The organism is Daejeonella oryzae DSM 19973, from assembly GCF_000422945.1.
GTDB classification, from domain to species: domain Bacteria; phylum Bacteroidota; class Bacteroidia; order Sphingobacteriales; family Sphingobacteriaceae; genus Daejeonella; species Daejeonella oryzae.
Window position 1 is genome coordinate 115,343 of record NZ_AUHA01000002.1, and the last position, 57,671, is coordinate 173,013.

57 protein-coding genes, 1 tRNA gene and 1 pseudogene (2 of these 59 running past the window's edge) are annotated in these 57,671 nt (G+C 37.1%); 39 read left to right on the top strand and 20 right to left on the bottom strand.

Annotated features, from left to right (window positions below; all coding sequences use genetic code 11):
• Both G521_RS18080 and G521_RS0100630 read left to right on the top strand, forming a co-directional pair.
• Nucleotides 1–890, top strand: the end of a protein-coding gene (locus tag G521_RS18080; protein WP_051189333.1) for a tetratricopeptide repeat-containing sensor histidine kinase. It extends 1,144 nt beyond the left edge of the window; the window shows 890 of its 2,034 coding nt (coding positions 1,145–2,034); its start codon lies beyond the left edge, outside the window; the stop codon is at nt 888–890.
• 163 nt (nt 891–1,053) lie between these two features.
• Complete coding sequence (locus G521_RS0100630) at nt 1,054–2,883, top strand: DNA polymerase III subunit gamma/tau (protein ID WP_026896780.1); 1,830 nt, start codon at nt 1,054–1,056, stop codon at nt 2,881–2,883.
• Nucleotides 2,884–2,920: 37 nt separating this feature from the next.
• On the opposite strand, the gene G521_RS0100635 is transcribed toward G521_RS0100630, so the two are convergent.
• Nucleotides 2,921–3,349, bottom strand: a complete 429-nt coding sequence (locus G521_RS0100635; RefSeq protein WP_026896781.1) for a hypothetical protein — start codon at nt 3,347–3,349, stop codon at nt 2,921–2,923.
• 169 nt (nt 3,350–3,518) lie between these two features.
• Between G521_RS0100635 and G521_RS0100640 the strand changes: the two genes are divergently transcribed.
• On the top strand, nt 3,519–4,757 hold the full coding sequence (locus G521_RS0100640) for an NADP-dependent isocitrate dehydrogenase (protein WP_026896782.1): 1,239 nt from the start codon (nt 3,519–3,521) through the stop codon (nt 4,755–4,757).
• A gap of 197 nt (nt 4,758–4,954) precedes the next feature.
• A complete protein-coding gene (locus G521_RS0100645) occupies nt 4,955–5,794 on the top strand; it encodes an oxidoreductase (RefSeq protein ID WP_026896783.1) in 840 nt (279 codons plus the stop codon).
• Here G521_RS0100645 and G521_RS17585 read toward each other — a convergent pair.
• Nucleotides 5,791–7,278 carry a sensor histidine kinase gene (locus G521_RS17585; RefSeq protein ID WP_051189335.1) on the bottom strand — a complete coding sequence of 496 codons (1,488 nt, stop codon included), beginning with the start codon at nt 7,276–7,278 and terminating at the stop codon, nt 5,791–5,793. The two genes, G521_RS0100645 and G521_RS17585, sit on opposite strands and share 4 nt — an antisense overlap.
• Nucleotides 7,279–7,477: 199 nt before the next feature.
• On the opposite strand from G521_RS17585, the gene epsC reads away from it, so the two are divergent.
• Entirely contained in the window at nt 7,478–8,290 is an 813-nt protein-coding gene (epsC, locus tag G521_RS0100655; RefSeq protein WP_026896784.1) for a serine O-acetyltransferase EpsC, read from the top strand.
• Between the two features lie 9 nt (nt 8,291–8,299).
• On the top strand, nt 8,300–9,172 hold the full coding sequence (gene cysM / locus G521_RS0100660; RefSeq protein WP_026896785.1) for a cysteine synthase CysM: 873 nt from the start codon (nt 8,300–8,302) through the stop codon (nt 9,170–9,172).
• 71 nt (nt 9,173–9,243) lie between these two features.
• Here the strand turns inward: cysM and G521_RS0100665 are convergent.
• Nucleotides 9,244–9,320, bottom strand: a tRNA-Ala gene (locus G521_RS0100665).
• Between the two features lie 132 nt (nt 9,321–9,452).
• Here G521_RS0100665 and G521_RS0100670 point away from each other — a divergent pair.
• The 4 genes from G521_RS0100670 (at nt 9,453) to G521_RS0100690 (ending at nt 14,354) form a co-directional block, all read left to right on the top strand.
• A complete protein-coding gene (locus tag G521_RS0100670) occupies nt 9,453–10,685 on the top strand; it encodes a site-specific integrase (RefSeq protein WP_162141775.1) in 1,233 nt (410 codons plus the stop codon).
• Between the two features lie 168 nt (nt 10,686–10,853).
• Nucleotides 10,854–11,660, top strand: a complete 807-nt coding sequence (locus tag G521_RS0100675; RefSeq protein WP_026896787.1) for a hypothetical protein — start codon at nt 10,854–10,856, stop codon at nt 11,658–11,660.
• Nucleotides 11,661–11,776: 116 nt separating this feature from the next.
• A complete protein-coding gene (locus G521_RS0100685) occupies nt 11,777–12,343 on the top strand; it encodes a hypothetical protein (RefSeq protein ID WP_155975626.1) in 567 nt (188 codons plus the stop codon).
• A gap of 46 nt (nt 12,344–12,389) precedes the next feature.
• Nucleotides 12,390–14,354, top strand: coding sequence for a hypothetical protein (locus G521_RS0100690; protein WP_026896789.1), 1,965 nt, complete (start codon nt 12,390–12,392; stop codon nt 14,352–14,354).
• Between the two features lie 118 nt (nt 14,355–14,472).
• Here G521_RS0100690 and G521_RS0100695 read toward each other — a convergent pair whose 3' ends face one another.
• The gene (locus tag G521_RS0100695) at nt 14,473–15,105 is read right to left on the bottom strand and encodes a helix-turn-helix domain-containing protein (RefSeq protein WP_026896790.1); all 633 of its coding nucleotides are present in this window, start codon (nt 15,103–15,105) and stop codon (nt 14,473–14,475) included.
• A 218-nt stretch (nt 15,106–15,323) separates the two neighbouring features.
• On the bottom strand, nt 15,324–16,010 hold the full coding sequence (locus G521_RS0100700; RefSeq protein WP_026896791.1) for a helix-turn-helix domain-containing protein: 687 nt from the start codon (nt 16,008–16,010) through the stop codon (nt 15,324–15,326).
• A gap of 325 nt (nt 16,011–16,335) precedes the next feature.
• Between G521_RS0100700 and G521_RS0100705 the strand changes: the two genes are divergently transcribed.
• From G521_RS0100705 to G521_RS0100715, 3 genes are all read left to right on the top strand, one after another.
• Nucleotides 16,336–16,566 (top strand): hypothetical protein, encoded by a 231-nt coding sequence (locus G521_RS0100705; RefSeq protein ID WP_026896792.1) that lies wholly within the window; start codon nt 16,336–16,338, stop codon nt 16,564–16,566.
• A 589-nt stretch (nt 16,567–17,155) separates the two neighbouring features.
• Nucleotides 17,156–17,644, top strand: a complete 489-nt coding sequence (locus G521_RS0100710) for a hypothetical protein (RefSeq protein WP_026896793.1) — start codon at nt 17,156–17,158, stop codon at nt 17,642–17,644.
• Between the two features lie 90 nt (nt 17,645–17,734).
• Nucleotides 17,735–18,010, top strand: coding sequence for a hypothetical protein (locus G521_RS0100715; RefSeq protein ID WP_245580812.1), 276 nt, complete (start codon nt 17,735–17,737; stop codon nt 18,008–18,010).
• A 262-nt stretch (nt 18,011–18,272) separates the two neighbouring features.
• On the opposite strand, the gene G521_RS0100725 is transcribed toward G521_RS0100715, so the two are convergent.
• Nucleotides 18,273–19,382 carry a ligand-binding sensor domain-containing protein gene (locus G521_RS0100725; protein WP_026896795.1) on the bottom strand — a complete coding sequence of 370 codons (1,110 nt, stop codon included), beginning with the start codon at nt 19,380–19,382 and terminating at the stop codon, nt 18,273–18,275.
• 886 nt (nt 19,383–20,268) lie between these two features.
• Here G521_RS0100725 and G521_RS16170 point away from each other — a divergent pair.
• From G521_RS16170 to G521_RS18475, 10 genes and pseudogenes are all read left to right on the top strand, one after another.
• Entirely contained in the window at nt 20,269–21,219 is a 951-nt protein-coding gene (locus G521_RS16170) for a GlxA family transcriptional regulator (RefSeq protein ID WP_262496275.1), read from the top strand.
• A 77-nt stretch (nt 21,220–21,296) separates the two neighbouring features.
• The gene (locus G521_RS17590; RefSeq protein WP_220096038.1) at nt 21,297–22,319 is read left to right on the top strand and encodes a DJ-1/PfpI family protein; all 1,023 of its coding nucleotides are present in this window, start codon (nt 21,297–21,299) and stop codon (nt 22,317–22,319) included.
• Between the two features lie 91 nt (nt 22,320–22,410).
• Nucleotides 22,411–22,989, top strand: a complete 579-nt coding sequence (gene nudK / locus G521_RS0100740) for a GDP-mannose pyrophosphatase NudK (protein ID WP_026896796.1) — start codon at nt 22,411–22,413, stop codon at nt 22,987–22,989.
• Between the two features lie 4 nt (nt 22,990–22,993).
• Entirely contained in the window at nt 22,994–23,356 is a 363-nt protein-coding gene (locus G521_RS0100745) for a DUF4406 domain-containing protein (RefSeq protein ID WP_026896797.1), read from the top strand.
• A gap of 202 nt (nt 23,357–23,558) precedes the next feature.
• The gene (locus tag G521_RS16180) at nt 23,559–25,064 is read left to right on the top strand and encodes a serine hydrolase domain-containing protein (protein WP_051189341.1); all 1,506 of its coding nucleotides are present in this window, start codon (nt 23,559–23,561) and stop codon (nt 25,062–25,064) included.
• 193 nt (nt 25,065–25,257) lie between these two features.
• Nucleotides 25,258–26,190, top strand: a complete 933-nt coding sequence (gene bla, locus G521_RS0100755) for a class A beta-lactamase, subclass A2 (RefSeq protein WP_026896798.1) — start codon at nt 25,258–25,260, stop codon at nt 26,188–26,190.
• Nucleotides 26,191–26,701: 511 nt separating this feature from the next.
• Nucleotides 26,702–27,523 carry a hypothetical protein gene (locus G521_RS0100760; RefSeq protein WP_026896799.1) on the top strand — a complete coding sequence of 274 codons (822 nt, stop codon included), beginning with the start codon at nt 26,702–26,704 and terminating at the stop codon, nt 27,521–27,523.
• A 32-nt stretch (nt 27,524–27,555) separates the two neighbouring features.
• Complete coding sequence (locus tag G521_RS0100765) at nt 27,556–28,473, top strand: DUF2971 domain-containing protein (protein ID WP_026896800.1); 918 nt, start codon at nt 27,556–27,558, stop codon at nt 28,471–28,473.
• Between the two features lie 92 nt (nt 28,474–28,565).
• Nucleotides 28,566–29,279: a hypothetical protein gene (locus G521_RS0100770; RefSeq protein WP_155975628.1), complete on the top strand. Its 714-nt coding sequence runs from the start codon at nt 28,566–28,568 to the stop codon at nt 29,277–29,279.
• Between the two features lie 122 nt (nt 29,280–29,401).
• A pseudogene (locus G521_RS18475) lies at nt 29,402–29,554 on the top strand (DUF6602 domain-containing protein); the annotation flags it as partial.
• Nucleotides 29,555–30,049: 495 nt separating this feature from the next.
• Here G521_RS18475 and G521_RS0100775 read toward each other — a convergent pair.
• On the bottom strand, nt 30,050–30,397 hold the full coding sequence (locus G521_RS0100775; protein ID WP_026896802.1) for a hypothetical protein: 348 nt from the start codon (nt 30,395–30,397) through the stop codon (nt 30,050–30,052).
• Between the two features lie 201 nt (nt 30,398–30,598).
• Between G521_RS0100775 and G521_RS0100780 the strand changes: the two genes are divergently transcribed.
• The 3 genes from G521_RS0100780 to G521_RS0100795 all read left to right on the top strand — a co-directional run bounded on the left by G521_RS0100780 (nt 30,599) and on the right by G521_RS0100795 (nt 33,101).
• Nucleotides 30,599–31,027: a hypothetical protein gene (locus tag G521_RS0100780; RefSeq protein ID WP_162141776.1), complete on the top strand. Its 429-nt coding sequence runs from the start codon at nt 30,599–30,601 to the stop codon at nt 31,025–31,027.
• Nucleotides 31,028–31,035: 8 nt separating this feature from the next.
• Complete coding sequence (locus tag G521_RS0100785) at nt 31,036–32,007, top strand: DUF3644 domain-containing protein (RefSeq protein WP_026896804.1); 972 nt, start codon at nt 31,036–31,038, stop codon at nt 32,005–32,007.
• 638 nt (nt 32,008–32,645) lie between these two features.
• Entirely contained in the window at nt 32,646–33,101 is a 456-nt protein-coding gene (locus G521_RS0100795; protein WP_026896806.1) for a JAB domain-containing protein, read from the top strand.
• 278 nt (nt 33,102–33,379) lie between these two features.
• Here G521_RS0100795 and G521_RS0100800 read toward each other — a convergent pair whose 3' ends face one another.
• On the bottom strand, nt 33,380–33,607 hold the full coding sequence (locus G521_RS0100800) for a hypothetical protein (RefSeq protein WP_026896807.1): 228 nt from the start codon (nt 33,605–33,607) through the stop codon (nt 33,380–33,382).
• A 371-nt stretch (nt 33,608–33,978) separates the two neighbouring features.
• On the opposite strand from G521_RS0100800, the gene G521_RS17595 reads away from it, so the two are divergent.
• Nucleotides 33,979–34,650, top strand: coding sequence for a phosphatase PAP2 family protein (locus G521_RS17595; RefSeq protein WP_051189343.1), 672 nt, complete (start codon nt 33,979–33,981; stop codon nt 34,648–34,650).
• Nucleotides 34,651–34,807: 157 nt separating this feature from the next.
• Nucleotides 34,808–37,606 carry an outer membrane beta-barrel protein gene (locus G521_RS0100815; RefSeq protein ID WP_051189345.1) on the top strand — a complete coding sequence of 933 codons (2,799 nt, stop codon included), beginning with the start codon at nt 34,808–34,810 and terminating at the stop codon, nt 37,604–37,606.
• Nucleotides 37,607–37,704: 98 nt separating this feature from the next.
• Here the strand turns inward: G521_RS0100815 and G521_RS0100820 are convergent, their stop codons facing one another.
• The 6 genes from G521_RS0100820 to acs all read right to left on the bottom strand — a co-directional run bounded on the left by G521_RS0100820 (nt 37,705) and on the right by acs (nt 42,788).
• A complete protein-coding gene (locus G521_RS0100820) occupies nt 37,705–38,055 on the bottom strand; it encodes a helix-turn-helix domain-containing protein (RefSeq protein WP_036677950.1) in 351 nt (116 codons plus the stop codon).
• Nucleotides 38,056–38,178: 123 nt separating this feature from the next.
• A complete protein-coding gene (gene lpxB, locus G521_RS0100830) occupies nt 38,179–39,303 on the bottom strand; it encodes a lipid-A-disaccharide synthase (RefSeq protein ID WP_026896810.1) in 1,125 nt (374 codons plus the stop codon).
• Nucleotides 39,300–39,560, bottom strand: coding sequence for a hypothetical protein (locus tag G521_RS0100835; protein ID WP_026896811.1), 261 nt, complete (start codon nt 39,558–39,560; stop codon nt 39,300–39,302). Before G521_RS0100835 ends, lpxB begins: the two co-directional genes overlap by 4 nt.
• Nucleotides 39,550–40,326: a 5'/3'-nucleotidase SurE gene (gene surE, locus G521_RS0100840; RefSeq protein WP_026896812.1), complete on the bottom strand. Its 777-nt coding sequence runs from the start codon at nt 40,324–40,326 to the stop codon at nt 39,550–39,552. Before surE ends, G521_RS0100835 begins: the two co-directional genes overlap by 11 nt.
• Nucleotides 40,327–40,525: 199 nt before the next feature.
• Complete coding sequence (locus tag G521_RS0100845) at nt 40,526–40,711, bottom strand: CsbD family protein (protein ID WP_026896813.1); 186 nt, start codon at nt 40,709–40,711, stop codon at nt 40,526–40,528.
• Nucleotides 40,712–40,880: 169 nt separating this feature from the next.
• Nucleotides 40,881–42,788, bottom strand: a complete 1,908-nt coding sequence (gene acs, locus G521_RS0100850) for an acetate--CoA ligase (RefSeq protein ID WP_026896814.1) — start codon at nt 42,786–42,788, stop codon at nt 40,881–40,883.
• Between the two features lie 140 nt (nt 42,789–42,928).
• Here acs and G521_RS0100855 point away from each other — a divergent pair, with 140 nt between their 5' ends.
• From G521_RS0100855 to G521_RS16190, 9 genes are all read left to right on the top strand, one after another.
• The gene (locus G521_RS0100855) at nt 42,929–43,642 is read left to right on the top strand and encodes an MORN repeat-containing protein (protein WP_026896815.1); all 714 of its coding nucleotides are present in this window, start codon (nt 42,929–42,931) and stop codon (nt 43,640–43,642) included.
• A gap of 225 nt (nt 43,643–43,867) precedes the next feature.
• The gene (gene rpmB, locus G521_RS0100860) at nt 43,868–44,101 is read left to right on the top strand and encodes a 50S ribosomal protein L28 (RefSeq protein WP_026896816.1); all 234 of its coding nucleotides are present in this window, start codon (nt 43,868–43,870) and stop codon (nt 44,099–44,101) included.
• Between the two features lie 28 nt (nt 44,102–44,129).
• Nucleotides 44,130–44,312, top strand: a complete 183-nt coding sequence (gene rpmG / locus G521_RS0100865) for a 50S ribosomal protein L33 (protein WP_026896817.1) — start codon at nt 44,130–44,132, stop codon at nt 44,310–44,312.
• Nucleotides 44,313–44,369: 57 nt separating this feature from the next.
• On the top strand, nt 44,370–44,534 hold the full coding sequence (locus G521_RS17970; RefSeq protein WP_081674994.1) for a DUF4295 domain-containing protein: 165 nt from the start codon (nt 44,370–44,372) through the stop codon (nt 44,532–44,534).
• A 73-nt stretch (nt 44,535–44,607) separates the two neighbouring features.
• A complete protein-coding gene (ftsY, locus tag G521_RS0100875) occupies nt 44,608–45,573 on the top strand; it encodes a signal recognition particle-docking protein FtsY (RefSeq protein ID WP_026896818.1) in 966 nt (321 codons plus the stop codon).
• Between the two features lie 67 nt (nt 45,574–45,640).
• Nucleotides 45,641–46,972 (top strand): 30S ribosomal protein S12 methylthiotransferase RimO, encoded by a 1,332-nt coding sequence (gene rimO / locus G521_RS0100880; RefSeq protein ID WP_026896819.1) that lies wholly within the window; start codon nt 45,641–45,643, stop codon nt 46,970–46,972.
• A 47-nt stretch (nt 46,973–47,019) separates the two neighbouring features.
• Nucleotides 47,020–48,693, top strand: coding sequence for a bacillithiol biosynthesis cysteine-adding enzyme BshC (gene bshC / locus G521_RS0100885; RefSeq protein ID WP_026896820.1), 1,674 nt, complete (start codon nt 47,020–47,022; stop codon nt 48,691–48,693).
• A 3-nt stretch (nt 48,694–48,696) separates the two neighbouring features.
• Nucleotides 48,697–49,785 (top strand): Ldh family oxidoreductase, encoded by a 1,089-nt coding sequence (locus G521_RS0100890; protein WP_026896821.1) that lies wholly within the window; start codon nt 48,697–48,699, stop codon nt 49,783–49,785.
• A gap of 87 nt (nt 49,786–49,872) precedes the next feature.
• Nucleotides 49,873–50,124, top strand: coding sequence for a hypothetical protein (locus tag G521_RS16190; RefSeq protein ID WP_036677953.1), 252 nt, complete (start codon nt 49,873–49,875; stop codon nt 50,122–50,124).
• Nucleotides 50,125–50,165: 41 nt separating this feature from the next.
• On the opposite strand, the gene lepB is transcribed toward G521_RS16190, so the two are convergent.
• The 5 genes from lepB to G521_RS0100920 are packed head-to-tail and all read right to left on the bottom strand — an operon-like array spanning nt 50,166 to nt 54,452.
• Entirely contained in the window at nt 50,166–51,278 is a 1,113-nt protein-coding gene (lepB, locus tag G521_RS0100900) for a signal peptidase I (protein ID WP_026896822.1), read from the bottom strand.
• 27 nt (nt 51,279–51,305) lie between these two features.
• Nucleotides 51,306–52,049, bottom strand: coding sequence for a 4-hydroxy-tetrahydrodipicolinate reductase (gene dapB / locus G521_RS0100905; protein ID WP_026896823.1), 744 nt, complete (start codon nt 52,047–52,049; stop codon nt 51,306–51,308).
• Nucleotides 52,050–52,101: 52 nt separating this feature from the next.
• Nucleotides 52,102–52,749 carry a DUF5683 domain-containing protein gene (locus G521_RS0100910; RefSeq protein ID WP_026896824.1) on the bottom strand — a complete coding sequence of 216 codons (648 nt, stop codon included), beginning with the start codon at nt 52,747–52,749 and terminating at the stop codon, nt 52,102–52,104.
• Nucleotides 52,749–53,645 carry a ParB/RepB/Spo0J family partition protein gene (locus tag G521_RS0100915; protein WP_026896825.1) on the bottom strand — a complete coding sequence of 299 codons (897 nt, stop codon included), beginning with the start codon at nt 53,643–53,645 and terminating at the stop codon, nt 52,749–52,751. Before G521_RS0100915 ends, G521_RS0100910 begins: the two co-directional genes overlap by 1 nt.
• A 3-nt stretch (nt 53,646–53,648) precedes the next feature.
• Complete coding sequence (locus tag G521_RS0100920) at nt 53,649–54,452, bottom strand: ParA family protein (protein ID WP_026896826.1); 804 nt, start codon at nt 54,450–54,452, stop codon at nt 53,649–53,651.
• Nucleotides 54,453–54,629: 177 nt separating this feature from the next.
• Here G521_RS0100920 and G521_RS0100925 point away from each other — a divergent pair, with 177 nt between their 5' ends.
• Nucleotides 54,630–55,151: an NADPH-dependent FMN reductase gene (locus G521_RS0100925; RefSeq protein WP_026896827.1), complete on the top strand. Its 522-nt coding sequence runs from the start codon at nt 54,630–54,632 to the stop codon at nt 55,149–55,151.
• An 8-nt stretch (nt 55,152–55,159) separates the two neighbouring features.
• Here the strand turns inward: G521_RS0100925 and G521_RS0100930 are convergent, their stop codons facing one another.
• On the bottom strand, nt 55,160–56,086 hold the full coding sequence (locus G521_RS0100930; RefSeq protein WP_026896828.1) for a cobalamin-binding protein: 927 nt from the start codon (nt 56,084–56,086) through the stop codon (nt 55,160–55,162).
• Between the two features lie 86 nt (nt 56,087–56,172).
• Between G521_RS0100930 and G521_RS0100935 the strand changes: the two genes are divergently transcribed.
• Nucleotides 56,173–57,671, top strand: partial view of an ABC transporter substrate-binding protein gene (locus G521_RS0100935; protein WP_026896829.1) — the 5' portion only. 139 nt of this gene lie beyond the right edge of the window; 1,499 of the gene's 1,638 nt are visible here — the first part of the coding sequence; its start codon is at nt 56,173–56,175; the stop codon falls past the right edge of the window.

Below are 57,671 nucleotides of genomic sequence, written 5' to 3' on the forward strand. Positions count from 1 at the left end.
GAAAGGCATACAGAATTCTGCATTTACAAAAAAAGGAAACCGAAAAGCAAAAATTGAAAGCAGAAGATGCTCTTGCAGAATTGCAGGTAACTCAAAAACAACTCATACAAGCTGCAAAAATGGCTTCGCTGGGCGAACTGACCGCGGGAATAGCCCATGAAATACAAAACCCTTTAAACTTTGTAAATAACTTCGCAGAAGTAACGGTTGAACTTCTTGGTGAATTAAGAGAAGGCGTGATGAATAAATTGAAAGCATCAGACAATGCCGAAGCAGAGGAGATTATCAATAATCTGGAGAATAATCTTAAAAAAATAAGTGATCACGGAAAACGGGCAGATTCTATCGTAAAAGGAATGTTGCAACATTCAAGGTCAAGTACGGGCAAAAAAGAATTCACCGATATTAATGCATTAGCTGATGAGTACCTTCGCTTAAGCTATCACGGTTTAAGAGCCAAAGACAAAGAGTTCAATTCCAGTTTCAATACCGATTTCGATCAAAGTATAGGCAAATTGGATATTCTGCCTCAGGATATCGGAAGAGTATTATTGAATTTATTCAACAATGCTTTTTATTCGGTAAACGAGAAAAAGAAACAACTGAATGGTGATTTTGAACCTCTTGTAACGGTAACAACTAAAAGAGTGGGCAGCAAAATAGAATTATCTGTTAAAGATAATGGATCAGGCATTGCTCAAAAATCTCTCGAAAAAATATTTCAGCCATTCTTCACAACAAAACCAACGGGACAAGGGACAGGCCTTGGTTTATCGCTAAGTTATGACATCATAAAAGCACACGGGGGTGAGCTTAAAGTTGAAACTAAAGAAGGAGAATTTGCTGAATTCATTATTCAATTGCCGATAAGCAACCACAAAAAGGGATGACATCAGTTGTGGTTAGAGTTGATCCAATGTCGACTGTAAGAAAAATCACGATGAAATCCATCTTAAACACTTTTTAGCGTTGCAGGCAATTCTCTAAATCCTGATTTTGCAGAAAGTTAATCCGCTTTCTATTATCTCACATCTTCTTATTATTTTAGCGGCGATGGATAATTTTATAGTTTCAGCACGTAAGTACCGACCGGCAACCTTTCAAACGGTTGTTGGTCAGCAACATATTACCAATACGCTGAAAAATGCTATTAAGAATAATCAGCTTGCCCAGGCATTTTTATTCTGCGGACCACGAGGTGTGGGCAAAACTACCTGTGCCCGTATTCTTGCAAAAACCATCAATTGCCAGAATTTAACCGAACAAAGTGAAGCCTGCGGAATTTGTGATTCATGCCGCTCATTTCAGAACGGTAACTCCTTCAATATACATGAACTGGATGCGGCGTCAAACAATTCGGTAGATGATATCCGAAGTCTGATTGAACAGGTTCGCATTCCGCCGCAAGCGGGAAAATATAAAATCTATATTATTGATGAGGTTCATATGCTTTCTCAGTCGGCATTTAATGCCTTCCTGAAAACATTGGAAGAACCGCCATCTTACGCCATTTTTATATTAGCCACAACCGAAAAGCACAAAATTCTTCCCACTATATTATCCCGTTGTCAGATCTTTGATTTTAACAGGATTAAGGTGGATGATATGGCCAATCACCTGGCTGATATCGCAAAAAAAGAAAACGTCAATTATGACTCAGACGGCTTGCATCTGATCGCTCAAAAAGCAGATGGCGGTTTACGTGATGCCCTTTCAATGTTTGACCAGATTGTTAGTTTTTCTAACAGAAATGTTAATTACAAAGCGGTAATTGACAATCTGAACATTCTGGATTATGATTATTATTTTAAGCTAACCGATGCACTGCTTGCAGAAAACGTGTCGGAAACCTTACTAATTTTCGATGAGATTTTAACTCACGGATTTGACGGCAACCATTTTATTACCGGCCTGGCTACTCATTTAAGAAATCTTTTGGTTGGTAAAGATGCAATCACTTTAAAATTACTGGAGGTTAGCGAAGGCATTAAGCAAAAATATCAGGAACAGGCTCAAGCAACCTCTGCCTCTTTTCTTATCTCTGGTTTAAACATCGCTAATCAATGCGATTTAAATTATAAAACCAGTAAAAACCAGCGATTGCAGGTTGAGCTGGCTCTGATCAAACTCTGCCATATTAAATCAGCATTAAATATTTCATCTTCATCCACTCAGGTTGAAGTAAAAAAAAAACCTGATTCACCAGTAAACCAGGCAAAAGTTCAGCAGCAACAAAAGCCCGCTGAGGAAATTAGCAAACCGGAAATTACTGCTGTACCTGTTCCAGATAAGCCTTTAGATATTGCTAAAACAGCTCCGGCTTCAGAGCCAGTTCCATCGCCGGAGGCAGAAAAAAACAATACGGCAAATCCAAGTCACGCAGAAAAACCGAAGATTAATATCTCTAAGCCAAGCTTGATGGCCGGTGCGTCTATCATTCCTAATCTGAATGATCTGAATGCCAGTTACTCTAAAAAAGAAGAAGATAAAATTGACTATGTTTCGGGCGACAGTAGAAATATTTTTACAGAAGCAAGCATGCTTAAATTATGGAACGAGTATGCGGAAAGGATAAAAAAAGCCAACAAAATCAACATTTTTACTTTGATGACTTCCCATGCACCGGTATTATTGGAGAATCACCAAATTGAAGTAACTATCGAAAATAAAATTCAGGAAAATCTGCTGAGTCATGAAAAAATTGACCTGCTGAATTTTCTGAGGGTGGAGCTTCAAAATTTCGAAATTGATATTTCAACCCGTTTGATTGAGCAAACCGATAAAAAGCGCTTATATACTTCTTCTGAAAAATACGAACACATGATTGAGAAGAATCCTAAACTCGAAGAATTAAGAAAACGCTTTAACCTGAATATTGATTAAATGATAAACATCCCAAAAAGGATGTTTATCATAATCACTAAAATTTCTTTTTCTTTTCCATATCATTTTTAGGATAACCTTCCTCATCCAGATCATCCCGGTCATCTTCCGGTGTGTGGGAAAGTTCGGCATCGATGGCGCTTAATTCAACAATTTTACCGTTGTCTATATGCATTCCTAAATCTTCAAATGTAGATTCAACAGAAATATCGGTATCGTACTCCTCCATCGCGGTTGGATTGGCGGTATCGTAATCAGAATCCGCATCGCCGCCATTTTTTACAGCGGTATTGTATGGATCAGGATGGTTATATTCTCCATCTTCTCCTTTTACATCAAATTCAAAACTTCCTTCAGATTTATTGTAGGACAAGTTATGCTTAGCTCCTTCTTTGGAATCAATTGAGGGAATTTCATTTTTATCTTCCTGGGAATTCTGTTTCGGCGAATTGTTATTCGTTTTCATAATTAAAATTTAAATGAACATCTGCATATTTAAAACTACCGGAAGTAACTTTTAGTTTTCAGTAAATAACTTAGTTTGGAAAATACCTGTTCTATTTACTGTCGGTCTTAAAATCAAAAATTTATATCTTTGCGGGCTCTCATAAATGTGTTAATAAGAAAAACGCCATATGTCAATAGAAAAAATTAAAGTAGCTAACCCTGTTGTCGAACTAGACGGGGACGAAATGACCCGGATTATCTGGAAATTTATAAAAGACAAACTGATATTTCCTTATCTGGACCTGGATATTAAATATTATGATCTGGGAATGGAATATCGCGATGAAACGAATGACCAGGTAACGATAGATGCAGCAAATGCTATCAAGCAATATGGCGTTGGAATTAAATGTGCAACTATTACTCCGGATGAGCAGCGTGTTGAAGAGTTTGGTTTAAAGCAGATGTGGAAATCTCCGAACGGAACCATCCGTAACATTCTGGATGGTACAGTTTTCCGCGAGCCTATTGTAATGAGCAATGTTCCGCGTTTGGTACCAAACTGGACCGCTCCTATTTGCATTGGCCGTCATGCTTTTGGCGATCAGTACCGGGCTACAGATTTCTTAACAAAAGGAAAAGGTAAATTAAACATCACTTTCACGCCTGAAGATGGCGGCGAAGTTCAGTCGTATGAAGTTTATAATTTTCAGGGTGATGGTGTAGCTTTGGCTATGTATAACACGGATGAAAGTATCCGCGGTTTTGCCCGTGCTTGCTTTAACCAGGCTTTATTAAAAAAATGGCCTTTATACCTTTCAACTAAAAACACGATCCTTAAAAAATACGACGGTCGTTTTAAAGATATTTTCGAAGAAATTTTCCAGGGAGAATTTAAATCGGAATTTGAGGCCAACGGCTTAACTTACGAGCACCGTTTAATTGACGACATGGTTGCTTCTGCTTTAAAATGGCATGGTAATTTTGTATGGGCCTGTAAAAACTACGACGGAGATGTTCAATCTGATACTGTGGCCCAAGGTTTTGGTTCATTGGGATTAATGACTTCTACATTGGTAACTCCGGATGGAAAAACAATGGAAGCAGAAGCTGCTCACGGAACTGTAACCCGTCACTACCGTGATCACCAGGCCGGAAAGCCAACTTCTACCAATCCGATTGCCTCTATTTTTGCATGGACCCGCGGTTTGGAATTCCGCGGAATGCTGGACGACAACCAGGAATTAGTTAATTTCTGTAAGACGTTAGAGCAGGTTTGTGTTGAAACCGTAGAAAGCGGAAAAATGACTAAAGATCTTGCGGTGAATATCCATGGAAATAAAGTAGCACATGGAGAGCATTACTTATACACGGAGGAATTTTTAGCAGCAATTGATGAAAATTTAAAAGCTAAGCTTTCAAAATAATTAATAATAGATTTCTTTAAAAAACCGTTCAATTAATTGAGCGGTTTTTTTTTGCCTTATGGAGGATAATTAATCTCTTGATATTCCTAAAGTTCATACAGAAGATTTTTTAAATTTATAAATGTAAATGCCGGGTAACTTAAAAGCCGGTTCATGTAAATCCTGAAAAGGTATCCCGATAATTTCAAATTACTAGTATGATTATTCCCTCAAAAATCTGGTTTATAACAGGCGTTTCCGGCGGATTGGGCCGTGCTTTAGCCAGAGAAGCTGCAGAAAGCGGCGATATAGTTTTCGGCACCTTAAGAAAACCTGAGCAGGTTGAAGAATTCAACCAGTTAGTTAGTGGTAAAACCTTCGGACTGGAGCTGGATGTAAATGATCATTCTCGGGCCGATCAATTGATCACCCATGTACGTGACCAGTTTGGCAGAATTGATATATTGGTCAATAACGCCGGTTACGGCCTTTTTGGCGCAATTGAAGAAGTTTCGATAGAAGAAGCCCGTCAGCAAATGGAAACAAATTTTTTCAGTGTTCTGGCATTAACACAACTGGTATTGCCCATTATGCGAAATCAGGAATCAGGGTCGATTATTCAGATTTCATCTATGGCCGGTATCCGTTCAAATCCCGGTTTGGGAATGTATAATGCCAGCAAATTTGCTTTGGAAGGATTTAGCGAAGCTCTGGCGCTTGAAACTGCAGAAATGAATATCCGTGTTATGATTGTAGAGCCGGGACCATTCCGTACAGATTGGGCAGGCTCATCCGCTGTTCGATCTCAAAAGATTATAAATGAATACGATTCTACTGCTGGCGAACGAATCCGGATGATAAATAACTACAGCGGCACCCAGCCGGGCAATCCGGTTAAAGGTGCAAAAGCGATTATAAAAGCTATAAAAAGCGACAATCCTCCATTAAGATTGGTTTTAGGCAAACCCGCTTTAGATGGTATCCGCGAAAAGCTTAAATCTATAGAGCAAAATCTGTCTGAGTGGGAAGCAACAACCTTAAATACTTCATTCGATTAATTACCCCGTACAGGTAATGAAAAGAAAAATGTAGATCCTTGTCCCGGTTCGCTTTCAACCCAGATCTCTCCCTGATGACGATCCAAAATTTCACTTGAGATAAATAAACCGATACCTAAACCTTGAAACTTCATATCGCTGTTTTCAACTCTGTAAAACCTTTTAAAGAGATTGTTTAAATTTTTGTTATCAATACCTATCCCAAAATCCGTAATAGAAACAAGCAGCCTGTTTTCAATAATCTTACTTTTTAATATTACCAGATCAGCATCTGGCGAATATTTAACAGCATTCGTTAGAATATTGTGGATAACCTGTTCGATGCGCATTTTATCCCCAAAGCAATTAACCTCAGCCGATTCTTCAATTTCAATGCGGTGGGATTCTGTTGCGTGCTGTACACTTTCTACACATTCGGATAATAATTCACTAAATGAAAATTCCTCGAAATTGTAAATCATTTTATCAGCCTTAATTTTTGAAACATCCAACAGATCAGCAATTAAATTCTCAAGGCGACGAATATAATGAGATGCTTTCCCCAGAAATTGAACCGGCAGAGCATTGCCCGAAACCACACTTTTTTCCAGCAACTGAATATATGCCTTTAAGCTGGTTAGCGGAGTTTTAAGCTCATGGCTTGCCATACTCAAAAACTCATCTTTCTTTTCGTCGAGGATTTTTGACTGCATTAAGGCCGCTTGCTGCCTGATGATCTCCTGTTGCAATAATTTATGCTCTGTTATATCTGATATAAACGCAATAAAAAGCCAATCATCATCAACTTTTACATTTGAGATACTCAGGTTAACCGGAAAAACGTGGCCTTTCTGGTGCAAAGCTTCAATTTCAATGGTTCGATTTAAGACCGGCCCCTCTCCGGTTTTTAAAAAATGGGCCATACCCATAGCATGAGCTTCCCTAAATTGAGGCGGAATGATAATATCCCCAAGAGGCCGATTTAGCACATCTTCTGTTTTAAACCCAAATATCTCCTCTGCTTTTGGGTTCCATTCAAGTACTGTTTGATTTTGATCAATGATTACTACAGCAGATGGTGCGCTTTTTAAAAATGTATTTAAACGCCGCTGATTCTTTTCCAAATTTAATTCAGCTACCCTTTTTGAAGTGATATTTTTGAAAACACCCCGGGTATAAACCGGTTCCTGAACGTCATAAACGCAGCCGATCTGACCTTCTGCAAGAATTTTTTGTCCGTCTTTCGTTCTTAATTCAAAACTGATATCTTCCAGCTTATTTGTGGCTATAACACTTGAACGGTAATTTTTATAGATCTCATGAGATTTCGGATCAATAAATTCATAAATACTTTTCCCGATTACTTCTTCTGCACTGAATTGCAAATTATTTAACCAGGCAGGATTAACTTTTAAAATTTTGCTATCGATATCAAGAAAATGAATCAGGTCGCTGGTATTATCAAAAAGATCTTTAAAGTGAACATCAAAATTTAGACTCTTCATCAAATAGTTTATAAATTAAAAGTGTAACAAAAATGATGCAAGTTGTAATCAAAGTTTAATAAAAATGTAAATCAAGGAATTAGTTTGCTTAAGATTTTGAGTCTGACTGCAGTTTTAAAATGACGTTCAGCTGAATTCAGATTTTAATTCAAAATCCGGAATTTTTAAAGATATAGGTATCTTTAAAAACTCATACATCATGGACAAAATTTTTTTACAGCATATTTACAGCAAGCAGAAACAGTTCCAGGCAGTTCCATCGAATGAAACTATATCCCGCTGGGCTTCAGACCTTATCTGTTTACTGTTTCCCGAGCAGGCTAAATGCACTTTGAATTCAATTGAAGATGTAACGCGGGCATTTGCCGATAAAGAAAACGAATTGACCAGCATTTTGAACGCTACAACAGCCTGTCAGGATTGCAATAATCATTTAATTTCAGAAACTTTTTTTGAAAGACTCCCGGAACTTTACCGTGTATTAACTACCGACATCAATGCAATTTTCGAAGGAGATCCGGCTGCAAAAAGCGAATTTGAAGTGATCAGAACTTATCCGGGTTTTCTGGCGATTTCTTTTTACCGGCTCGCTCATTTATTACTTCAGTTGGATGTGCCCCTTTTACCCCGGTTGCTTACGGAGTTTGCGCATTCAAAAACAGGCATAGACATTCATCCGGGAGCTAAAATTGATGAATCTTTATACATCGATCATGGAACCGGGATAGTTATTGGTGAAACCACCGAAATTGGAAAACATGTAAAGCTTTACCAGGGTGTAACTCTCGGCGCTTTAAGCGTGAATAAAACAATGGCGAATATCAAGCGGCATCCAACAGTAGAAGATCATGTGATCATTTATTCAGGCGCTACCATTCTTGGAGGCGAAACAGTTATCGGCCACCATAGTTTAATCGGAGGAAATGTGTGGTTAACTAAAAGCGTTCAACCTCATTCAACGGTATATCATATGCCTTCAATAAAAGTAATTAAATCAAAAATCATCGATTAATTTAATCTTATGGCAAGTATTATAGATCTGGTTGGGAATACACCGATGGTGGAAATCCAAAAGTTAAATCCCAATCCAGAAGTGAAAATATTCGCGAAGCTGGAAGGCAATAATCCCGGCGGCAGCGTGAAAGACCGTGCTGCGCTCAGTATGATTCGCAGTGCTATTGAACGGGGTGAAATCAAGCCGGGAATTAAACTGATTGAAGCCACCAGCGGAAACACCGGAATTGCACTGGCCATGATTGCCCGTTTGTACAACCTGGAGATCGAACTGATTATGCCCTCTAGCTCTACCCGCGAAAGAACCCTGGCAATGGAAGCCTTCGGCGCCAAAGTAACTTTGCTGGATAGTATAGAAATCTGTCGGGATTACGCTGAAGATAAAGCCGCTACGGGAGAGTACTTTATTTTGAACCAGTTCTCCAACCCCGACAATTATAAAGCTCATTATAAAACCACCGGACCGGAAATGTGGAAGGATACCGATCACTTGATCACTCATTTTGTGAGTTCGATGGGTACTACGGGAACTATCATGGGTTCGTCAATGTATTTAAAGGAGCAAAATCCGGCTATTCAGATTGTGGGATGTCAGCCCACAGAAGAATCCTCAATTCCCGGCATCAGGCGCTGGCCGGCGGAATACCTTCCCAAAATTTTCGATCCGAGCCGTGTGGATCGCATTATAGATGTATCGCAGCAAGAAGCAACCGCCATGACCCGCAAACTTGCAAAAGTAGAAGGGATTTTTGCAGGCATGAGCAGCGGAGGTGCCGCTTCGGCAGCGTTTCGTTTAGCTTCAGAACTGGAATCTGGATTAATCGTATTTATTGCTTGCGATCGCGGGGATAGGTATCTGAGTTCGGATTTATTTGGATAAGTAAATCCATTTCACTAAACGGAAATCATCTGATTAATAAAGAAACAAAAAAAGCCACCCAAGGGTGGCTTTGGTGGAGAATACCGGAGTCGAACCGGTGACCTCTTGCATGCCATGCAAGCGCTCTAGCCAGCTGAGCTAATCCCCCGTTTGAGAGGTGCAATAATCATCATTTTTATTTCTTAATGCAAATAATCATCTCGCTTTTTACAAATTCTGCAATTAATTGCACGTCAAAAGCACGTCAAAAACACCGCAGTCTGACCACAATTTCAATGATGTGGTATCAATTAAGATTATTTTAGAAAAAAGAAAGCCCAAGAGGGATGGTTCATTTCCTCTTTACTTTCAAATCTGCTTCAAAAGAAAAACAACTACCAGGAGCACAAAGATTTCCATCAATGAATCCTGTTGGGATGAGGATAAGAAGGAAATCAAAAGGAATCATCCGAATTTTAAGCTTTTAAATCAATCGCTTAAAAAGCAATTTGCAGACATTCAGTCAGAGCTTTTATTGGCTGATGAAGAAAAAGTGATAAGCTATTTTAAACCTAAGGCAACTATAGCTTTTGTTCAAACGGAGGTAGAGATATTAAAAACGAAAAAAACTGTTTTCCAATTTGCTGAGGAACTGATAAAGGATCTGAAACTATCTAATAAGATTGGAAATGCCTGGGTTTACGAATCTACAGTAAATGCCTTAAAGGGTTATCATCCTAACGAGATTCTGTTTGAACAGATAGATTATTTGTTTCTGGAGGATTATCAGAAGCATCTATTAAAGAGAGAAATTAAGCCAAATTCAATTTACTTATATATAAGAACCATCAGAATCTTCTACAATAAGGCGATTAAGCAAAAGCTTGTAGATAAAGCTTTATATCCCTTTGATGACTTCAAATTAAGACCTGAAAGGACTCGCAAGAGAGCTATCGACAAAGAACTAATCAAGCAGATAAAGAATTTAAGCCTTGTAGAAGACTCCACCATCTGGCATGTTAGAAACTGGTTTTTGCTTTCCTTCTACCTTATTGGAATCTCAGTAATTGACTTAGCTCTTCTTATTAAGAAAAATTACCACGAAGGCAGAATTGAGTACAAGAGGAAAAAGACCGGGAAGTGGTATGATATAAAGATTGTACCCCAAGCTGCTGTAATATTAAAACTCTATCTAAATTCAGACAAAACTTCAGGAGAATATATCTTACCTATTATTAACTATCAGCCAAAGAATGAAGAGAATTTAATGCGAATAGTTAAAAGCAGGACCAAACTAATCAATAAGTACATAAAAAAGCTAGCTGAAATGATAGAATATGATGGTGAGATCACTTCATACACTGTCAGGCATTCTTGGGCAACCACCGCCAAAAAAATGGGTTATAGTAATGAGGTAATAGCAGAAGCACTCGGACATGAATATGGGAACGCAATAACTAATGTTTACCTGGATAAGTTTGATAAAGTCGTTGTCGATGAAGCGAATGAAAAAGTATCTTCAAGTCTGGAATAGACTAGGAATTCCACAAATAAGATTTTTTATCTTCCTTAAACTAGGACATAAATTCTTCAAAAAATCATTATTAAGAGGTTAATATTATTTTTGTCCTAAACCTGAAAGGCAGTTCTTATATATGGGACTGCCTTTTTTATATCATCTTTAGCTTTTAAATAGATAAACATGTCAGCTGCTTTTACAGTAAACCCCGATTTCGATATTATAAGAAAATATTATTTTACAAATACTGACTCTGAGGAATATTATAATCTCATTGCAGATTTTAAGAGCAGTGGCTCCCGTTATGACTCCCATATAGCCCTAGACCAAACTGAAGAAGAAAAAGATGAGTTTTTAAAGGATTTCACTGCTATCCTCAATAAATATAACCTTGCCACACATTACGAGAACCTACTATATATAAGCTTATACCTTTATGAAAAATATTGGGATGTCTACGCATCATGGCATCAATACTATGATTCTGAAAAGAGAGCTGTTCAATTAGCCAAAGTAGTTCACTTCTTACAGACCATAAGTAATGATAAAACGATTGATATATCCTTTAAAAATGGTAGCAAAAAGGCTAAATTGGATGATAAACATTTGTCTAACTGGATTAAGCAAGTGATTTTAGAAGCCGTAGAGCAAGCTAATTTTCCATTAGTTTTTGGCGATTTTGCACTCAATACCTTAAAAGGTTTGACGCCTAATGAATTTGAAGCTCTAAGTAAACATAAACCCAAAAATCCAAAAGTTGATTTCAACAATGCTGTGGCATTGTTTTGTCTCTCATTATACCGATTTATAAATGCTGAAACAGTTTTAAAAGCCAGTGAAGGTTCAAGATTTTCAGATGCTCAAGTCAATCTCTTTTTCGAAATATGCAGCTTATTTAAAATGCTCTCCTCAGATAACATATCCTCTGATCCAAAAGATTATATGCGAAGTATACTTAATCAGCATATAAATAAAATGATAACAGTCTGATATTCAAGGAAAAATAATTACTTTAAAAACCTCTTCTACATTTTCCCCCTGCCTTTCTTGTTCTCTGCACCTTTGTTTTGTCATCAGCAATTAAGCTTATGATTAAAACAAAGAAAATGAAAAATTCGATTAGTAACATCATTTCACGGTACAATGAACTACAACCAAAGACAGGAAGCAAAATCACTCCAAGAGTAGGATTCTATTTTATCCAAGAAATATTTGAAGACGCTAAATACGTGAATATTCCTAAGGCTAAAGCACTCTGGAAAGAAAACCTAAGTGACAAGTTTAACAAAGGGGCAGAAGTAATTATTCAGCTTACCTCTCTAAAGGAAACGGCACCAGAACCAGCTAATTTTAATCCGGAAGCCTTAATTGATCGAATTGTTCAGGTAACAAACACCTATTGCTCAGAACTTGAGTATAGAGGTAAGGTTTGGCCTATAGTAAAGTGTCAATGGATAATCGACAACTCGCCTGTAGAATTTTCAATCCCAAGTTTCTTGGATTTATTCGATCAAAATACCTCACTTATTGTTTTTTGCGATGCAGAAAATATGGCTATTGGTCAAGATATTATTGAGCAACAGGAGGATGAATATAACAATCTTAACTTCAATGAGGACAATGATGAACAATATACAGGAGAGGATGAAAATCAATATGATCCGAAGTTTTAAATTACTCACGTACAAATAGATATTTTCACTTTTAATATAAAAAACAATGTCCTTAAAATTAGAATTCGATCAGGTTGTGAATGTGCCAAATAATAAGTGGTTCAATGAAATCCCAGGATTTGAAGAAATACCAACTAACACCATTATATATAAAACTAAAACCGGGATAGGCGCAACATTTTCAGAAATTTTATCGAAAAGAAATTCCATAATCATGCTTCCTCACCTCAGTATTATAAAAAACAAACAGAGCAAGTGGGGAAAAAAATACAACACCTTTGCAGTTTATGGAGATGGCCAAGAGACTAAATATAAGGACATTGTTAATTATTTATTATCTGACGTAAAGCATAAAAAATTCTTAACTACACCCCGAGGATTAGATAAAATAAAATTCGCTATAAATCAAATCAGTGAAAAGATTAGCAATGAAGATTTATACTCACAATACTTTTTATTAGTAGATGAGTGCCATAAATGGGTCAAAGATACTGGCTATAGGGATGACATGATACCACCAATAGAGGACTTCTTCCAATTTCAAAAGAAAGCAATGGTGTCAGCTACTGTAATCCCATTAAGTGATTCCCGTTTCAAGATTCAAGAGTTCCGTCATGTACGTCTAAATCCAGTTCACGCTCTTACAAAAGATATAAAATGGTTCAGGGAAGAATTAATTAGTAACCCTTTAAGAAGCGTGAAAGGGAATCAACTAAAGCCGGTTCACCCTTATAAAAAAGATCTGAAAGTGTTTAACGTCAATGGATTAACGAATGGCCTAATAGACTATATTAAAAATAATCCGGTGGATACCTATTGTATCTTCTTTAATTCAATCAAGGGAATCAAAAGCCTTATTTCCGACCTTAAAATTTTGGAGGATTCCAGAATATTTTGTTCCTCAGAAAGTTGCAAGCTTTTGAAATTGGAGCCGATAAAATATAAATGCTCGGATGAATTTAAAAAAGCAGATGCTGGCTTATTAACTAAATACAACTTTTTTACAAGTAGCTTTTATTCGGGTCTGGACATTGATCTATGTTTTAAACCCAATATTATAATCCTTACCGATGCCTGTAATGCAGAATATTCTAAAGTAGACCCATATACTGACGTTCTTCAGATTATAGGACGATTCCGCAATAATATGTACAAGGAAATTGTCCATATATACGATTACACCAAGCTTACTACAACCCTAAGTGAAGAACGATTTCAAAAGCAGATTGACGCTTCTAAGATTTTCTATGAAGCAGTTCTTAATATGAAAGAACTACTAGTTGATCCAGAAATCGAAGATTTTTATTCTGAATATATATCCAGAATTTTCCCACATTCAACCTTTTTAGATCAAAATGGTATCTATTCTTCTTTTAAAGAGGATAATTACCGAGATCACAACAGAGTCCAAACATATTATAGTGAGTTTTACAAGCTGTTTGCTGCCTATAGAAATTCGGGTTTGTACAATCTATCATTTGACAGGGAAATCTACGAGAAAGATCAACTAATTCATCTGAAGCAATTCCCGGGAAAATACTCAACCAAAAATAATTTAATGTTATCAGAGGCCCTTGAAGAGCTAGAATTAATCAAAGGTACTAACGCTTATATTAATTATGTGCAAGGCCTTGATCAAATCTTTCCAATAATTGTTTCAGCTTTTAGAAGACTAGGGTTCGAAAAATTAAAGGAAATAGGTTTTCGTAAAAAAGCAATCATGACACAGATTATATTGCTAGACCGGGATGAAAGAAAAAACTTTATGCCGCTTATTGATCTGGTACTTCTAAATTTCCAGGTAGGACGCTCCTATTCACGGGACTACATTAAAAAGACAATGCAATCTCTATATGATTCATTAGGGATTCTGGATAATGCTAAAGGATCGGATATTAGCGCTTTTTTTGAAACGAAATATCGCAACATGGGGACAAAACACAAGTCTATTACCGGCCTGCTCCTAATCGACATTAGATACAATTTAAAAAATGAATACAAACGAAGGTAGAAAGTGCACAATTTTATAACATATGGTTAAGTTTAATACACTTATTTTAAAATTGTGCACCTGCATCTCTATCAAATAAATGTTACCTTTTAGAATTGGAAAAGGACATTGTTCCGGATTATCCTACAAATAAATGAAGAGTAGGTGAAGGCTTTTCCTCGACATTAAAATTCCAATTTATCCGATCCTGATTTAAAGATCTAACAGTATAGGTTTTATCACAAATAGGCCTCAAAGACTTAACAGTTTCAATAATGAAACCCTTTGAAACAAGTGCCACATATTGTTTATAAACCTGCTGATAACTTAAACCAAGAACATTAGCAAGCCTTTTAGTATCAGACCCATGGCTAAGCGAAGTACATTGAAAGAATTGCCTTAAGCAAAGCAGCATCCCTTTTTGATTTGCTGTTAAATCTTCTACCTCAAAAAATTCAAGCGGAATCTTGCAAGGAGAAGCAACCTCCGCAAAATAGTATTTATTTGAAACTTTAAGTTTACGTGATCTTTCAACTGTTACTAAGCCAGCTGATTCCAACCTCCCAATGGAATTGATTACATACGTTTTTGACATACCTGCTTTTTTTCCAATAGTCTCATGACTTGGAAAACATAATTTATTATCTGAGTTCTTAAAGGATCTTATCGTCACATAGGTTAGAATATCTTTATACTCCAAGCCCTGCTTTTTTAAATTATTAACATGTGGAATTAGAACATATCGTCCACGATTCCATTCTTGCTTATACATAATCATTTAAGCTTCACCAGATTTGGTGAACCTTTTGGTTTTTTTATTCATAATTGAGTTAATCTCGAGTGAGGAAAAAGTTATAAATCATCGAATATTTTCCACAGAAGACTCTAACTATATAGTCAATACGGCAGTTATTAGCGGTGAAACTGTAATGAAAAATTAGCTTCTTTATATAAATAGTTAGAGTAGCCTACAGAAAAAAATAGGAAGGCTTATTCTCTGGAACTGTGATCCATATTTTTAAATATCTGGATAGCCATAGAAACAATTGCCAAACTTTTAGATTGTGTTTCAGAAGCTTTAGCTTTTATAAGATAGGATGAAGAAGTCATCGTATATTTCCAATTGAGCTTATCAGTAAACTTAAAAACCTTACACAAGCTCTTAGTTGATGCATCTTCAATAATCTGATCAGATATATACCCTTTTAAAACAAGCGAGCTAAACTGCTTGTGAATCGTTCTGTAAGTAAGCCCTGAGACAGATGCTATTTCTGATATAGATTCACAACAATCCAATTCTGAATTACAGTATTCCCTCAGTAATAATAACATGCTTTTTTCATTAGCCGTTAAATCATTCGAATGAAATATCTGATAAGGCACCTTCTGGTAAGCTACCACTTCACTAAACATATATGAATGTCTAACACGAACAGTCCCAATTTTCCATACATCTAAAAATCCAGCTTTATCTAATCGTTTTATTGACTCACCCAAAAACTTTTTTGATAGTTGGGCAAGATTGGCAATGGTATTATAACTTGGATAGCAGTATTCATCTTTTGAATTGTAAAATGATCTAATTGTGATGTAGGTAAGAATATCTGTGTACTTTAATTTGTACTCAGAAAGGTTTTTAAAATTTGGCTTTATAACAAAGCGTGCATTGGAGTTCATTAAATTGTAAGAATTATTAATTAAAATGGCTGATCTTGAAAGGAACGAAGAAAGCGCCTATGATAGATGATCTAATTGGGTTATTGGGATAACCTTATTTTTTTAGTATTATAAATATACCGAAAAAAGCCCGCAATTCCTAGGGGATTATGACATAAGTGAATTTTTAAGGAATAGCAAGATTGTTTGACGAAGCTCATTTAAAGAATAAAGTTTGATATCCTAATAATTCAAATTACTAATATTATTAGCATTATTAATGTTATTTTTGAATTCATCTTCCTGGAAGATTTTATAGATTTTATAGCTCAAATAAATCCTTTTTATGCCAATAATTACATTAAAACATGACGGTAAAATATACCAGCGAGAAGTAAATCGAAATTTTAACGGAATCTACATCATGCATTCTAAAGGGATTACATACTGGTTTCGGAAGGATGCAGATTATGTTAAAATTAATAATGGCTGGCATTTAGTCAATGGTACTACATTACCAGATTTTTTGATGGGACTTATTAGTGAAGAGTTAGAGCGTTTGAGTTTTATAGGTTAATAACTAGCCGAAGAAGTTAAAGGGTTTAAAGGACACTAAAATCAGAAAAGGGTATTTATATACCCTCATACAAAACAGTGTCCTAAAAAAGCAGATTAAGTAAGAATGAAAATTCTGAAAGGTCTGCTTTTGTTGTTTTATGGGTTTACTATTTAAAAGCTTATGCTAATAAACCAACTGTAAAAAAAATTATATAAAATTTTTTGCATTCTATGCTCACAGGCCTAGTCATGAATTTCAGCCCCCATCTTATTGTCGATGGAATAAGATTCTAATGTGCGCTTTCCACGAGAAGAGAGCCTAGATTTCTACAAAAGTGTAAGCTTTTAAAAAGTAGGTACAATCGCTTTATCTCATCTATAACCGATGCCTTGCCAAATCTGAAAGCAATATTTCCCAACTGTTTCCCTGACTATTTAAAAGCTAAAACTCCTCGTTTTGCTGCTTTAACCTACTCATTTACAACTTACCACTTATTTCACAAAATCCATAACTAACTACTAAAGTAACATCATTGAAGAATTTGAGGGCCGTTAAGGCCCTTTTTTTATTGCCTCACACTTTTATAAACCCTTTAAAAACAATTTAAATGACTGTAAAAATCCAAGATGAGCGGATTCAGCTCACCCAAGACCTCAAAGCCAGAAACAAGGAAGTTGACAAGGCTTATCAACTTATTATCCAATCTTCCAAATCCTTACTCCTACCCTTTGAAAGTAAAAAGTACCGAACTGCAATTCTAGTTCAACATTCCAAATCTGGGAAAGAAACCAACCTGATAAGTGAGTTTGTCTGTTTCTTTTATAATATAACTCTGGCTACCAACAGAGCAGGATACAGAATGATTTATTTCACTTATGATGAAGAAGCGCTAGCCAAATTTGGACTTCGACTTTACAACCGGGCTATCAGACAGGTTATGAAACATACTGCGTTTGAATCAACTAAAGTTAACATTGAAGATTCTGTAAGAATAAGCCCAGAGCAATCAAGAGTTCAGTCTTTCTTTATAAATAGACTGGCAAATGGAGAGAATGACTTCATTTCGATTGAAGTTGTGGAGAACGTAACACTATAATAATAAGGCTTACCAAAAGGTAAGCCTTTCACATTAAAACCTATTTATAAAATGATATACTTCGAATTCTACAGCCTTATAATCCCTAAAATGGTATTAGAATTTAAATACCCTGGAGGAGTTGAGCAGTTCAAGCTAAGCATACCAAATCACTCATATCTGGAGGATGAACACTTAGCAAGTGCAAGGTTTTTAAAAATATCAGAGATAGATCAATTTCTCGAATTCGTAAGAAAGCAAGGCTTGCACTATGATAAAGAAGAGAATTACTCCAACGATTTTGCTGTGATGAGCTGGATTGGTCCCTGGTGGCCTGCTGATTGGCTACAAACACAGGTTTTCAAGTGTTCTTTGAAAGATGAGTAAATTTAATAAGGCTTACTTTGGTGAGCCTTATTTGATTTATTTATCATCAATTGTCATCCGTAGTAGGGATTCTATTTTACGTATTGGCGACGGTGGGGAATTTGAAAAACGTCAGCTCAACATTCGCACAAATGCCAAATTGAATTACAAATGTTGAGTTTACAACTGTCTGCCCCAGTATTGCCAATAAGATGTTAGCGGTTCGTTGCTTTTGTTCACTTCTGTATGTTGTTGCAAATTTTGGTTGTTAGTTCGTTACAGGCTAGTGTTTATATTCCGAATAAGTAATAAATGTTTTTCCATCGTAAAGGTAGAGACCTGTTTCTCTAGTACCTATCCAAAGATTTCCACTTTTATCTTCCAAAATTGACCAAACCCAAGGAGTGTCCAGTCCATCTTTTGCTGTAAAACGGGTGAACGATTTACCATCGTAACGAGTAAGTCCACCATCTCCGCCAAACCAAATGTTTCCCTTTTTGTCTTCTATTATTTCCATAACCCCGCCGGGTAAGCCATCTTTTTTTGAAAACCTTGTAAATGATTTGCCATCAAACCTGTAGGCTCCACCCCAATTGCTGAGCCAAATATTCCCGTTTCTGTCTTGCAATTGAGGCCAGCCCCAATTATGCGCTTTTGGCTTTGGCCCATCTTGAAATAATTCCTTTGGTTTGAGTTTGGTTACAGATTTACCATCGAATCGGTACACACCTTCGTTGGTTCGTCCTCCAAACCAAATGTTACCTCCTTTATCTTCAAAAATACGTTCCACTTTATCGTTAGGGGTCAAAAAGCCATTTGCGCCCTCATTAATTATAAACGGAGTAAAGGATTTGCCATCGTAGGTATAAACACCATCTATTGTTACAAACCATAGTTTTCCGCTTTTTGCTTGCATGATACTGTATACCCAATGCGATTGATAGTGAGGATTCTTATTGGGAGGCAAGTTTTTTGGTAAAGGAATTTTGATTTCAGTAAATGTTTTAGCACCTGTCCTGAGGGAAGTCGAAGGGTCGTAAAGACAAAGTCCCGCTTCAGTACCTATCCAGATTTTACCATCTTTATCTTCCAAAAGCGAGTAAACACTATTACTATTTAGTCCATGGGCCACTAAAAATTGGGTAAAAGATTTTCCGTCATATTTATAAAGACCGTTTTGTGTGGTGCCGAACCAAATGTTACCGGCTTTGTCCTGCAGACTACATTGAACATTGCCATACCTGGGGTTGCCGATGGTTTTTATAAGTTTTGGATGAGCAACAGCTACTTTATCTTTTGGTAGGTGTTTTTTAGTTTGTCCGTTGCAGGCAGTGACTAAAATTGCTATTATGAGAAAAGCAAAAATTTGCGTTTGTGAGAGATATTTTTTCATTGTTCAAATTTCCATTGAGGTTCTTTATCTATTTGTCAGTTGGGGTGTCGCACTGCAATGACCGCTAACTTGTTTATATACGCTTATCATCAGCTATTTCACGTAAAGTAAGTAAGAAATAACACATTCCCAACCCTCCCCTTACTCTCCTCTGGTGGCTCAAGAAGAGGTAAGTCGAGTTTTGGTCATTTGGTTAGTGCTTGGGCTGCTGTAGTGCTTTTTTTAAAAGGCAATGCGGACTATTCGTTTTTTGGAAAGTCAGTGCTAACATGATCGTTAGACGCAGGAAATAAGGCATTCATCCACTTCTTGCTTATCAACCAGGTCGCCAGATGTCGTTCCGTTAATAAGCTTTGCAAGCACATTAACTCCACTTGCTCCCAACACTCAAGTCTGCACATATTTTTTAAAAGGCTACTACTCTATACCCATCGCTAAAAAAATGTGCAGTCTTACCCTGGCAAGCAATCTGTCATCCTGATTGATTTCAGCAATACGTTACTTCATTGAGAAGCTTCTACATCTTTTAGAGCGTCTCGCTTCGCTCAACCCTCTAAAATCTTTCCGCTCCTCCTGTTTATAGGCTCGCCTGCGGATCGCTCAAGCTGCGCTGTTGACATACTTTTTGAATCGCCATACGCACACCTTTAGTCAAAAAGTTCGCCAACAGCTTGTGTAGTGCAGTGCGTTAGTCTTTTTCCCCTTCCAGATCCTTTCACTCCAAAAAAGACTCACACTTTCTACATAGGTCGCAACTCGCATTATTCTAATGCTCCCATTGCTCCCACTTTCGCTCAACTCGCAGGCAGGCTCGCAAATTCTTTTAATTCGAATTTAAATTTACATTTGCTAAGCCATTAGATTTATTTTAAAGCTTATCAGAAAAATAGTATTCGTTATTCCCCCCAAGGTTCATCTACTGGACCTTATTGGACCGATTCATATATTTTATGAAGCCCGGGAGATGGGTGTCCCGATGGAATTGCATTTTGTTTCTTTAGATGGCAGCACGGAAGTAGAAAGCAGTGCTGGCCTTAGCTTTTGCGAAGTGGTTACTTTCCATCCGTTTGATTTATCCAAAGATGATTTTGTATTCGTACCGGGTCTAGACCTTGGGCTTCTTTCTAATCCTTCTTTCTTTAGAGCGAATAACCTTTTTCTGAATTGGCTGTATGAACAGTATCAAAGTGGAGCTACCATTTGTTCTGTATGTACAGGTGCTTTTTTATTAGCTGAAGCCCAAATTTTGAATGGCAAAAAATGTACAACACATTGGAAATATCTTTCCCTGTTTCGTGAGCGATATCCAGGAGCAGAGCTTTTGGAAAACAGATTGTTTGTAGTTGAGGATCGTTTATATACCAGTGCGGGCGTATCTTCAGGAATTGATCTTGCCCTATTTATTCTTGAACATAAGTTCAGCCTGAAACTAGCGGCAGACGTTGCTAAGGAGGTAGTCGTCTATTTTCGAAGAGGTGAACTTGACCCCCAGTTGAATATTTACCTTCAATACCGAAATCATTTAGAGAATCGCATCCATCAGGTACAGGAATTTCTGGTTAATAACCTTGCTCATCCCTTAAATCTGGAAGAATTAGCTGAGAAAGTGCATATGAGTCCGAGAAATCTAACCCGTTTATTTAAAAAAACGACAGGTATTACCATTGGGAAATACCAAAACCAGCTCCGCTTAGAACAGGCTGCTTCTCTTTTAGGCGCAGGGCAAAAGGTTGAATTAGTTGCACAAGCATGCGGGTTTTCGGGGGCTAATCAGCTACGGGAACTTTTGAAAAGAGAAACAGGAGCTCTCCCCAGTGATTTTTTCCCCTGTAAATAAAGGTCATTGTCTCTTTTTCGGTGTTAGTTGTCCTTTTCTGCTCATTCGAATGCTGTAGATTTAAAAAAATCAAAAAGATGACCAACATACCCTTCTCTTTACCTAATTTTCTTTTTTCAATATTTAGTTTTTATTCATCACACGCGATGAGTAATATTCCACAACACAACCCAAACATTCTGAAAATATGCAATAATAAAAAAACGGCATTATTTTCAGGCATGAAAACGGACACATTGCGTATGGACATTAAAACAATAGCTTTTTATTTGCAGGATGGAGTAGAGGTACTTGACTTTGCAGGTCCAATGGAGGTTTTTTCTTATGCGGGGTATAAAATTTTTACCGTTTCTAAAACAAAGGACTTCATTCTATCGCAGGGAATTTTAAAAATCTTGCCGGATTATGATATATCGGATTCGCCAGGCGCGGATATGGTTGTTTTCTTTGGAGGAAATTCAGATGCATTCCTAGATAAAGAATTGATCAGGTGGGTCAATAGCATGAAGAATGTAAAGTATCATTTTTCGGTCTGTACCGGTGCATTTATGTTAGCAGAATCCGGAGTTCTTGATGGTCTTAAAGCTACTACCTTTCATAGTTCTTTGAATTCCCTTGAAGAAAGATTTCCTAAAATAGAGGTGCTCAGGGATGTGCGGTTTGTTGATAACGGTAAGGTTATCACCACCGCGGGAATTTCAGCTGGAATAGATGGAGCTCTTCATATGGTGGCAAAGTTTCAGGGGCTGAGCCAGGCAAGACGTGTGGCATATCTTATGGAGTACGACAGCTGGATTCCCGGCAACGGAATTGTTGTGGGTGACAATCCTTATCTGAACGTTAGAAAAGAAAATGATTTTCAAGAGTATTGGGGAAGTTACCAGGTATTGAACGATAAGAATCTGTTTATTGAAAAAGGAATAAAAGGAGGAGAACTAACGGCAGTGGTAAATAGTAAGAAAATGCCCCTCTTTTATGTTAAAAAAGATAAATTTTTTACTGGCGATGGGAAACCTGTTTTATTCAAGCGGGATAGTATTCATAAAATTATCGGATACACCTTGAATGAAAAAGGAATTCTTTTTCGGAAGGAAGATTAATCATGGTTTTAACTGTACAGTTAAAGGAAATATGTACGCATCTGGTGTGCAAATACACTAGTTAGTGACAATTTAACAAGACAACCTGCAAATGATAGACAACCTAAAAATATTAGACACCAAAGTTCTTTCCGACAATTGGTATGTACTTAAAAAAATTACTTACGAATATTCAAAAAAGGATGGGACAAAACTGACCCAAAGCAGAGAAGCCTATGACAGAGGAAATGGTGCGACAATTTTACTTTACAACAAAGAACAAAAAACTGTAATTCTCACAAGACAATTTAGGCTTCCTACATTCGTAAACGGGAATGAAACAGGAATGTTAATTGAAGCTTGTGCAGGACTTTTAGACAAAGACAATGCGGAAGTTTGCATAAGACGAGAAACCGAGGAAGAAACGGGCTACAAAATTACAGATGTACGGAAAATATTTGAAGCCTATATGTCTCCAGGTTCGGTAACAGAAATCTTATACTTCTTCATTGCAGAATACTCAAAAGAAATGAAAGTAAGCGAAGGTGGTGGTGTAGAGCACGAAGAAGAAAATATAGAAGTTTTGGAGTTTGACATTGAAAAAGCAATGAAAATGATAGAAAGTGGAGAAATAAAAGATGGTAAAACAATTATGCTTCTTCAATACATAAAACTTAACAACATACTTTAAATTTATGATGATTCTTATTGCAGGTCCTTATCGGGGAGGAACAAATGACGACCCAATTTTAATAAAAAAGAATTTAGATAAGCTAGAATCGGTTGCTTTACCATTATTTCGTAAAGGACATATTCCTATGATTGGAGAATGGGTTGCTTTACCATTAATGCACTTAGCTGGTTCAAAAGAAATTGGCGATAGTATTTGGGACGAAATACAGTATCCTGTTGCACATCGACTTCTTGAAAAGTGTGACGCAGTTCTCCGCCTTGAAGGAGCGTCAAAAGGAGCAGACAATGACGTAAAAATCGCAAGAGAAAGAGGACTGAAAATTTATTACAGCTTGGACGAAATTCCAGATTTGACACAAAAATAAACTGCCACTAACACGGTTTGGCAATATGGCGGATGAAATGCTTCTATGAAACATTTCTGCAAGGTTCAACAGGAGTTATTCTATTGAACTTTTGTGCTAAATTCCGCCACATCGCCAAGCCTTAACGTTATGCGGCAGTTCAAAGTAGACTGACTGTAGTTAGAAGACAAGGAATTAATTTTTAAAAGCTAATAATCAAAGCATGAAACAATTACTAATAACTTTTTTTGTTATTTTATTTGTTGACTATTCACAAGCTCAAACTGATGACCGATTAGAAGGAATAGAATCCTTATTAGAAAAAGTACTTGAAGCTACAAACACACCAGGGTGTGCTATTGCGATTGTTGAGGGTGAAAGAATACTATATACAAATGGAATAGGGTTTAGGGATTTTGAAAACAGATTAAGAGTAGATTCAAATACATTATTTCCAATAGGTTCAACAACTAAAGCATTTACGGCAGCATTATTAAGTATTTATCAGGAACAGAAAATGTTATCATTTGGTGAGAGCCCCTTAAAGTATGTTCCTAATTTAAAATTCTTTAATGATGATTTAAATTCGAATCTTACCATTCAAGATTTGTTGAGTATGCGATCAGGCCTTGCTCTTCATGATGCGGCATGGTCAGGTCTACCATTAGATGATAAAAATCAGTTAATTCAAAGAATCGAATTTCTTGAGCCAACCAATAAACTAAGAGAAAAATGGAATTACAGCAACTGGTCTTATTTCATCGCAGGTATGATAGGAGAGAATCTCACGAAAAATTCTTGGGAGAAGAATGTTGAAGAGCATTTATTCAAGCCTCTACAGATGCATGCCTCTAATTTTGGTGTAAAAGGTTTGCTAAACAATCAAAATACCTCATTAGGTTATCAAATTTTAGGCGATAAACCAAAACTAATTGAATACCGTGATTTGGGTGCTATGAAGCCTGCCGGAGCCATTAACAGCAATGCAACTGATATGGCCAAATGGGTTTTGACCTGGCTTAATAAAGGGAGATTTAACGCCCAGGATATATTAACAAAAGATTATGTAAGTGAAGCAATTTATCCGCAAGCGGTAATGCCAACTGGATATTTGCCCGATGAAGAGTTTAATGGCATCTATTCAGCGAATTATGGTTATGGCTGGATAGTTACAAATTATCAAGGCCACTACAGAGTAGAACATGGCGGTAGTATAGATGGATTCCGCTCCACTGTTGCTTTCTTCCCCAATGAGAAAATTGGAATTGTGGTTTTAACTAACCAATCAGATTATGAACCAGCCTTAATTATCCGAAATATCCTGGCAGATAGAATGTTAAGATTAAAGGAAAGAAAGTGGCTCGAAGAATATCAACAGAGGTTAGAACCAATCAAAAGTGTCGGTACAGTTTCCAATAAATCCCCTAATGCTAAAACTAAATCTACCATCACTAAATTGCCTTATGATATTTCTGGGAAGTATTTAAATGGCGGATACGGCCAGATTGAGATCTTTACTGAAGGAAAAACTTATTATACAACCTTCAGAAACCGAAAACTTAGAATAATTCATAAAGAAAATGATGTTTTTCATGCAGTTAGGGTTGATTCTCCCGACCGCATGGGTATGCCACCATTAAAGTTTAAACAAGATAAAGACGGATTGAATAAATGGCTATTTGTAAAATTTGAGAGCGAATTAGATCCTATTCAGTTTGTTCGACAATAAAACCATTAAATCTATAATTCGCAATTTAAGATAGCCGCCCATAACACGCGTTTGTCAAAAAAGTGGTTACAGTGCTTAGATGAAACTTTGTGATTCGTATCAAGGTCATTGCTGGCAGACAGTGGATTGCTTCGAAATCCACTTCTTCGCCAAGCGCCAAACCTTTAGCTACTATTTTAATAATTAAATATTCATGAGACTACTTTATTACGCTTTCCTACTTCTACCTGCCTTTTACTTTGGACAAGTAACCAGTAAAACCGAGAATAGGATTTCGGCCCAAACGTCGGATTCTCTGCGAGAGAAAATACAACAAATAATTTCGACAAGTAAAGCAACTATTGGGGTTTCGATTATTGGCCGTAATAAGGAAGACTCTATATCTATTAATGGAGAAAGGCGCTTTCCGATGCAAAGTGTCTTTAAATTTCATATTGCCTTAGCCATCTTATCCCAAGTTGATAAAGGAAAGTTGTCGCTTGACCAAAAAATAAAAATAGAGAAAAAAAACCTTTTGCCGGGACTTCATAGTCCCCTCCGGGAAAAATATCCGAATGGCGCAACGTTGCCACTAGCTGAAATTATTAGTTATACGGTTTCCAACAGCGATAATGTAGGGTGTGATGCGCTGTTAAGGCTACTTGGTGGACCTGAGGCAGTTGAGAAGTACTTTCTAAGAAAGGGTTTTAATGACATTTCAATTAAAATCAACGAAGAAGTAATGCAGAATAATTGGGAGTTACAATTTCAAAACTGGACGACCCCAAAAGGTGCCAACAAAGTTTTAGAAGCCTATTATCACAACAAGAAAAAACTACTTTCGCCAAAAAGCTACGACTTTGTCTGGAAAGAGATGAGAGAAAACGAATCGGGCAAAAACAGATTGAAAGGAAAATTACCTCAGGGTACTGTTGTTGCTCACAAAACAGGCTCGTCCGGAAAAAATAAAACAACAGGGATAACAGCAGCGGTCAACGATATTGGAATTGTTTTTTTACCTGAGGGAGAATACTTTTTTATCAGTGTTTTTGTATCCAACTCAAAGGAAGATTTCGATACGAACGAAAGAATCATTACTGATATTTCTAAAGCAGCGTGGGACTATTTTAATACACGCATTAATTAAAACTGCCACCAACATTGTGTAAACGGCAACGTCGGCCGACGGCATTGAAGACTTTACGAGAAATATGATTAGTCGAAGTGCATTCTTTACAAGGCTAAACAGTGCAGTTAACTTTTTAAATAAATAGTAAATGACAGATTTTCAAGCAAGCGCACATTTTTTTATCCAAGAATATTGCATTAAGGCCTGTTAAAAAAATGTGCAGATAATTCATAGGTCGCAACCCGCATTATTTCATAATGCTCCCATTGCTTCCACCTGACCTCAACTCGCAAGCTGGCTCGCTAATAAAGGTTACGTTTACTATCAAATTCAAATTTTGCAAAGCTTTACGCTTCTGGGACTCAAACTCCATTCGCATGGCTGGTTCACGGTTAAGTATTGCCAGTTGCAAGTTTGGAAGATGTAATTACCTTTATTCGAAAGAACTAGAAGCTTAAGAAAAATTTAATAACAATCAATTGGAGGCTCAATATGCCTCTTTAGCGCTAAAATCAATCGTTTAAAATATATGACTCCAAACTACCTGAAAAAACATATTGAGTCACTCTTTAGCGAGATGACACATTTAACAGCAAATCTTAACGTATTGGAGACATTTATTGTAGAAAGAGGCACGCAGTTAAATACAAACTTTCCATTCCCCGATTATGAAATTATTTCAATGATGTCTACCTACAGGGATTTGTCACAATTACAGGGGGGTAATAATCTGTATAACACAAACGTAAGTTATTCATTATCAACTAACAATATAAATTCGGAAGTTGATAGGCTTAATAGTTATTTAGCATGCTTAACAGTAACACAATCCTTTGAAGTTTTTGAATCCTATTTGAAAAATATTCTCACTGAGATAATTTTCAATAATAAGGCATTGCTTGTAATATTAAATTTAAATATTGACCAAAATGATTTTAATGGGATTAGAGAAAAGATTTTCTTGCTTCAAGGGAAAAGCAATAAAGGATTTATAAAGGCATTAAGAAAGATTTCGCCTTTTTTTACTAATCATGAAATAAATAACATTTGGCAACGAAATATGAGCCATTGGTTTGAACTTATTGCTAAGGTAAGGGATCTAGTAGTTCATTCAAGATTAATAATTAATCCGCAGTTTTCTAATTATATACAGGAGCCACATAGGTTAAAGCTTTTCAATCTACATTTTACAATTACGGAACAGAATGGCACTAAAAAACTTAGTTTAACTGCGTATCAAGCTAATGCTATAATCAGTTACTTGTTTGAATATGCTCATTTAATTTATAAAGGACTATCTCAAGACTTTAATTTAGGTTTAAATTCACCATTTAAATCCGTTGAACTTTAATTATCATAATCAACTAAAACACTTAATTACTAGTGGAAAAAGCAGAATTCGAAAGCTTAAAATGGATCTTTGACCAAGCGCTACGGCAGGAAATTAACGGTGAATATCCATGGAACAATAATTTAGGTGCCAAAGTAAAATTTCCAGATACGATTTATCATTACACCGATTTAAATGGGTTACTTGGAATATTACTTAATAAATCGTTGTTCGCTACACATTTTTCATTTCTTAACGATTGTAGAGAACTACTTTATTCAAAAGAGGTAGTTAACACATTTATGAAGAACTCAAAGGAGGAATATAGTAGCGCATTTGCAAAAAGTCTAATCCATTTAACTTCTCTAGAATTCAATAGTGTAAATCTAGATGACACTTTTATCACCTGTTTTTCTAGGGATAAAGATTTATTAAGTCAATGGAGAGGTTATTCGAGAAACAACCAAGGCGTTGCAATTGGTTTTAATATGGACTTAAGGAATAGCCTGAGCCCACAGGTAGACATGTCGTACTTCATTGAGTATAACAAATTAAAACAACTGAAAATCCTGAAGGAATTAATTCAAATCTCCTTCGAAACGCTGTCTGAATTGAAAGATGAGTATAAAATTCTACAAACCGAGTTTAGATCTTTATTCTCCTCAACTGTGAGTAATATGTTAAGAGAACATTTAGTTTTGTTCAAAGATGCTAGTTTTTCGGAGGAGAAGGAATATAGAATCACAACCAGGTCTAAGTTGAAAGCTATCAAATATAGAGCTAATAATAAGTACATAATTCCTTATACCGAATTTACATTCACAAAGCGAAATCTTTTACCCATTGAAGAGATTGTTATTGGACCTACTACTAATGCAACTCTAATAGAAGATGGTGTCAGGCGGCTTTTAGAAAGCAATGGCTATATTAATACTAAGGTAATTCAGTCTAAAATTCCCTTTAGAGATTAGATTATACTATTTTCACACTCTATCTCCTTGAGATGTTTTAAAAATGATAGTATTGACTAACTTAGTTATTTCACAATCTTAAAGGCATGCCTATGAAATATGAACTGATAATTGAGATTCTATTAGAAGTAGTTCTTTTTTTAGGTGCATCATACTTAATTTTTTATAAATCTTTTTTAAGTTCATTAGGGACGGAGATAGCCAAGCTGTCAACAGTAGAACAATTAACCAAATTATCTGAAGATGTAAAGAAGGAATTCAATGAAAAAATTGAAAGCTACAAAAATAAATTAAGTGAAGAGTTGGCATTGAAAATAGAACCTATCAAGTCTGAATTAAATAAGAATAACATTACGCATCAAATTCAATTTGGATTCCTTCACCAGGAACGTGCTAAAGTCATTTTGGAGATTTATAAAAGGTTAATAGAGCTACATTCGGCAATGGTTAGCTGGACAGCAACAATGCATCCAGTGATTAAAGACGCTGATGAAGAAAGCCAGCAGCGTACGGATAGAGTAAACATTGCAATAAATGAGTTTAAAAGTTTCTATGTTCATAATAAGCTTTTTTTTCCAAAATCCTTTTGTGATTACATCGACAAAGTGTTTTTGGAATACTGGGATGCTGGATGGGAATTCGGCTACGGTCAAGAAAGAGTTAAGAGTGGGCAGTTAACACCTGACTATTTCAAACATTATACCAAACAAATGAGTAGAATCTCTAAAGAGATCCGTGATAACCTACCTGAAAAAATAGATGAGATTGAGAATAGGTTTAGGAAAATTTTAAATGTTGAAGAATAATGTAAAGTCCCGTGAATAAAATATATCAAGAACTCCTAAAAATTAAAATTGAAGAGTTTTCTAGCCGATATTCTTCTTCTAAAAAAAAATTTCGAGAGCCTTAGTAAAAGAAACAAACTCTTGATCCAGGTGAGTATGGCACATATAGAGAAAATATTTGCAAAAACCTACTGGAATTTACTATTCCCAAAAAATTTCAAATAGGTTCAGGATTCATAATAAACTCATTTAATGCAGTATCGAGTCAACTTGATCAGATTGCAACCGAAGACTAGAAAAAATTATATCATCAATAATCTGCGCCAATTTAAGCTTGTAACCTGAACACTCTCAAAGAAATTGGAACAACCACTGAAATTTATAATCGACAACTAATCCTAAGCTTACTTTTGGTAAGGATACTTAAGCTAATTGCCTTTTAAATGAATAGTCTTAAACTACCTTTTAAAGATGCACATTTTTAAAACTGCGGTATATAAATATAGGAAATGGTTGAAAAATTTGCAGGTTAAAAATTAGACAATCATATATTATCATTAATGATTATGCAAAGTTAGGTTAAGAGCTGCTGAAGTGTCTAAACAATGAAGTTCCAGCTTTTAGCCTCATTTTTATAAAAGGTACCAAGTCGTATTCCTTTTTAAAAGTAGTCCCGAAGTTCTATTTTAGGATTATTCCTAAAAATATTTTTACAACCTCTCAATAGGTAGATCAAGGTCACTTAAAAAAGGAGAAAAAATAATATCTATTGCCCGTTGATTTAGAATTTATTATAAATCTTTCAATTGATCGTTAACCAGTTTTATCTGACGATTTTTCCACTCTTCCAAAAAAAAGTCATAAAGGGATTTTATCTCGTCTTGATAAGCATTTAAAAATTCATTTTCTATATCAACCCCGTTTATTTCAAATTGTATTTGTTGAGTTGAAACATAAAATTTGATAATAATATCTTTTAAAGGATTTAAATCTACAACTATCCATTTCCGGCTATTTGGTACGGGAGGGGTTATTCCATAATTGTAGAACTGAAGTTGCGTACCTCCAGCAACAATAAAGCCCTTCTCTCTTTCTAACAAAATTAGAAGCTTACTAATGCTTTCCGTAGATAATTTCATTTTGTTTTTTTCACTAATTTCCTTAATTTATTATTAAAGGCAAATTAATTCGAATAAGGATTACCGTTCCCTCAGAAATAACTACCGTTCACCCTTTTTCTTTAGAATGTTTAGCTTATTAGATTAACTTGAACCAACAACAGGAGTCACATCTTAACAATGTATGTATTTGGAGCGTCCTCAGAGGATAAATTAAGAAGCTTGATTAAGGAATATAAACTGTTTAAGAAAGATCATACATCGGCATCTAGAGCACTAGATTTATGTAATAACGCTTGGCATATGACTGACTGGGTGTTTAGAGAGTATAAGTCAGTTCACTTGCAACCTACACTTGGCAAGTTCAGGGAAACATTGTACCCTGAATGTAATGCGCTTAAAATAATGCACGATATTGCAAATGGATCCAAACACCTAACTCTTGATTTTGGTCGAGAAAAAGGCGATATTAAAGATACTAGAACCACATACACAGAAGAATTTACCTGCGAATTTACTTCGGAATTTGGCGATACTATTCATCAGGTTGAGCTAAATAATGGATCAATGTTAAACATTCAAGATGAAATTGGACAGGTTGTTTCATTTTGGATAAATTACTTCCACACTAAGTTGGATATCCTGGTATAAAATAGTTCATGGCAGCACGATTAACATGGTCCGTTAAAGAGGAATTACTCATTAAGTCCAGAGAAGCTATGTTATGTGCAGTTCAACTATTTAATAATCCCAGTATTAAATTCAAAGCTGAAGGTTTTATAGTGTTATCCAACATAGCTTGGACTTACTTGATGCATGCATACTATAGAAATGTTAATATTGAGTATAGATATCATACGTTACTAAATGGTAGAAAGAGGTTTGATAGAACTGCACAAGGATCATTTAAATTCTGGGAGCTTGAACGGTGCTTAAACGAAGCACTATGCCCATTGGACAATGTTACTATAGCTAATCTCAAGTTTTTAATCGGCTTAAGACATGAAATAGAGCATCAAATGACAAGTAGGATAGATGAATACTTAAGCTCAAGATTCCAGGCTTGCTGTTTAAACTATAATAAAGCTGTTAAGGATCTGTTTACCCAAAGTTATGGAATAGATAAATACCTATCCTTCTCACTACAATTCTCTACAATTAACGAAGATCATGCTGCGCAGTTAATGCAATTTGACGACCTGCCTCGAAATATATCATCATATATAAACGCATTCGATGGTGAACTCTCAGAGGAGCAATATAATGATGTTAGATACTCTTATAGGGTATTTTACGTACCAAAGTTAGTAAATAGGAAAGGGCAAGCTGATAAAGTGATAGAGTTTATTCCAGCTGATTCTGAAGGTGCTGATCATTTAAACAAAGAGTATGTTATTATAAAGGATAGGGAAAAAAAGAAGCTCTTGCCCACAGCAATATGGCAGTCTATGAAAGAGAAAGGTTTTGTAAAATTTGGACCGCATCAACACACTCAACTTTGGAAAAGAATGAATGCAAAAGCAGATGGCAAACCGTATGGAATATGGGTCGAAAAGACTTGGTACTGGTATGAGAAGTGGATGAATGAAGTACTCAAGCACTGTGAATTAGAGGGTGATCTTTACAAATAATGCGACTAATAAGGTAAATCAATAGAAGAAGATAAATACGATGCCAATCAACTTAGACGAGATTATATCCAGGTATGCTAATATATTAGCTGATGTCGAGCTAGATAAGAACCTTGAAGGACATCTACAAGATGTAGATAACTCTATAATACAGATAAATGAAATCGCAGATCAAGCTTCAGAACATGGTGATCAGGACAGAGGTTACAAGGTTTGTGGATATGAATTATACAGATTAAAGGATTTAATCATACATAAACTCAATTGTAAGAGCTAATATGGTCAAGTGAAATTTGTAACGTAATAATCCATTACTTAAAACGTAACCAGATAATGTAGTCCTATAAATGAATAGTTGGAACTATAACCTCAAAACCATTTTCCTACACTTCATACTAAAGGGTATATAACCCATGTTAATCAAAAAAGTGTAGGTAACTCGGTCAGTTGACTTAACAGAGAATAGACATATATATTATCATTAATGATATACACCAATTTAAGCTTGTAATCTGAACAACGCTTAAAGAAATTCCGGCATAAACCCACATTCCAACCACACAGCCCATTTATTCCGTTGCTTCTTTGCTTAGTTCAGCTTAAAGCTTGGTCATGCTCCATAATTAATTCAAAATATTATGGAAAACCAAATCATGCAGGTTGCCGAGGTGCAACTGATCTACAAGTCAAAGGTTAAAGCTTCCCTAAGACCTAAAATCACTAAGTCACAAGACGCATTTGAAGTGCTTAAGAGCACTTGGAATTACGAAACTATTGAGTTTGTCGAAGAGTTTAAAATGCTTCTCCTGAACAGAGCTAATAGAGTTTTAGGAATAATAGATATTAGTTTAGGAGGAACCGCAGGAACTATTGCAGATCCAAAAGTCATCTTTGCAGCAGCTATAAAAAGTAATGCTTGTGGAATTATCTTAGCACATAATCATCCTTCGGGAAATCTTAATCCAAGTCAGGCAGATATAGATTTGACCAAGAAACTTAAAGCAGGAGGTCAGTTGTTAGATATTGGAGTTTTGGATCATATCATCCTGACATCTGAAGGATTTTACAGTTTCACTGATGAAGGACTGATGTGAAACAAGCAGAATTTGTTAACTTGAATTATTAATAGATGTTTAACCAGGTCAGACTGCACGTAAATTGCACGTAAAAGAATAGATTTTGGAAGTAAATGATGATTTTGAAAAGGTAGGAGCAGATTTAGTTTTGCATGCCATGCAAGCGCTCTAGCCAGCTGAGCTAATCCCCCGTTTGAGAGGTGCAATAATCATCATTTTTATTTCTTAATGCAAATAATCATCTCGCTTTTTACAAATTCACGCGAGCTTATGTTTTTGTAAAGCTTGGGGATAAATTAATTCTTCATCAAATCCAAATCTCCAGCATTCTTAAATTTGTGTTTTACATAATTTACAGCATAAAGTAAACAAAACAAAAACCAAAATAATTGCGAATAAAAGCTTCGGGAGTTAAACAGATTTATACCGTTAAGAAGATCATCTGCATAAGAGTAACCCAAACCAACTATGCCCAGGATGCTCCACAAGAAGATAAATACATTAAAGGGAATGGTGATTTTCATAATTTAAATTTTAATGGTTTCACTAATTTGATAACTCCTTGTAAACGGTTTTAATCCTCCGTTTGATTGAGGATATAATAATCCTCAATTAAAATGCTTTTTGCAAGAAAATGCAGGAGAAAGTTTTCCGGTTTTCGAGAATTAAATTGCGGACTGAAAAAGGGCGTTTAATTACTTTTGGCATTAATTTATCATGACCAGCAAATGATGTTTTGTCATTCTGGAAATTCCAAATCTTCAGCCTCTGGAATTTTATTAAGTTTAGAACTTGCAAAACCTAATAAGATTCCATATAAAACAGGCTTGGAAATTGCTGCAAGGGAAAAATACCCGGAGCTACCAATTTTCATTTTTAACCCGCAGTTTGAATAATGATGAAAAACATAGGAATTAAAATTATAATATTTTCAATTTGTGCAATCATTGCCTTACTGATCCTGCTGAACTGGTCGTCAATTGCACCAAGCTTTCTTCAAAATGATCAGTTAATTCTGCATGAAATAAACAATGGCCGGGTTACTGCATTCGATTCTATCTTCGTTTTTTTAACGAATACTTCCTCTTATGTAGCTTTAGGCGGCACAGCATTGGTATTCTTACTGTCTTTCGTAAAAAAATCTCCCGTATTGAAAAAATGCGGCTGGCAATTGCTCGTCACTTTTCTTTGCGCTTTTATAGTAATCAAAACTTTAAAATACAGCATTAACCGCGAACGCCCTTTCGATACATACACAACTATAGATCAAATAGTAGAAATTGATACCCCTTCCTTTCCTTCGGGACATACATTGGAATCTGCGGCAATGGCTGCTACTGTTGTGTTGCTTTTCAGTAATAAAGCCTTATGGGCATTTGCTATTACCTGGGCCATGTCGGTTGCTTTTTCAAGAATGCTGCTGGGTGTACATTATCCGAGCGATGTACTGGCAGGTATTTCTTTAGGAATTCTGGTGGCCTTCCTTTGTGACTGGTTCTTTCGGAAAAGAATCTCCGCTTATTTCACAGATCATTCTCCCGAAAAATCAGGTAATCAAGCAACCTGATTATTAAGCATTGAGTTTTACTTGTTCTTTGCGTGAGTAATGTTTGCATTTAACAGCTAATAAATTATAGCAATTAAACTATTTATATTATGATCTGTCCAAAACTCGCAGCTGCAAAAACCAATATATTTCCTTATGATTCCGGTCCCTCTTTTAAATGATTAGAATAATTACTTTCCTGGTTCTGGTTTTTATTACCGGCCAGCTCTACGCTCAAAAACCTGTTATTAATTCCCGCGAAATCAGCGGAACTGTTATAGACTCGACTGGCGATGCAGTTATTGGTGCAATTGTAGTATTGACCACAGGTACCGATTCGGTTAAAAGAAGTACTGACATCAGGGGGTTTTTTGAATTTAAAAATACAACGATGGCCCAGTTTACTATTTCGGTTAGAAGTATTGGATATATTAATTACAACAAGCGTTTTTTCTATAATGATGCAAACAGTAAAATCATATTAGATCCCATCGTTTTAAAAGAATCATCTTACCTGCTGAATACGGTAATGATCAACGGAACGCCTGCCATCATCTATAAGGAAGATACAGTTGAATATCGGGCCAGTGATTATATTGTAAAACCAAATGCATCTGCAGAAGACCTGATCAAAAAACTGGAAGGCGTAGAAGTAGCCAATGATGGTACTATTACCCATCAGGGAATAACAGTAACCAGGGCAAAACTTAACGGACGATCACTTGGCGGAGCTGACCTTGCCAATGCGCTTCAGAATTTACCTGCCGATATTATCGAGAAAATGCAAATGGTAGATGATTACGGTGATCAGGCTGCCCGTACTGGCATTAAAGATGGCGATCCGGACCGGATATTAAATATTGTGACCCGGGCAGACCGTTCTGTGGGCAACCGCTTGCAGGCTGCGGCAGGTTTGGGTACAAATGAGCGCTACAATACCCGATTAAATATAACCCGGCTGAACGGAAATCAGCAGGTTTTAGTCAGGGGAAATATTAATAATACCGTACTTGGAGTAGCGGCAAATAACAATCAGGGAAGTGATTTTTCATCAGGCAAACCAAACGGAAATGCGGGCGGTGGCGGACAGGCCAATACCGGAATACCGGGTAGTAATCAAAACGGAAGCGGTGGTTTGAGTACCGCAGGCGGAACAACCATCAGCTATGCGGATAAATGGAATAAAAAACTGGATTTTAATGGAAGCTATTCTTTCAACGGAAATAATACCAATACGCTTATTAATAGCCTGACCACACAATCATCGCAGAAATTTAATGGCGATATATTTATTAAAAATGATGGAACAACAGAGAAGGATAATTTTTCGCACAGATTAAGTGGCCAGTTAAAATACGAGCTCGACAGCGCCAACTTTTTGCAGTTTAGCCCCTCTTTATCGTTTGCATCTTCCGGAAATTCTAATTTTTCAACCATCAATCAAACCGGGGCCATTCTTCAAAGTCGGGTAAATGAAACAGGCACTAAGAACCAGGCACCGGGTTACGCATTTACCACTCTTTACAGCCATAATTTTCTAAAAAAAGGACGTGTGTTTTCTGCCCAATTCGTTCTTAATTCTACATTTAATGAACGCGATAGAACAACCGAGAATGCCTATCAATTTTACGATCCGGTAAGCGGAAATTTCCTGAAAGACTCTATCGCCAACCTGCTGATTAATACCGGCAATAACAGCAAAAATTACCGCAGCAGTATTACTTTTTCTGAGCCAATAACTGCTACTTCCAGAATCGAATTCAACGGGCAGGTTAATAAAAGAATTTATGACAACAGCCAGATCACAGAGAATTTTATAAATGGAGAATTTCAAAGATCAGAGTCACTGAGTAAAATATTCAATTATTCTTTTGCCGAACAGCGCTACGCATTAAATTACAGGTATTTAAAAGGAAAATACAATGTTTCACTGGGCCTGACTGCGGTTCCGGCTGTATTATCCGGCTTTTCAGAAACGCTCAATACCTCTACCCAGCGCAGCAGTTTTAATATCATTCCAATCGCAAGGGCCGAGTACAAGTGGAGCCGCCAGAAAAGATTTAACATCAATTATACCGGGAGCCCGCAGGAGCCCACATTTGATCAAATTCAGGATGTACCCGATGTAAGTAATCCCCAAAATATTATTTACGGTAATCCGGATTTAAAGGCGCAATTCAGGCACAGCATCAGCACCTCGTTTAATAATTATTTGCCAAACTCAAAGCTGAACTTTTCTGTGAATGCGCAGGCAAGCTTAACAGAAAATAAAGTGATCCGCAATACGGTGGAGTTAGACCAAAGCCGCGGTTCTCGGGCAACATATTTTGTGAATTCAGATGGCGATTATTCTGCCGGAGGAAATTATAATTTATCCAAGCCGTTTTTAAACCGTAAATATCAGGTAGCCTTAAACGGAACCTTGAATTTCACAAATTCTGTATCTCGTCTAAATAGTCTGGTAAACATTTCTAAAGTTATGTTTATTAACCAGCGTTTGGGAATACAGTTATATCCCACTAAATGGTTTGAACTAAGTCCAAACATTCGTTACAGTTATCTTAAATCCAATTTTAGCTTAACTGATAATGACAGCCAAACCAAAACCCGGGCCCTGAGTGTAGAAGGCAGGGTAGATTTTCTGGAAGGGTTCTTTTTGGAATATAATTTCAGCAAAAATTATGTAAGCGGCATCAATGCAAACGTGAGCAATAATCCATTCATCATCAATTCATCGCTCTCAAAGGATTTTTTTAAAAAGAAGGGAACTATCCAACTGCAAGCATTTGACGTTTTAAATCAGAATAATTTTATTATCCGCAGCATTGGTGACAATTCCTTTACGGATGTAAAAAGTAATGCGCTGAGCCGGTACTTTATGCTGAATTTTACTATGAGGCTACAAAAATGGTCAGGAGCGCCGGGTAAAGGCGGAAAACAAATGAAGCGCAGGGGCGATGGTAATTTTATAGATTAACAAGATTTCCGGTATCCAACTATGGTTTAACTATATGCAGTTTATTCTGCAAATAGTTAAACTATAAATTCGGTTCTAATCTACTAGAGATTTATTTGTTAATTATTTTTAACAAGTAAGGCGTTATATTTTTCGAGAAGTTCAATGTATTTGCACATCCAGTACTGATAGGTTTCAGCATTCTCATTTTCAGACCTTTGCATTGACATTGTTACATCTTCAATGATCTTCAAATCAGGGCCGCTTAATGCGCTTGAGAATTCTAGCGAGAAATCATGCCCCAGGTTGTGGCCAATTTTGCCGATTAATTTGCTTGGTAAAGTTTCCTGATTAAACCAGTTATATAAGGTTCTTCTGTTCACGTTCAATTTTCTGGACAGGGAACTAATAGATACGTTTTTTCTACGAACAACTTTTTCGATAATAGAACCGGCATGAACTGTTGACATAAGTGAATAGATTATTATGTTTTAAAATAAATGAATTCTGTTCAAAACAATTTCTGTTCCAAATCCGTTAAAGCCGCGGATTATATTCAAAAAAGAAAGCGATTTTTTTATCTCAGCAGAAAGTTATAAATCAATTTCGTGAGGCCGGAGATAGCTAACCATTAATTTTGCGGTGCGCTCGGATGCGCCCGATTCTCCCACTTTTTCAGCCAGAATATCGTAATTGATCAGCATCCGGGTACGGTATAAATGATCATGCAACACCAGATCTAACTCCTGCCCTATTTTCAGGGGATTACAGTCAGACTGAATAAGCTCTTTCACAATTTCTTCATCCATAATAAGATTTGCCAGCGAAATGAACTTGATTTTAACCAGCATTCGGGCAATAGCCACCGAAAAAGCATTTCCTTTATACACCACAACTTGCGGAGTTTTGAGGAGCGCAGTTTCAAGAGTCGCTGTCCCGGAAGTAACAATGGCCGCCCTGGAATTAACCAGCAGATTATATGTATTATTAAAGATCACAGGAATATCCCTGTTCTTTAAAAAAGGAAGATACATATCCTTGGTAAAGCTTGGTGCGCCAGCAATTACAAACTGGTATTCTGGAAACTGTTCTGCAACGGCAATCATTTCGGGCAGCACTTTCTCCAGTTCCTGAATCCGGCTTCCGGGCAGCAGAGCAACCACGGGCTTTACATTCAGGTTGTATTTTATTTTAAATTCATCATCAATTTCATTTGCCTCGATAGCATCTAAAAGAGGATTCCCGACGTAATCTACATCCATTCCCCAACTTTTATAAAAATTCACCTCGAAAGGAAGAATACAAAACATGTGGTCCACCACTTTCTTAATATTCAGAACCCTCTTTTGATTCCAGGCCCAAACTTTGGGAGAAATGTAGTACAAAACTTTTATTCCCTGCTTTTTAGCAAATGAGGCAATTTTTAAATTAAATCCGGGGAAATCAATCAGGATCAATGCATCGGGGTTAAAAGAAAGAATATCACGCTTGGCAAATTCCAGGTTTTTATAGATAGTGCTGATATTTGCTATCACTTCTATGAAACCCATAAAAGCCATATCCGAGTAATGCTTGGCCAGCGTACCTCCTTCTGCCTGCATCAGATCGCCACCAAAATACCTAAATTCGGCATGTTCATCTTCCCGCTTTAATGATTTCATCAGATTTGCTCCGTGAAGATCTCCTGAAGCTTCGCCGGAGATGAGATAATATTTCATGATCTTGATTTATAAATAAAGATAGCAAAGGCACAAACAAAAGTCATAGCAATTATTCCTCTTGCAGTTTGTTCTTTTCCTTTTCCATAATACAATCTAACCAATAACAGATTAGAAGCTACGGTTAGTATATATAAAAGATGGTTTTTATCCTGAAACTGGATATCCTTTTTTAAAATCTCTACCAAATAAATTGCGGCAACCGGCAGCATCAAACCAAGCAGAGAACCAAACCAGGCACTGTCTTTATTCAACATTAAAATCCCAGCTGTTTAAGGTTTGTATTGCATGATGAGCAGTCATATCAAACTGGACAGGAACTACAGATACGTAGTTATTATCTAAGGCCCAAACATCTGTATCTTCACCATGGTCGTTATTTTGGAATTTTCCGGTTAACCAGTAGTAATTACGCTTATGCGGATCTATACGTTCATCAAATTCTTCGGCCCATTTTGCATTAGCCTGTCTGCAGACCTTAATTCCTTTAATAGCATTGCCATTCGGGAAATTAACATTTAATAAAGTTCCCAACTGTAAACCGTGATCTAATACCTGCTCCACAATGGCTTTTATAAACTTTTTGCAAGGATTGAAATCAGCATCATAGGCAAAATCATCAAGGGAAAAACCGATGGAAGGAATGCTTTCAATGGCGCCTTCTACCGCAGCCGACATGGTACCCGAATAAATCACATTGATGGATTGATTAAGTCCGTGATTAATTCCCGACACGCATAAATCTGGTTTCTGACCTTTAAAAATCTGGTTAACTGCCAGCTTTACGCAATCCACGGGCGTACCGGATGATTTATACATTTCAACACCTTCGTACAAATGCACTTTATCAAGCCGTAGAGGTTTGGCAATAGTAATGGCGTGGCCCATTCCAGATTGCGGACTATCGGGAGCTACCACCGTTACTTCTCCAAGTTCCTGCATTACTTCAATTAAAGCCCTGATGCCGGGCGCATCAATACCATCATCGTTGACTACTAAAATTCTTGGTTTTACTTTTTTCATTCTTTAAATTATTTCTGGAAACAAGAGATAGAAACCAGCAAGGCTTTAATTATTCATGGCGATTTCACACGCCGAAATTACAAAAAGAAGCCGGAAGATGCTGTTCTGCCGGCTTGGTAATAAATACTATTTATACTTTGATCTGCTAAAATCAAAAAAGGAGAGCTGATATTCAGTTCTCCTTTTTTGGTTTGGTATATTATAAGCTTCTCAGCCAGTCGATAACTCCTTCGCGGGTTTTCCCTGTTTTTTGTTGCAGGCGTCCGTAAAGTTCATCTTCTTTTCCTTCTTCATAGGTTAAATCATCATCAGTCATATCTGCATAAGACTGCTTAACTTTACCTTTTAACTCGTTCCATTTTCCTTTTAATTCTAACTTATCCATGAGTTTTAAATTTTAGTTCAAATTTAATTAGTTGTATAGAAATAACCTGATAACTGACCATAAGTTTTAAAGATTATTAAAAAACAAATTACCTTTCTGTTTATCAATACTTTACAAAAATCTTTTTTGCAACATTTTAAAATCACCTTAACTATTGAAAAATAATCCTTTATAAAGCTCCCTGAATAATATCTTCGACAACAGATGGATCAAGCAAGGTAGATGTATCTCCTAAACTGGAAAATTCTTTTTCAGAAATCTTGCGCAAAATCCTCCTCATAATCTTTCCTGATCTGGTTTTTGGCAATCCACTAACAAATTGAATTTTGTCGGGCTTTGCAATTGCCCCGATAATACGTGTTACAGTTTGAAGGATATCCTGCTTTGTTAACTCATGATCATGCAGAGAAACATCCAGAATAACAAAGGCATAAATTCCCTGCCCTTTTATATCATGAGGATAACCTACCACTGCGCTTTCAATAACATCTGCATGCATATTGATTGCGTTTTCTACTTCCGCCGTACCAATACGGTGCCCTGAAACATTTATCACATCGTCTACACGACCCGTAATTTTGTAGAATCCGTCCTGGTCTCTCAGGCAGCCGTCTCCTGTAAAATATAAATTCGGGTAAGTTGCAAAATAATTTGTGCGGTTTCTTTCATGGTCTCCATACGTTGTACGAATTATTCCGGGCCATGGAAATTTGATACATAAATTTCCGCTCACTCCATTGCCTTCAATTTCCATCCCGTTTTCATCTACCAAAATCGGCTGAACTCCCGGAATGGGAAGAGATGCATACCCAGGTTTCAAAGGTGTTACTCCGGCAATTGCCGAGATCATTATGCCTCCGGTTTCTGTTTGCCACCAGGTATCTACAATGGGGCATTTACCTTTTCCGATTTTCTGATCGTACCAATGCCAGGCCTCCTCATTAATTGGCTCGCCTACAGAACCTAATGTTTTTAACGAACTCAGGTCCTTATTTTTTAATGGTTCATCACCAAAACTCATCAGAGAACGAATTGCAGTTGGGGCTGTGTAAATGATATCAACTTTATACTTATCTACAATATCCCAGAAACGACCGGCATCGGGCCAAGTAGGAATTCCTTCGAACATGAGCGTAGTTGCTCCCTGGGAAAGCGGACCATAAACGATATACGAATGACCTGTAATCCATCCTATATCTGCCGTGCAGAAATGGATCTGATTGGGTTGATACTGGAATACGGTCTTAAAGGTATATCCTGTGTACACCATATAGCCTCCGCAGGTATGAACCACTCCTTTGGGCTTTCCGGTAGAACCGGAAGTATACAATATAAATAGAGGATCTTCGGCATCCATTGGTTCTGCCGGGAAGTCTGGATTGCCATGAGTTTCAACTTTTCTTATTTCATCTTCCCACCATACATCGCGTCCTTTAATCATCGAAACCGGAATTCTGCTGCGGGTAAGAACAATTACTTTACCAACAGACCGGCATTGAACAAGAGCATCATCTATTATATTTTTCAGAGGAAATTCTTTGCTTCCTCTAAAACCACCATCAGAAGTAATAATTAAAGAGCATTGTGCATCATTAATACGGTCGGCAATGGATTGGGCAGAAAATCCTCCAAATACTACCGAATGTATAGCTCCAATCCGGGCACATGCCAGTACAGCAATAGCCAATTCCGGAACCATAGGCATGTAAAGACAAATTCTGTCACCTTTCTTTACTCCATTATTTTTTAATACATGTGAAAACTGGCATACTTTAAAATGAAGTTCTTTATAACTTAATTTTCTAAAATGCTCTTCCGGATCATTAGGCTCCCAGATTATGGCTGTTTTGTCCGCATCTTTTTCAAGATGCCTGTCCAGGCAGTTTTCGGTAATATTTAATTTCGCTCCTTGAAACCACTTGATATCCGCTTTAGCGAAATCCCATTCTAAAACTTTATCCCACTTTTTTTGCCAGTAATAATCGTCTGCAACCGCAGCCCAGAATCCTTCCGGATCCTTAGTGCTGAAATCGTAAATACGATTATAATCTTCAATAGTATGTATGTTCAAATCCATGATTGTTTTTTTGAATTGATGCCCAATTTATAAAGAATGTACTGTTTAAATAAATCGTAATATAGTTTATCCCTGCAAAATACAGCATAGTTGAAATATGTTTTTTAACTTTAAGTACAGGTTATTTAAACATCAGAATCATGAATTTGGATAAAAAACTTTTTCCTTTACTGATTTTAATTTCAATTACACTCAGGTTGTCTGCTCAGGAAACCTGTAAGGTATTGGTACCCGAGTTATCAGGAAAATATGAGGGTGACTGCAAAAAAGGAAAGGCCTCCGGCAATGGGAAAGCTGAAGGTGTGGATTTATATGACGGAGAATTTAAAGAAGGTTTACCTGATGGAAAAGGAGTTTATCAATGGAAAAATGGCAATACCTACAATGGGTTCTGGCTTAAAGGCAAAAAACAGGGCTCCGGTTCAATGACCTATAAAAGGGCAGGTAAAAAAGACAGCATTGTAACCGGTTTCTGGCAAAAAGATGTGTATGCAGGTTTATATGAAAAGCCATTTATAATTTATTCCAGATCCAGCCAGATTGCAAAAATCAGCATCAATAAAAATAATAAAGACAACACCAATAATATTATAATAGAAGTTCAGAATACAACAGCCGGAACAGCAAGTGTAAGCAGCGGAGTTCAGTCAAAACCTCAAATTACCGACATTTTGCTGCGACGAGGTAATTTCTTACAAATAAATCAGGGTTTGGCCGGACCAAAATCTACTGTTCAGCAATTGAATAAGGTTGATTTTCCCTTCAGGGCTGTATTCAGGTTTGGAAGCCAGGAGGCTGATATTGAAATTCTGGAACCCGGAAACTGGAAGATATTTGTAAATCTGAACAATTAAGAAGTGACAATCTGCTATGAGATCAAATTATTCAGATTCTACATATAATTCAGAACATGTAATCAGGAGGTTGGTATAGCGTTTTTCGAAACAAAACTTTGCACCTTCAACTATAATTTAATAATTAAAAACAATATTAAAAATTGTGTTGCTCGTTATCAATATTATTCTGATATTTGCAAACTCTTTAAGAACTGAATTTTTATAACGCAACACAATATAGTCATGTCAAGAATTTGTGATTTAACAGGAAAAATGGCCATGAATGGTTTCAACGTTTCCAATTCAAACGTAAAAACCAAGCGTAAGTTTTATCCTAACCTGAAGGTAAAAAAGTTTTTCATACCTGAAGAAAACAGATGGATTACATTAAAAGTTAGCACATCGGCTATCAGAACCATCTCTAAAAACGGAATTACTCCGGTAATTAACAAATTCCTTAAAAAGGGATTTATATAACAATAACGAATAGCAAAATAATATTATAATGGCTAAGAAAGGCAATAGAGTTCAGGTTATTTTAGAGTGCACTGAGCATAAAGAAACCGGAATGGCGGGTATGTCTCGTTATGTAACCACCAAGAACAAGAAAAATACTACTGAGCGTTTAGAATTGAAAAAATTTAACCCGGTATTGAGAAAAGTAACTGTTCATAAGGAAATTAAGTAACATTTGGTAATTGCAGGATTTCATAAGAATCCGGTTTTTTACATAAAATAATATACAATGGCAAAGAAAGTAGTTGCAACCCTAAAAACAGGTGCAGGTAAAGAATATTCAAAAGTGATTACCATGACTAAGTCTCCTAAAACCGGAGCTTATTCATTCAAAGAATTAATCGTTCACAATGATCACGTGAAAGATGCTATCGCGGTAGCAAAAAATTCTTAATACTATTTAGAATGAAATTTTGAAGCCGCCCTCGATTAATTCGTGGGGGGCTTTTTTCGTTATTTAATCATCTATGGGATTATTTGATTTTTTTAAAAAGAAAGAAACTACTGTTCAAGAACAGGAAGATTTAGACAAAGGCCTGGAGAAAACCAAGGATGGTATTTTTTCCAAGTTAACTAAAGCCATTGTTGGTAAAGCTACAGTTGATGAAGAGGTTTTAGACGAACTGGAAGAAATTCTGGTCATGTCTGATGTTGGCGTTTCTACCACTCTGAAAATTATTGATCGCATTGAAGCCCGGGTTGCAAGAGATAAATACGTAAACACTTCAGAGCTTAACTCGATATTAAGGGAAGAAGTCCAGAATTTGCTGTCTGAAAATAACAGCAATGATTTTCGGAATTTTGAATATGGCAGCCACAAGCCCTATGTAATTATGGTGGTTGGTGTTAACGGCGTTGGCAAAACCACCACTATCGGCAAATTGGCCCATAAATTAAAGCTTGCCGGCAATAAAGTTGTTTTGGGTGCAGCCGATACATTTCGTGCCGCAGCTGTAGAACAATTAAAATTGTGGGGCGAACGTGTAAATGTGCGGGTTGTAGCTCAGCCCATGGGATCTGATCCTGCATCGGTTGCTTTTGACACCCTTCAATCGGCCGTTGCAAATGGCGAAGATGTGGCTATTATTGATACAGCCGGCAGGTTGCATAATAAAGTTACCCTGATGAATGAGCTTTCTAAAATTAAACAGGTAATGCAAAAAGTTGTTCCGGGAGCGCCGCATGAAATATTGCTGGTACTGGATGCATCAACCGGACAGAATGCCATTGAACAATGCAGGCAATTCACTCAGGCCACTGACGTAAATGCCCTTGCTCTAACTAAACTGGACGGTACCGCCAAAGGTGGTGTTGTAATCGGAATATCGGATGAATTTAAAATACCGGTTAAATATATAGGTGTTGGTGAAGGCATTGACCATCTTCAGCTTTTTAATAAAAAGGAGTTTGTAGACTCCCTGTTTAAACAATAAAAATTAGAAACTAATCACTGCAAACAGATTATTCAAATCGAAAGGTTGACCGAAGGGAAGGATAAGAATGAGAACTAAATTAAAAAATCAGCCCATATTAAAAAAACCTCGTGTAAACGTTATAACACTGGGTTGTTCTAAAAACATCCATGACTCAGAAGTGCTTATGGGCCAGCTTCAGGGAAACAGCATGGAAGTAGTTCATGAGGCCGAAAAAATTGCCAGTGATGATATTATAGTTATTAATACCTGCGGTTTTATTGATAATGCCAAGCAGGAATCTATTGATACTATCCTGCAATACAGTGAACTGAAAGAGCAGGGAAAAGTGGGAAAGGTTATTGTAACAGGATGCCTTTCTGAACGCTACAAACCAGAGCTGGAAGCAGAAATCACGAATGTAGACGCTTACTTCGGAACCAATGACCTTCAGAATCTCCTTACATCTATAGGTGCAGATTATAAACATGAACTATTAGGAGAACGGCTATTAACCACACCTTCACACTTCTCTTATTTTAAAATTGCAGAAGGATGTAACAGACCCTGCTCCTTTTGTGCCATTCCCTTAATGCGTGGGAAACACGTTTCAAAACCTATTGAAGATTTAGTTAAGGAAGCTAAATTTTTAGCCAAAAATGGCACCAAAGAATTAATTCTGATAGCCCAGGATCTTACGTATTACGGACTGGATATTTACAATAAGCGTAACCTGGCTGATCTTCTGCGAAATCTATCTGACGTAGACGGTATCGAATGGATACGGCTTCAATATGCGTATCCATCCGGATTTCCGATGGATATATTAGATGCGATGAACGAGCGCAGTAATATTTGCAATTATCTGGATATGCCTTTACAACATATCACCGATTCGATGCTAAAATCGATGCGACGCGGAACCACAAAGCAAAAAACGATTGATCTGGTTAATTCTATTCGCGATCGCGTTCCAGAAATTACCATGCGCACTACGTTGATATGCGGCTATCCGGGCGAAACGGAGTACGATTTCCAGGAAATGAAAGAATGGGTTGCCGAAACCAAATTTGATCGTTTGGGCTGTTTTACATATTCTCATGAAGAAAAAACTCATGCTCATCTTTTGAATGACGATGTTCCGGAAGATGTAAAACAACAGCGTGTTGAAGAAATAATGGATATTCAGCAAGGCATTTCATTTGATATTAATCAAAAGAAAATAGGCAAAACTTACAAGGTTTTAATTGACCGAAAAGATGCTGATTATTTTGTAGGCAGAACCGAATTTGATTCTCCCGAAGTAGATAATGAAGTTTTAATTGATGCAAAAATCGATTACGCCAACATTGGCAGTTTTGTAAATGTAAAGATCGACCGTGCTGAAGATTTTGATTTGTATGGACAAATTGTCAAATAAAAAGGCCCTTTAAACTTATTCAGTAATTTCGTCTAAATTCGCCGCGGATGAAAGCAACATATATTGATTATAGTGAAACCAATAGTTTTTCGCCGGCGGTGATCAGCTATCTGGAAGGTAATGAGAACTTAAAGCCTTTTATTTCACATTTACCCAATACAGAAGGCTTTCGGAATTTACTGGCTGATAAAAAGGAACTTGCCGACAGAAGAATTCTGACTAATGTCCTTAAAAAACAATATGCTACTCTATTAAATAAAGAATTAGAGTCTCTGCCACATGCATTTTCGGGAAATGAAACGAATTTCTTAAACCACGAGGATTTTGCACAGAACAATCTGGTAGTTAAAAATATCAGTCTTCTGGAACATACAAATACCTATACAGTTACAACCGGGCATCAATTAAATATCTTTACCGGTCCGCTCTACTTTATATTTAAAATTGCTACAGCCATAAAACTGGCTCGTGATTTAAAGCAGCAGTTCCCTGATAAAAATTTTGTTCCCGTTTACTGGATGGCTACTGAAGATCATGATTTTGCAGAAATTAATCATACATATATAGGCGGTAAAAAAATAAGCTGGGAAAAGGATGCTGCAGGTGCAACCGGACGCATAAAAACTGATGATATTCTTAATGCTCTTAAAGAATATACGGGCATATTGGGAATTTCAGAAAACGCCATGCACTTGGCAGGTTTAATCGAAAGGGCATATACTCATCCCAATTTATCTGATGCTACCCGTTTTCTGGTTAACAGTTTGTTTGGAGAATATGGTTTGCTGATCATCGATGCAGATCAGCCTGAATTTAAAAAACAATTCAGTGAGTATATAGAAAAAGACATCCTTCAGCAGAATAGCTTTAATAACATAAATACTCAAACCGAAGAGTTGCAAAAAATCGGTTTTGAAACCCAGGTAAATCCAAGGGAAATTAATTTTTTCTACTTGCGTGACAAGCTTCGCGAACGAATTGTATTTGAAAAATCCAGATATGTAATTTTAAATACCGATATCAGTTTTTCTGAAGAAGAAATAAAAGAAGAAATTAAAGCTCATCCGGAATATTTCAGTCCGAATGTGGTAATGAGACCGCTTTATCAGGAAGTAATCCTGCCAAACATCGCTTACATTGGCGGGGGCGCAGAAATTGTATACTGGTTGCAACTGAAACAAAACTTTGATTATTATCAGGTTGAATTCCCGATACTTGTTTTAAGAAACTCGGCGCTGATCACTGACTATTCCACTACTTCCAGGATTTCGAAACTCGATTTGAAAGTAACTGACATTTTCAAAGCTACGGATGACTTAGAGAAAAATTGGGTTCTAAATCACAGTAAAAATAATCTGAATCTTCAGGATGAATGGCAGGAACTGAAATGCATTTTCGAGAAGATAAAACTGCGGGCTCACAAAATAGACGTCACACTTTCTCCCAGCACAGAGGCCGTTCAGGTAAGATTGCATAAAGCAATTGTCAATTTAGAGAAAAAACTGATCAAAGCTGAAAAGAGAAATTATTCAGAATCTCTTAATCAGATCAAAAATATTAAAACTAAACTTTTTCCGCATGGCGGATTACAGGAACGATCTGAAAATTTCGGTTTATTATATGTCAAATACGGAGAAGATCTGATTAAATCATTAATTAATAATTTTAATCCACTCGATTTCCGGTTCACTATATTACAGGAAGAAAATCCTGCTCATTGATTTATGAATTACCACACTTTTTCTGAAGAAATACTTCGAAATTTCACAAAGAATATTTTTGTAAAAATGGGTTGCACAGACGAAGATGCTGTGCTGGCAAGCGATGTTTTAATCAAATCAGATCTTCGCGGAATCGACTCTCATGGTGTTGCCCGCTTAAGCGGATACGTTCGGCTTTGGGAAAAGAACCGCATCAATACAAAACCAAATATCCGGGTAGTTTATGAAACCCCTACAACCGCAACGGTTGACGGCGATGCCGGACTGGGATTGGTAATTGCTCCTTTCGCGATGAAAATAGCGATTGAAAAGGCAGAGAAATATGGCTCTGGCTGGGTATCTGTCAGAAATTCAAATCACTTTGGAATTGCAGGATATCATGCACTAATGGCGGTAGAAAAAAACATGATCGGCTTTGCTATGACAAATGCCAGTCCGTTGGTTGCACCCACTTTTGCAAACGAACGCTTACTGGGAACAAATCCAATGTGTTATGCTTTTCCGGCAGGAAAATATCCACCGGTTATAGTTGATATGGCTACATCTGCCGCAGCAAACGGCAAACTGGAAATTGCACAGCGATCTGGAAAGCCGGTGCCGGAAGGATGGATCCAGGATAAAGATGGCAATTCCTCTATCGATCCTCATGAGTTAAAAAGCGGCGGATCGTTGCTGCCTCTTGGAAGCGACAGAGATCACGGCAGCCATAAAGGTTTCGGATTAAGCGCCACGGTAGATATTTTATCGGCAGTACTTTCAGGAGCTAATTATGGCCCCTGGGTTCCGCCTTTTGTCTCTTTTTTAGAACCTCCATCTGATCCCGTTGGTAAGGGAATAGGTCATTTTATTGGAGCCATGCGGGTTGATGGCTTTAGGCCGGTAGAAGAATTTAAATCACACTTGGATAAATGGATTGAACGATTTAAATCTGCAAAAACCGTTTCTCCTGATCAGAAAGTTATTATCCCGGGCGAACCCGAGTTAGAAGCAGAACTTTTTAGGCAAACTAATGGAATTCCAATAATTGAATCTGTATACCTGGATTTGAATGAGTTAGCTGAAAAATTCCAAATTGAAAAACTGAATAAATAGGATTTAATTTATATCATCATCAAATTTTAAAAACAATACAGATTTACGGGCCTTGTATAATATATCGTTCATTTAAACTTTATAATTATGAAAAATCCAATTCCACCAGGAAAAGATAGCGCCAGCACTGGATCTCAGGGTAAAAGTACCTCTAACAGGGCATTTGATGATAATAGAGAAGTTTTAAAGTCCAGAGGAATTTCTAATTCAGGTGGCCAGATGTCTGATCAAACGGATAACAAACAAGCCACCGTAAATAAAGGAAATGTAAATCCGGATGTACAAGGAAAACAGCATGCTCCGCAAAAGCCAAGCGAAAGTTCTCCCAAGAAGAAATAGTTTGAAAATATGCGCAGCTTAAAGCTGCGCATATTTATTGGTTAATAGATACCACCAAAGATTCTGTTCCAGCGAATCTTACTTAAAAAAGTCCCGTCAGAATCCCAGCTCATCCAAACGAACAGAGCTTTCCCAACAATATGATCTTCGGGCACAAAACCCCAATAGCGTGAATCCAGCGAATTATGACGGTTATCACCCATCATCCAGTAATAGTTTTGTTTAAACGTATAGTTATCTGCCGGCTTTCCATTAATAACAATCTGATTACCATTCTGCTCTACTTTATTCCCTTCATAAACCCTAATAGCCCGCTCATACAAAGGAAAATTAGTGCTGTCTAGTTTTACGTTCCAGCCTTTTTTAGGAATTATAACGGATCCGAAATTATCTTCATTCCATTTAAATCGTTGGTTGTGAGGGAAAATTTGTGGTTCAAATTCATTAATGGGACGTATAACCGGAATCACAGATTTAACATTTTCCCAATTTTTAATGGTCTCTGCCTGAGCAGCAGTCATATTAAAATAATAATCATCCTCGGTAGCACGCTGAACTTCAATGTCCATATCCTCTAACTTCTGAGGATTAAAATCCGTTCCGTCAGATTTTACGGCATAATTTGTTTCGCCAAACTGAGGAGTTTCGGCCGGTTTTCCGTTAATGTATACCTGGGCATTAATGATCCTTAAAGTATCACCGCCTATTCCAATACAGCGCTTGATATAATTTTCGCGTTTATCTACAGGGCGATTGTATGGGGAATCCGCCTCCATCGGGTAATTGAACACAATTACATCGTTCCGCTTGATTTCACTTAATCCCGGCAAACGGCGGTATTTCCACTGAATGCCATCATAGTACGCTTTGGTGCCGATAATTGGCATGCTATGATGAGCAAAAGGAAAAGAAACGGGAGTAATCGGCATACGGGCACCATAATTAACCTTGCTTACAAACAGAAAATCACCTACCAGCAAGGTTTTTTCCATTGACCCGGTAGGAATTGTATAGGCTTCGATAAATAATCCTCGGATTAGGGTAGCGGCTATAACAGCAAAAAGAATGGCATCAAACCATTCACGTCCAGCACTTTTCTTCTTCTTAGTAATCGCTTTATCTTTAGGATTTTTATTCCAGAATTTCCAATTCATGCTTTATATTTTGTAACAATATAGGGTTTAAACGTTAAAATCAAACATATCACCAACACTAAAAAAACCACGACGATTTTGAAGCCACTCTGCAGCAAGTACTGCCCCCAAGGCAAAACCGGCCCGGCTGTGCGCAACATGTTTCAATTCAATTTCATCAACTTCAGAACTATAAATAACAGTATGAGTTCCCGGTACTGATTCTATGCGGTGAGATTCAATAAGTAACTGCTCATGGCCTGCAACCTTTTCCTTATCATGGCCCACCAATTCATTAACCCATTCATTTTTACGATCCAGCTCATCAATTATGCCTTCGGCTATAGTCATGGCCGTTCCGCTGGGAGAATCCAGTTTTTCTAAGTGATGAATCTCTTCTACCTGTACGTCATACTGAGGGTAACGGTTCATTATTTTTGCCAATACTTTATTGATATGAAAAAACACGTTTACTCCAACACTAAAATTAGATGCGTACAACATGGTTTTGTTACCCTCATCGCATGAATTTTTGACTTCCTGCAATTTGCCGTACCAGCCGGTAGTACCCACAACAAGGGGAACATCAGCATCAAAGCATAATTGAATATTATTCAATACCGTTTCCGGTGTGCTGAAATCAATTGCAACATCCGCCCTTTTTAAATTTTCTGTGGTAAGATCTGCGAGAGAATTTGCATCAATTCTTAATACGATTTCGTGACCGCGACCGGAGGCGAGCTGATCAATTGTTCGGCCCATTTTACCATAACCCAGGATGGCTATTTTCATTTACAATTAAATTTGAAAAGTGTTGTTTGGGATTGGAGAATTAGCATATTCATTATAAAGATAATGTGAATTTAATGCCTGGCAGAGGTGCATTTTGAGCATTTACCGGCATCCGCTGAAGAGTAGGCTTAACACGCAGGCTAAGATCATCAGTAATGTCAAATCTGAAAAACTTTGCATCGATATAGGCATCAATAATATTGATTGCATAAAAAGCAATACCTCCTAAAATGGACAGATCGCGGTTACGGCGGTAACCATCTTTAATGGTGATAATGCCGGTAGAACTATAACCCGCATATAAAGGATTTCCCGGCAATTTCAGGCTATCAGGGGCCGTAGTATTAAAATCCCTGACCTGAGCCTCCTTTAAAAATATTTTATAATTCGTTTGGTTGAAATTATAAACCAGGGCAATTCCTACAAATCCACCGTATACCAATGGAACCTTCCACCAGCGCCCGTTTGATATTTGACCGAGTCCCGGAAGGATAGCAGAACGCATAGCGGCTTTTCTTGGCATTTTTTCCAGCGCCAAGCGGGCAGAATCCTTTACAACTGTTTCGCTTTCTTTAACCGCAGGCTTATTTAGCGGTTTAACAGTATCCGCTTTTAAAACTGTATCGGTTTGCTGCGCAAACACCTGCGTGCTTCCCAAAATGAAAAATATAACTGCAAGGATTAAATATTTGTAATTCATTACCAGTCTAACATTTCAAGGATGCGGTTTAAATCATCTTCAGACATAAAAGGAATTTCAATGGCACCGGTTCCTTTGTCCTGAACTTTCAGCTTTACCCGGGTTCCAAATTTGGAAGCAAGATCATCTTCAATTTTTTGAAACTGAAATGACATCACTTTTGGCTTAACCGAAGGGTTAGATTTACCGTCCTTCTGTAATTGTCTAACCAATTCTTCAACCTTACGAACAGAAAGGCCTTCCTTAATTATTTGCTTATGAATATACAATTGCTTTTCTACATCTTCAACAGATATTAAAGCACGGGCATGGCCCATAGAAATTTCGCTATCGCGGATTGATGCCTGGATTGATGGAGGAAGTTTGAGTAAGCGCAGATAATTTGTAATGGTCGAACGGCTTTTGCTAACCCTGTCGCCCAACTCATCCTGCTTCAAGCTGCATTCTTCAATCATTCGCTGAAAGCTGATAGCCACCTCAATTGCATTCAGATTTTCACGCTGAATGTTTTCTATCAGGGCCATTTCAAGCATCTGCTGATCATTGGCCGTACGAACGTACGCCGGAACCTCTGATAAACCAGCCATTTTTGAAGCTCTTAATCGTCGCTCTCCGGAAATTAGCTGATAATTATTCTGGCCAACCTTTCTAACGGTAATTGGCTGAATCAGTCCCTGCAGTTTTATAGAATCTGATAATTCCTGTAAAGCTTCGGCCGCAAATTCAGAACGCGGCTGAAATGGGTTAACCTCTACCATGTTAATTTTAACATGGCTGATAGTTCCCAATGAAGCACCTTCGTTACTTACCTGCTGCCTGTTGCTCTGAACAATTTCGGTATCATCCAATAAAGCACTTAATCCTTTTCCTAATCCTGTTTTTTTCTGATACGTCATTTGTTATACTATTGCTTCTTTCACAGCATCTTCTTCTGATACCATCCCGTTTTTTTGGATAATTTCACGGGCTAAATTGAGATAATTAATTGCGCCTTTGCAATTGGCATCATGCATAATTACAGACACTCCATAGCTTGGAGCTTCACTCAGGCGGGTATTGCGCTGAATAATGGTTTTAAATACCAGATCCTGAAAATGAGTTTTAACCTCTTCTACTACCTGATTAGATAAACGCAGACGCACATCATACATTGTCAGCAAAATCCCTTCAATTTCCAGAGCAGTGTTCAGGCGGTTCTGAACAATCTTAATGGTATTCAATAATTTCCCTAAACCTTCTAATGCAAAGTATTCACATTGAACCGGAATTATTACCGAATCAGCTGCGCTTAATGCATTAATAGTAATCAGTCCCAATGATGGAGAACAGTCGATAATAATAAAATCATATTCATCCCGCACTTTCTCCAGAACCGCTCTCATTTTGTATTCACGGTCAACCAGATTGATCATTTCAATTTCGGCTCCTACCAGATCGATATGTGCCGGAAGCAGAAATAAATTAGGCGTATTGGTTTTCTGAATAGCATCATGAGGATCAATTTCGTTGATGATACATTCATAGATGCTTGCTTTTATAGTGCGGGGATCGAAGCCGATTCCAGAGGTTGTATTGGCCTGCGGATCTGCATCGATTAATAGTGTACGATATTCTAAAACAGCTAAACTAGCCGCCAGATTGATGGATGATGTTGTTTTACCCACACCGCCTTTCTGGTTAGCTAACGCGATTATTTTACTCATAATCAGAAATAATATTTACAAATAAGTGATAATTAAAAATAGAAAACCATAATCTTTAAGCCAATCAAAATGCTATTTTTGACGCCTGAAGCGGCCTTTTTACCAACCGACTAAGATACTAACTTTAAACAATTTAATCCGCGGGGCGTCAGTTCGTTTTGCACATCTTATTAACAAATGACAACCATCATTGCCAGCACAAACCGCCCCGGAAGCAATACTCTGTTAATGTCCCAGCATTATCAAAAGGTATTGGATCAAAAAGGATATCCTTCCGAAATCTTATCCTTAACGGATCTTCCGGACAATTTTCTGGCTTCGGATATGTACGGTCAGCGAAGTGAGGAGTTTCAGATTATTCAGAACAAAATCAGCGCAAGCACCAAGTTTATATTCGTTATCCCCGAATATAATGGCAGTTTTCCGGGAGTATTAAAGGCATTTATTGACGGTTGTAAATTCCCTGATAGCTTTTATGGCAAAAAGGTGGCATTAGTTGGATTGTCATCCGGAAAATATGGCAATGTACGCGGTGTAGAGCATTTCACCGGTATCTGTCATTATATTCACATGCATGTAATGCCTCTTCGGTTACATATCCCTGCAATAGATAAAGAAATAGATGCAAACGGTAATTTAATTAAGGAAGATACCCTGCGTTTCATTGATCAGCAGGCAGAGCAATTTATATCGTTCTAAAAATACTGCTAAACGTTAAATTTAATCCATCCTTCTCCCTCATATCCAAACACAAATTGTTTGGGATTAATAATCTCGGCCAAAATTTCTATACTATCAGTAATTCTTGGGCCGGGTCTGTTAAAATAATGATCTCCGTCGGCAATGTAAATCCGGTTGTTTTGCACTGCACTTAATTCAGACCATCCTTCCATCTCAAGCAATAAATTTATCTCCTGTAACGTCCGAGGCATGGAAAATCCACAGGGCATTATTACAATAATATCCGGATTTTCTTCTCGTATCTGATCAAAACCGATATATGGTGAATGCTCTCCTTCTTTACTAAGAACCGGATTTCCGCCTGCGATATGAATCAAACCCGGGTTCCAGTTTCCGGCAGTCATTAAAGGCTGAATCCATTCTATGCAAACAACCTTTGGTTTATTTTCAATAAATTTAAGCTTATGGCGAATAATATCGATGCGTTCCTCCATCTCCTCTATCAGTGCTTCTGCCCGGTCAGACACTGAAAAAAATGATCCCATTCTCCTTATATCTCCAAAAATATCTTGAAGGCTTGCTGGTTTTAATGAAATCAGCTCCACATTTTTATCTGTAAATTCCCTCATCGCAGCCTCTACATCATTTAAAGAAACCGCACAAACCGCACATTGATCCTGGGTTATGATCACATCCGGAGCCAGTTCCCTGATCATGTTTTTATTGAGCGAATAGATTGAGAGACCATCCGACAATATATCTTTCAATTGGTTATCAATGCCTTGACTTGAATTTCCCTGATCTAAATTTGATGAAGTACAAACCGGAAGATGATGAATACTCTCGGGATAATTGCATTTATGAGAGCGGCCAACCAGATTATCTCCCAATCCTAAGGCAACAATAATTTCTGTAGCCGCAGGTAATAGAGAGATTATTTTTTTATGAGTCATTAATGATTTAATTTGTGCAAATGTACAAATCAGCAGCAAGGCTTTTTATCCTCATGCAAAAGTGCTCCAAATTATATTTAATATTCATGCATAATTTCCCCAGATTAATAATTACCCTAATCGCTAGCTTATCCTTTTTCTTAAATTCATGCAATTCAATTTCTGAAAACCCGGATAAAAAAGTATTTAACATAAACTTAAATGATGGTTTAACATCTCTGGATCCGGCTTTTGCCCGTAACCAGAATGCGCTTTGGATGGTTAATCAACTATTTAATGGCCTGGTGCAGGTTGATGATGATTTGAATACCATACCTGCAATCGCCAAAAGCTGGGAAATATCGCCTGACGGAAAAAGCTATACTTTTCATCTCCGCCAGGATGTATATTTCCATGACGATCCTTTATTTCCTTCAGGAAAAGGCAGAAAAGTGATAGCGGCAGATTTTGTCTACAGCTTTAATCGAATTCTCGATCCAAAAGTTGCTTCCTCAGGCGCCTGGATTTTCAACGACAAACTTAGCGGAGAGAATGCATTTTCGGCTCCCAATGACAGCACGCTGATCATTGAATTAATTAAACCATTTACACCCTTCTTAAGCATGTTAACTGCTCAGTACTGTTCTGTAGTTCCGCATGAAATCACAGAACATTACGGAAAAGATTTCCGGAATCATCCCATCGGTACCGGGCCATTCAAGTTTAAGCACTGGAAAGAGGGCGAAATTATGGTATTTCTAAAGAACGAAAACTATTGGGAAAAAGAAGGCAGCGAACAACTCCCTTATATGGATGCCATCCGCTCTACCTTTATTTCTGATAAGCAAACTGCTTTTATGGAATTCATTAAAAAGAATATTGACTTTTTTAACGGGATAGACGGAAGCTACCGCGATGATATTTTAACCAAATCAGGAAAAATGACCCGTAAATACGAAGGCAAATTTCAGCTGCGCACCGGGCCGTATTTAAATACAGAATATATTGGAATTCTGGTGGACAGTACAATGCCCATCGTAAAAAACTCGCCGCTTAAAAACAGAAAAATAAGGCAAGCCATTAATTACGCCATTGATCGCAAAAAAATGGTAAAATATCTGCGAAACAGCATTGGCACGCCCGGTCATGCAGGTTTTATTCCCCAGGGAATGCCCGGATTTGATATGCAGGCTGTAAAAGGGTATGAATACAATCCGGAAATGGCCCGGAAATTATTGGCGGAAGCCGGTTTCCCTAATGGAAAAGGCTTGAAGGAAATTAAGTTACAAACGTCAACAACCTATAAAGACCTGATTGAATTTGTGCAGGGAGAATTGAATGCACTGGGCATTAAATGCAAGGTTGAAGTAAATCAGACATCAAGTTTAAGGGAGATGATCGCTAAAAAGAGCGTGAACTTTTTCAGAGGTTCATGGATTGCCGATTATCCTGATGCCGAAAATTATCTATCCGTATTCTACTCTAAAAACTTTGTGCCCATTGGCCCGAATTATACCAGCTTTAAAAGCAAGAAATTTGATGAGCTCTTTGAGCGTTCTTTTGCCGAAAAAGATGAGCAGAAACGCTATGCACTTTATCGCGAAAT

What these genes read in the sequence shown, in the direction of transcription:
- G521_RS0100630 (WP_026896780.1), top strand. Translation starts at nt 1,054, where the DNA reads ATGGATAATTTTATAGTTTCAGCACGTAAGTACCGACCGGCAACCTTT.
- G521_RS0100635 (WP_026896781.1), bottom strand. Translation starts at nt 3,349, where the DNA reads ATGAAAACGAATAACAATTCGCCGAAACAGAATTCCCAGGAAGATAAA.
- G521_RS0100640 (WP_026896782.1), top strand. Translation starts at nt 3,519, where the DNA reads ATGTCAATAGAAAAAATTAAAGTAGCTAACCCTGTTGTCGAACTAGAC.
- G521_RS0100645 (WP_026896783.1), top strand. Translation starts at nt 4,955, where the DNA reads ATGATTATTCCCTCAAAAATCTGGTTTATAACAGGCGTTTCCGGCGGA.
- G521_RS17585 (WP_051189335.1), bottom strand. Translation starts at nt 7,278, where the DNA reads ATGAAGAGTCTAAATTTTGATGTTCACTTTAAAGATCTTTTTGATAAT.
- epsC (WP_026896784.1), top strand. Translation starts at nt 7,478, where the DNA reads ATGGACAAAATTTTTTTACAGCATATTTACAGCAAGCAGAAACAGTTC.
- cysM (WP_026896785.1), top strand. Translation starts at nt 8,300, where the DNA reads ATGGCAAGTATTATAGATCTGGTTGGGAATACACCGATGGTGGAAATC.
- G521_RS0100675 (WP_026896787.1), top strand. Translation starts at nt 10,854, where the DNA reads ATGTCAGCTGCTTTTACAGTAAACCCCGATTTCGATATTATAAGAAAA.
- G521_RS0100685 (WP_155975626.1), top strand. Translation starts at nt 11,777, where the DNA reads ATGAAAAATTCGATTAGTAACATCATTTCACGGTACAATGAACTACAA.
- G521_RS0100690 (WP_026896789.1), top strand. Translation starts at nt 12,390, where the DNA reads ATGTCCTTAAAATTAGAATTCGATCAGGTTGTGAATGTGCCAAATAAT.
- G521_RS0100695 (WP_026896790.1), bottom strand. Translation starts at nt 15,105, where the DNA reads ATGTATAAGCAAGAATGGAATCGTGGACGATATGTTCTAATTCCACAT.
- G521_RS0100700 (WP_026896791.1), bottom strand. Translation starts at nt 16,010, where the DNA reads ATGAACTCCAATGCACGCTTTGTTATAAAGCCAAATTTTAAAAACCTT.
- G521_RS0100705 (WP_026896792.1), top strand. Translation starts at nt 16,336, where the DNA reads ATGCCAATAATTACATTAAAACATGACGGTAAAATATACCAGCGAGAA.
- G521_RS0100710 (WP_026896793.1), top strand. Translation starts at nt 17,156, where the DNA reads ATGACTGTAAAAATCCAAGATGAGCGGATTCAGCTCACCCAAGACCTC.
- G521_RS0100715 (WP_245580812.1), top strand. Translation starts at nt 17,735, where the DNA reads ATGGTATTAGAATTTAAATACCCTGGAGGAGTTGAGCAGTTCAAGCTA.
- G521_RS0100725 (WP_026896795.1), bottom strand. Translation starts at nt 19,382, where the DNA reads ATGAAAAAATATCTCTCACAAACGCAAATTTTTGCTTTTCTCATAATA.
- G521_RS17590 (WP_220096038.1), top strand. Translation starts at nt 21,297, where the DNA reads ATGACCAACATACCCTTCTCTTTACCTAATTTTCTTTTTTCAATATTT.
- nudK (WP_026896796.1), top strand. Translation starts at nt 22,411, where the DNA reads ATGATAGACAACCTAAAAATATTAGACACCAAAGTTCTTTCCGACAAT.
- G521_RS0100745 (WP_026896797.1), top strand. Translation starts at nt 22,994, where the DNA reads ATGATGATTCTTATTGCAGGTCCTTATCGGGGAGGAACAAATGACGAC.
- G521_RS16180 (WP_051189341.1), top strand. Translation starts at nt 23,559, where the DNA reads ATGAAACAATTACTAATAACTTTTTTTGTTATTTTATTTGTTGACTAT.
- bla (WP_026896798.1), top strand. Translation starts at nt 25,258, where the DNA reads ATGAGACTACTTTATTACGCTTTCCTACTTCTACCTGCCTTTTACTTT.
- G521_RS0100760 (WP_026896799.1), top strand. Translation starts at nt 26,702, where the DNA reads ATGACTCCAAACTACCTGAAAAAACATATTGAGTCACTCTTTAGCGAG.
- G521_RS0100770 (WP_155975628.1), top strand. Translation starts at nt 28,566, where the DNA reads ATGAAATATGAACTGATAATTGAGATTCTATTAGAAGTAGTTCTTTTT.
- G521_RS0100775 (WP_026896802.1), bottom strand. Translation starts at nt 30,397, where the DNA reads ATGAAATTATCTACGGAAAGCATTAGTAAGCTTCTAATTTTGTTAGAA.
- G521_RS0100785 (WP_026896804.1), top strand. Translation starts at nt 31,036, where the DNA reads ATGGCAGCACGATTAACATGGTCCGTTAAAGAGGAATTACTCATTAAG.
- G521_RS0100795 (WP_026896806.1), top strand. Translation starts at nt 32,646, where the DNA reads ATGGAAAACCAAATCATGCAGGTTGCCGAGGTGCAACTGATCTACAAG.
- G521_RS0100800 (WP_026896807.1), bottom strand. Translation starts at nt 33,607, where the DNA reads ATGAAAATCACCATTCCCTTTAATGTATTTATCTTCTTGTGGAGCATC.
- G521_RS17595 (WP_051189343.1), top strand. Translation starts at nt 33,979, where the DNA reads ATGATGAAAAACATAGGAATTAAAATTATAATATTTTCAATTTGTGCA.
- G521_RS0100815 (WP_051189345.1), top strand. Translation starts at nt 34,808, where the DNA reads ATGATTAGAATAATTACTTTCCTGGTTCTGGTTTTTATTACCGGCCAG.
- G521_RS0100820 (WP_036677950.1), bottom strand. Translation starts at nt 38,055, where the DNA reads ATGTCAACAGTTCATGCCGGTTCTATTATCGAAAAAGTTGTTCGTAGA.
- lpxB (WP_026896810.1), bottom strand. Translation starts at nt 39,303, where the DNA reads ATGAAATATTATCTCATCTCCGGCGAAGCTTCAGGAGATCTTCACGGA.
- G521_RS0100835 (WP_026896811.1), bottom strand. Translation starts at nt 39,560, where the DNA reads ATGTTGAATAAAGACAGTGCCTGGTTTGGTTCTCTGCTTGGTTTGATG.
- surE (WP_026896812.1), bottom strand. Translation starts at nt 40,326, where the DNA reads ATGAAAAAAGTAAAACCAAGAATTTTAGTAGTCAACGATGATGGTATT.
- G521_RS0100845 (WP_026896813.1), bottom strand. Translation starts at nt 40,711, where the DNA reads ATGGATAAGTTAGAATTAAAAGGAAAATGGAACGAGTTAAAAGGTAAA.
- acs (WP_026896814.1), bottom strand. Translation starts at nt 42,788, where the DNA reads ATGGATTTGAACATACATACTATTGAAGATTATAATCGTATTTACGAT.
- G521_RS0100855 (WP_026896815.1), top strand. Translation starts at nt 42,929, where the DNA reads ATGAATTTGGATAAAAAACTTTTTCCTTTACTGATTTTAATTTCAATT.
- rpmB (WP_026896816.1), top strand. Translation starts at nt 43,868, where the DNA reads ATGTCAAGAATTTGTGATTTAACAGGAAAAATGGCCATGAATGGTTTC.
- rpmG (WP_026896817.1), top strand. Translation starts at nt 44,130, where the DNA reads ATGGCTAAGAAAGGCAATAGAGTTCAGGTTATTTTAGAGTGCACTGAG.
- G521_RS17970 (WP_081674994.1), top strand. Translation starts at nt 44,370, where the DNA reads ATGGCAAAGAAAGTAGTTGCAACCCTAAAAACAGGTGCAGGTAAAGAA.
- ftsY (WP_026896818.1), top strand. Translation starts at nt 44,608, where the DNA reads ATGGGATTATTTGATTTTTTTAAAAAGAAAGAAACTACTGTTCAAGAA.
- rimO (WP_026896819.1), top strand. Translation starts at nt 45,641, where the DNA reads ATGAGAACTAAATTAAAAAATCAGCCCATATTAAAAAAACCTCGTGTA.
- bshC (WP_026896820.1), top strand. Translation starts at nt 47,020, where the DNA reads ATGAAAGCAACATATATTGATTATAGTGAAACCAATAGTTTTTCGCCG.
- G521_RS0100890 (WP_026896821.1), top strand. Translation starts at nt 48,697, where the DNA reads ATGAATTACCACACTTTTTCTGAAGAAATACTTCGAAATTTCACAAAG.
- G521_RS16190 (WP_036677953.1), top strand. Translation starts at nt 49,873, where the DNA reads ATGAAAAATCCAATTCCACCAGGAAAAGATAGCGCCAGCACTGGATCT.
- lepB (WP_026896822.1), bottom strand. Translation starts at nt 51,278, where the DNA reads ATGAATTGGAAATTCTGGAATAAAAATCCTAAAGATAAAGCGATTACT.
- dapB (WP_026896823.1), bottom strand. Translation starts at nt 52,049, where the DNA reads ATGAAAATAGCCATCCTGGGTTATGGTAAAATGGGCCGAACAATTGAT.
- G521_RS0100910 (WP_026896824.1), bottom strand. Translation starts at nt 52,749, where the DNA reads ATGAATTACAAATATTTAATCCTTGCAGTTATATTTTTCATTTTGGGA.
- G521_RS0100915 (WP_026896825.1), bottom strand. Translation starts at nt 53,645, where the DNA reads ATGACGTATCAGAAAAAAACAGGATTAGGAAAAGGATTAAGTGCTTTA.
- G521_RS0100920 (WP_026896826.1), bottom strand. Translation starts at nt 54,452, where the DNA reads ATGAGTAAAATAATCGCGTTAGCTAACCAGAAAGGCGGTGTGGGTAAA.
- G521_RS0100925 (WP_026896827.1), top strand. Translation starts at nt 54,630, where the DNA reads ATGACAACCATCATTGCCAGCACAAACCGCCCCGGAAGCAATACTCTG.
- G521_RS0100930 (WP_026896828.1), bottom strand. Translation starts at nt 56,086, where the DNA reads ATGACTCATAAAAAAATAATCTCTCTATTACCTGCGGCTACAGAAATT.